The 54751-nt window shown below is 60.4% G+C and carries 59 protein-coding genes, 1 tRNA gene and 1 riboswitch (1 of these 61 cut by a window edge); of the genes, 34 read left to right on the top strand and 26 right to left on the bottom strand.

Features of this window, described 5'->3' with window-relative positions:
* The 5 genes in view from Q8K08_RS20565 to Q8K08_RS20545 are tightly spaced (at most 27 nt apart) and all read right to left on the bottom strand, a layout consistent with a single transcriptional unit that may run on beyond the window.
* Positions 1 to 551, bottom strand: the 5' portion of a protein-coding gene (locus Q8K08_RS20565; RefSeq protein WP_304804463.1) for a polyprenyl synthetase family protein. 319 nt of this gene lie to the left of the window's left edge; the window shows 551 of its 870 coding nt (coding positions 1-551); its start codon is at positions 549 to 551; its stop codon lies off the left edge, out of view.
* Complete coding sequence (locus Q8K08_RS20560; protein ID WP_304804461.1) at positions 548 to 787, bottom strand: exodeoxyribonuclease VII small subunit; 240 nt, start codon at positions 785 to 787, stop codon at positions 548 to 550. Before Q8K08_RS20560 ends, Q8K08_RS20565 begins: the two co-directional genes overlap by 4 nt.
* The gene (locus tag Q8K08_RS20555; RefSeq protein WP_305251580.1) at positions 784 to 1701 is read right to left on the bottom strand and encodes a histone deacetylase family protein; all 918 of its coding nucleotides are present in this window, start codon (positions 1699 to 1701) and stop codon (positions 784 to 786) included. Before Q8K08_RS20555 ends, Q8K08_RS20560 begins: the two co-directional genes overlap by 4 nt.
* Before the next feature lie 27 nt (positions 1702 to 1728).
* Positions 1729 to 1995, bottom strand: coding sequence for a hypothetical protein (locus Q8K08_RS20550; protein WP_305251579.1), 267 nt, complete (start codon positions 1993 to 1995; stop codon positions 1729 to 1731).
* Positions 1995 to 2876, bottom strand: a complete 882-nt coding sequence (locus Q8K08_RS20545; RefSeq protein WP_304804456.1) for an SPFH domain-containing protein — start codon at positions 2874 to 2876, stop codon at positions 1995 to 1997. Before Q8K08_RS20545 ends, Q8K08_RS20550 begins: the two co-directional genes overlap by 1 nt.
* A 268-nt stretch (positions 2877 to 3144) precedes the next feature.
* Here Q8K08_RS20545 and Q8K08_RS20540 point away from each other — a divergent pair, with 268 nt between their 5' ends.
* Entirely contained in the window at positions 3145 to 4446 is a 1302-nt protein-coding gene (locus tag Q8K08_RS20540; protein WP_305251578.1) for a D-amino acid dehydrogenase, read from the top strand.
* A gap of 114 nt (positions 4447 to 4560) precedes the next feature.
* The gene (locus tag Q8K08_RS20535) at positions 4561 to 5823 is read left to right on the top strand and encodes a DNA polymerase IV (protein ID WP_305251577.1); all 1263 of its coding nucleotides are present in this window, start codon (positions 4561 to 4563) and stop codon (positions 5821 to 5823) included.
* 21 nt (positions 5824 to 5844) lie between these two features.
* Here the strand turns inward: Q8K08_RS20535 and Q8K08_RS20530 are convergent, their stop codons facing one another.
* The gene (locus Q8K08_RS20530) at positions 5845 to 6705 is read right to left on the bottom strand and encodes an N-formylglutamate amidohydrolase (protein ID WP_304804449.1); all 861 of its coding nucleotides are present in this window, start codon (positions 6703 to 6705) and stop codon (positions 5845 to 5847) included.
* Between the two features lie 186 nt (positions 6706 to 6891).
* Here Q8K08_RS20530 and Q8K08_RS20525 point away from each other — a divergent pair.
* The 8 genes from Q8K08_RS20525 (at position 6892) to Q8K08_RS20490 (ending at position 11948) form a co-directional block, all read left to right on the top strand.
* A tRNA-Val gene (locus tag Q8K08_RS20525) sits at positions 6892 to 6966 on the top strand.
* 75 nt (positions 6967 to 7041) lie between these two features.
* Positions 7042 to 7167, top strand: coding sequence for a type B 50S ribosomal protein L36 (ykgO, locus tag Q8K08_RS20520; RefSeq protein WP_023666132.1), 126 nt, complete (start codon positions 7042 to 7044; stop codon positions 7165 to 7167).
* A gap of 101 nt (positions 7168 to 7268) precedes the next feature.
* Complete coding sequence (locus tag Q8K08_RS20515; RefSeq protein ID WP_304804436.1) at positions 7269 to 7691, top strand: hypothetical protein; 423 nt, start codon at positions 7269 to 7271, stop codon at positions 7689 to 7691.
* Positions 7692 to 7799: 108 nt separating this feature from the next.
* Positions 7800 to 8096, top strand: coding sequence for a hypothetical protein (locus tag Q8K08_RS20510; RefSeq protein ID WP_304804434.1), 297 nt, complete (start codon positions 7800 to 7802; stop codon positions 8094 to 8096).
* Positions 8093 to 8698 (top strand): glutathione S-transferase, encoded by a 606-nt coding sequence (locus tag Q8K08_RS20505; RefSeq protein WP_305251576.1) that lies wholly within the window; start codon positions 8093 to 8095, stop codon positions 8696 to 8698. Before Q8K08_RS20510 ends, Q8K08_RS20505 begins: the two co-directional genes overlap by 4 nt.
* 470 nt (positions 8699 to 9168) lie before the next feature.
* Positions 9169 to 9732 (top strand): ubiquinol-cytochrome c reductase iron-sulfur subunit, encoded by a 564-nt coding sequence (gene petA / locus Q8K08_RS20500; protein WP_304804431.1) that lies wholly within the window; start codon positions 9169 to 9171, stop codon positions 9730 to 9732.
* A 12-nt stretch (positions 9733 to 9744) separates the two neighbouring features.
* Complete coding sequence (gene petB, locus Q8K08_RS20495; protein ID WP_304804430.1) at positions 9745 to 11082, top strand: cytochrome b; 1338 nt, start codon at positions 9745 to 9747, stop codon at positions 11080 to 11082.
* A gap of 17 nt (positions 11083 to 11099) precedes the next feature.
* A complete protein-coding gene (locus Q8K08_RS20490; RefSeq protein WP_304804429.1) occupies positions 11100 to 11948 on the top strand; it encodes a cytochrome c1 in 849 nt (282 codons plus the stop codon).
* Between the two features lie 54 nt (positions 11949 to 12002).
* Here Q8K08_RS20490 and Q8K08_RS20485 read toward each other — a convergent pair whose 3' ends face one another.
* The 4 genes from Q8K08_RS20485 to Q8K08_RS20470 form a co-directional block, all read right to left on the bottom strand.
* The gene (locus Q8K08_RS20485) at positions 12003 to 12695 is read right to left on the bottom strand and encodes an ATP-binding cassette domain-containing protein (protein ID WP_305251575.1); all 693 of its coding nucleotides are present in this window, start codon (positions 12693 to 12695) and stop codon (positions 12003 to 12005) included.
* A complete protein-coding gene (locus Q8K08_RS20480; protein ID WP_305251574.1) occupies positions 12682 to 14232 on the bottom strand; it encodes a thiamine/thiamine pyrophosphate ABC transporter permease ThiP in 1551 nt (516 codons plus the stop codon). Before Q8K08_RS20480 ends, Q8K08_RS20485 begins: the two co-directional genes overlap by 14 nt.
* Positions 14208 to 15191 (bottom strand): thiamine ABC transporter substrate binding subunit, encoded by a 984-nt coding sequence (locus Q8K08_RS20475; RefSeq protein ID WP_305251573.1) that lies wholly within the window; start codon positions 15189 to 15191, stop codon positions 14208 to 14210. Before Q8K08_RS20475 ends, Q8K08_RS20480 begins: the two co-directional genes overlap by 25 nt.
* Positions 15192 to 15229: 38 nt before the next feature.
* Positions 15230 to 15339: riboswitch (TPP riboswitch) on the bottom strand.
* A gap of 181 nt (positions 15340 to 15520) precedes the next feature.
* A complete protein-coding gene (locus Q8K08_RS20470; RefSeq protein WP_305251572.1) occupies positions 15521 to 16354 on the bottom strand; it encodes an SDR family oxidoreductase in 834 nt (277 codons plus the stop codon).
* Positions 16355 to 16428: 74 nt separating this feature from the next.
* Between Q8K08_RS20470 and Q8K08_RS20465 the strand changes: the two genes are divergently transcribed.
* Entirely contained in the window at positions 16429 to 17064 is a 636-nt protein-coding gene (locus Q8K08_RS20465; RefSeq protein ID WP_304798095.1) for a class I SAM-dependent methyltransferase, read from the top strand.
* 18 nt (positions 17065 to 17082) lie between these two features.
* Here the strand turns inward: Q8K08_RS20465 and Q8K08_RS20460 are convergent, their stop codons facing one another.
* The 3 genes from Q8K08_RS20460 to Q8K08_RS20450 form a co-directional block, all read right to left on the bottom strand.
* On the bottom strand, positions 17083 to 17565 hold the full coding sequence (locus Q8K08_RS20460) for a hypothetical protein (protein ID WP_305251571.1): 483 nt from the start codon (positions 17563 to 17565) through the stop codon (positions 17083 to 17085).
* Positions 17566 to 17657: 92 nt separating this feature from the next.
* A complete protein-coding gene (locus Q8K08_RS20455; protein ID WP_304798091.1) occupies positions 17658 to 18353 on the bottom strand; it encodes a response regulator in 696 nt (231 codons plus the stop codon).
* Positions 18350 to 18850 (bottom strand): MarR family winged helix-turn-helix transcriptional regulator, encoded by a 501-nt coding sequence (locus Q8K08_RS20450; RefSeq protein WP_304798089.1) that lies wholly within the window; start codon positions 18848 to 18850, stop codon positions 18350 to 18352. The genes Q8K08_RS20455 and Q8K08_RS20450 overlap by 4 nt, the downstream gene beginning before the upstream one ends.
* Positions 18851 to 18993: 143 nt before the next feature.
* On the opposite strand from Q8K08_RS20450, the gene Q8K08_RS20445 reads away from it, so the two are divergent.
* The gene (locus Q8K08_RS20445) at positions 18994 to 19860 is read left to right on the top strand and encodes a branched-chain amino acid aminotransferase (RefSeq protein ID WP_304798087.1); all 867 of its coding nucleotides are present in this window, start codon (positions 18994 to 18996) and stop codon (positions 19858 to 19860) included.
* Positions 19861 to 19950: 90 nt separating this feature from the next.
* On the opposite strand, the gene Q8K08_RS20440 is transcribed toward Q8K08_RS20445, so the two are convergent.
* The 3 genes from Q8K08_RS20440 to clpB all read right to left on the bottom strand — a co-directional run bounded on the left by Q8K08_RS20440 (position 19951) and on the right by clpB (position 23981).
* Positions 19951 to 20133 carry a hypothetical protein gene (locus Q8K08_RS20440; RefSeq protein WP_304798085.1) on the bottom strand — a complete coding sequence of 61 codons (183 nt, stop codon included), beginning with the start codon at positions 20131 to 20133 and terminating at the stop codon, positions 19951 to 19953.
* A 120-nt stretch (positions 20134 to 20253) separates the two neighbouring features.
* A complete protein-coding gene (gene queG, locus Q8K08_RS20435) occupies positions 20254 to 21276 on the bottom strand; it encodes a tRNA epoxyqueuosine(34) reductase QueG (RefSeq protein WP_305251570.1) in 1023 nt (340 codons plus the stop codon).
* Positions 21277 to 21368: 92 nt separating this feature from the next.
* Positions 21369 to 23981, bottom strand: a complete 2613-nt coding sequence (clpB, locus tag Q8K08_RS20430) for an ATP-dependent chaperone ClpB (protein WP_305251569.1) — start codon at positions 23979 to 23981, stop codon at positions 21369 to 21371.
* A gap of 169 nt (positions 23982 to 24150) precedes the next feature.
* Here clpB and Q8K08_RS20425 point away from each other — a divergent pair, with 169 nt between their 5' ends.
* Positions 24151 to 24765, top strand: a complete 615-nt coding sequence (locus Q8K08_RS20425) for a hypothetical protein (protein WP_304798078.1) — start codon at positions 24151 to 24153, stop codon at positions 24763 to 24765.
* On the opposite strand, the gene Q8K08_RS20420 is transcribed toward Q8K08_RS20425, so the two are convergent.
* Genes Q8K08_RS20420 through Q8K08_RS20405 form a run of 4 tightly spaced genes read right to left on the bottom strand, consistent with a single transcriptional unit; the run spans position 24762 to position 28035 of the window.
* On the bottom strand, positions 24762 to 25595 hold the full coding sequence (locus Q8K08_RS20420) for a hypothetical protein (protein WP_305251568.1): 834 nt from the start codon (positions 25593 to 25595) through the stop codon (positions 24762 to 24764). The two genes, Q8K08_RS20425 and Q8K08_RS20420, sit on opposite strands and share 4 nt — an antisense overlap.
* Complete coding sequence (locus Q8K08_RS20415) at positions 25592 to 26383, bottom strand: hypothetical protein (protein WP_370870571.1); 792 nt, start codon at positions 26381 to 26383, stop codon at positions 25592 to 25594. The genes Q8K08_RS20420 and Q8K08_RS20415 overlap by 4 nt, the downstream gene beginning before the upstream one ends.
* 51 nt (positions 26384 to 26434) lie before the next feature.
* Positions 26435 to 27160 carry a copper homeostasis protein CutC gene (locus Q8K08_RS20410; protein ID WP_304798072.1) on the bottom strand — a complete coding sequence of 242 codons (726 nt, stop codon included), beginning with the start codon at positions 27158 to 27160 and terminating at the stop codon, positions 26435 to 26437.
* A complete protein-coding gene (locus tag Q8K08_RS20405; RefSeq protein WP_305251567.1) occupies positions 27157 to 28035 on the bottom strand; it encodes an ROK family protein in 879 nt (292 codons plus the stop codon). The genes Q8K08_RS20410 and Q8K08_RS20405 overlap by 4 nt, the downstream gene beginning before the upstream one ends.
* Positions 28036 to 28122: 87 nt before the next feature.
* Between Q8K08_RS20405 and pyrF the strand changes: the two genes are divergently transcribed.
* The 4 genes from pyrF to Q8K08_RS20385 all read left to right on the top strand — a co-directional run bounded on the left by pyrF (position 28123) and on the right by Q8K08_RS20385 (position 31782).
* Complete coding sequence (gene pyrF, locus Q8K08_RS20400) at positions 28123 to 28842, top strand: orotidine-5'-phosphate decarboxylase (RefSeq protein WP_304798069.1); 720 nt, start codon at positions 28123 to 28125, stop codon at positions 28840 to 28842.
* A 76-nt stretch (positions 28843 to 28918) separates the two neighbouring features.
* Positions 28919 to 30397: an AMP nucleosidase gene (locus Q8K08_RS20395; RefSeq protein WP_304798067.1), complete on the top strand. Its 1479-nt coding sequence runs from the start codon at positions 28919 to 28921 to the stop codon at positions 30395 to 30397.
* Positions 30398 to 30538: 141 nt separating this feature from the next.
* Positions 30539 to 30829, top strand: a complete 291-nt coding sequence (locus Q8K08_RS20390) for an HU family DNA-binding protein (RefSeq protein WP_304798101.1) — start codon at positions 30539 to 30541, stop codon at positions 30827 to 30829.
* 68 nt (positions 30830 to 30897) lie between these two features.
* Positions 30898 to 31782, top strand: a complete 885-nt coding sequence (locus tag Q8K08_RS20385) for a DMT family transporter (RefSeq protein ID WP_305251566.1) — start codon at positions 30898 to 30900, stop codon at positions 31780 to 31782.
* Positions 31783 to 31944: 162 nt separating this feature from the next.
* Here the strand turns inward: Q8K08_RS20385 and aroC are convergent, their stop codons facing one another.
* Complete coding sequence (gene aroC, locus Q8K08_RS20380) at positions 31945 to 33045, bottom strand: chorismate synthase (protein ID WP_304798064.1); 1101 nt, start codon at positions 33043 to 33045, stop codon at positions 31945 to 31947.
* 225 nt (positions 33046 to 33270) lie between these two features.
* Here aroC and Q8K08_RS20375 point away from each other — a divergent pair, with 225 nt between their 5' ends.
* From Q8K08_RS20375 to Q8K08_RS20350, 6 genes are read left to right on the top strand one after another with little or no spacing between them, the layout of a single operon-like run.
* Complete coding sequence (locus tag Q8K08_RS20375; protein ID WP_370870570.1) at positions 33271 to 34200, top strand: sugar phosphate isomerase/epimerase family protein; 930 nt, start codon at positions 33271 to 33273, stop codon at positions 34198 to 34200.
* Between the two features lie 41 nt (positions 34201 to 34241).
* On the top strand, positions 34242 to 35432 hold the full coding sequence (locus tag Q8K08_RS20370; protein WP_305251565.1) for an ROK family protein: 1191 nt from the start codon (positions 34242 to 34244) through the stop codon (positions 35430 to 35432).
* Between the two features lie 49 nt (positions 35433 to 35481).
* Positions 35482 to 36456, top strand: coding sequence for a sugar kinase (locus Q8K08_RS20365; RefSeq protein WP_304798059.1), 975 nt, complete (start codon positions 35482 to 35484; stop codon positions 36454 to 36456).
* Entirely contained in the window at positions 36453 to 37727 is a 1275-nt protein-coding gene (locus tag Q8K08_RS20360) for a class II D-tagatose-bisphosphate aldolase, non-catalytic subunit (protein WP_305251564.1), read from the top strand. Before Q8K08_RS20365 ends, Q8K08_RS20360 begins: the two co-directional genes overlap by 4 nt.
* 21 nt (positions 37728 to 37748) lie before the next feature.
* Positions 37749 to 38507 carry an SDR family NAD(P)-dependent oxidoreductase gene (locus Q8K08_RS20355; RefSeq protein ID WP_305251563.1) on the top strand — a complete coding sequence of 253 codons (759 nt, stop codon included), beginning with the start codon at positions 37749 to 37751 and terminating at the stop codon, positions 38505 to 38507.
* A 12-nt stretch (positions 38508 to 38519) separates the two neighbouring features.
* Positions 38520 to 39254, top strand: coding sequence for a GolD/DthD family dehydrogenase (locus tag Q8K08_RS20350; RefSeq protein WP_305251562.1), 735 nt, complete (start codon positions 38520 to 38522; stop codon positions 39252 to 39254).
* A gap of 40 nt (positions 39255 to 39294) precedes the next feature.
* Here Q8K08_RS20350 and Q8K08_RS20345 read toward each other — a convergent pair whose 3' ends face one another.
* The 3 genes from Q8K08_RS20345 to Q8K08_RS20335 all read right to left on the bottom strand — a co-directional run bounded on the left by Q8K08_RS20345 (position 39295) and on the right by Q8K08_RS20335 (position 41818).
* The gene (locus Q8K08_RS20345) at positions 39295 to 40023 is read right to left on the bottom strand and encodes an SDR family oxidoreductase (RefSeq protein ID WP_305251561.1); all 729 of its coding nucleotides are present in this window, start codon (positions 40021 to 40023) and stop codon (positions 39295 to 39297) included.
* Between the two features lie 30 nt (positions 40024 to 40053).
* Positions 40054 to 40785, bottom strand: a complete 732-nt coding sequence (locus Q8K08_RS20340; protein ID WP_304800761.1) for an SDR family oxidoreductase — start codon at positions 40783 to 40785, stop codon at positions 40054 to 40056.
* Positions 40786 to 40858: 73 nt separating this feature from the next.
* Complete coding sequence (locus Q8K08_RS20335; protein ID WP_305251560.1) at positions 40859 to 41818, bottom strand: sugar-binding transcriptional regulator; 960 nt, start codon at positions 41816 to 41818, stop codon at positions 40859 to 40861.
* 223 nt (positions 41819 to 42041) lie between these two features.
* Between Q8K08_RS20335 and Q8K08_RS20330 the strand changes: the two genes are divergently transcribed.
* From Q8K08_RS20330 to xylB, 9 genes are all read left to right on the top strand, one after another.
* On the top strand, positions 42042 to 43478 hold the full coding sequence (locus Q8K08_RS20330; protein ID WP_305251559.1) for an ABC transporter substrate-binding protein: 1437 nt from the start codon (positions 42042 to 42044) through the stop codon (positions 43476 to 43478).
* 171 nt (positions 43479 to 43649) lie between these two features.
* Entirely contained in the window at positions 43650 to 44486 is an 837-nt protein-coding gene (locus Q8K08_RS20325) for a carbohydrate ABC transporter permease (RefSeq protein ID WP_305251558.1), read from the top strand.
* 4 nt (positions 44487 to 44490) lie between these two features.
* Positions 44491 to 45327 carry a carbohydrate ABC transporter permease gene (locus tag Q8K08_RS20320; protein ID WP_304802180.1) on the top strand — a complete coding sequence of 279 codons (837 nt, stop codon included), beginning with the start codon at positions 44491 to 44493 and terminating at the stop codon, positions 45325 to 45327.
* Between the two features lie 10 nt (positions 45328 to 45337).
* Positions 45338 to 45583: a DUF2160 family membrane protein gene (locus Q8K08_RS20315; protein ID WP_304802178.1), complete on the top strand. Its 246-nt coding sequence runs from the start codon at positions 45338 to 45340 to the stop codon at positions 45581 to 45583.
* Positions 45584 to 45587: 4 nt separating this feature from the next.
* Positions 45588 to 46640, top strand: coding sequence for an NAD(P)-dependent alcohol dehydrogenase (locus tag Q8K08_RS20310; RefSeq protein WP_304802176.1), 1053 nt, complete (start codon positions 45588 to 45590; stop codon positions 46638 to 46640).
* Positions 46641 to 46652: 12 nt separating this feature from the next.
* A complete protein-coding gene (locus Q8K08_RS20305; protein WP_304802174.1) occupies positions 46653 to 47714 on the top strand; it encodes an ABC transporter ATP-binding protein in 1062 nt (353 codons plus the stop codon).
* An 11-nt stretch (positions 47715 to 47725) separates the two neighbouring features.
* Entirely contained in the window at positions 47726 to 48436 is a 711-nt protein-coding gene (locus tag Q8K08_RS20300; RefSeq protein ID WP_305251557.1) for an HAD family phosphatase, read from the top strand.
* Between the two features lie 46 nt (positions 48437 to 48482).
* Positions 48483 to 49955 carry a mannitol dehydrogenase family protein gene (locus Q8K08_RS20295; protein ID WP_305251556.1) on the top strand — a complete coding sequence of 491 codons (1473 nt, stop codon included), beginning with the start codon at positions 48483 to 48485 and terminating at the stop codon, positions 49953 to 49955.
* The gene (gene xylB, locus Q8K08_RS20290) at positions 49956 to 51407 is read left to right on the top strand and encodes a xylulokinase (RefSeq protein WP_304802168.1); all 1452 of its coding nucleotides are present in this window, start codon (positions 49956 to 49958) and stop codon (positions 51405 to 51407) included.
* A 62-nt stretch (positions 51408 to 51469) separates the two neighbouring features.
* Here xylB and Q8K08_RS20285 read toward each other — a convergent pair whose 3' ends face one another.
* Both Q8K08_RS20285 and Q8K08_RS20280 read right to left on the bottom strand, forming a co-directional pair.
* Positions 51470 to 51955: a fasciclin domain-containing protein gene (locus Q8K08_RS20285; RefSeq protein WP_305251555.1), complete on the bottom strand. Its 486-nt coding sequence runs from the start codon at positions 51953 to 51955 to the stop codon at positions 51470 to 51472.
* A gap of 180 nt (positions 51956 to 52135) precedes the next feature.
* The gene (locus Q8K08_RS20280; protein WP_305251554.1) at positions 52136 to 52585 is read right to left on the bottom strand and encodes a DUF302 domain-containing protein; all 450 of its coding nucleotides are present in this window, start codon (positions 52583 to 52585) and stop codon (positions 52136 to 52138) included.
* A 180-nt stretch (positions 52586 to 52765) separates the two neighbouring features.
* Here Q8K08_RS20280 and msrP point away from each other — a divergent pair, with 180 nt between their 5' ends.
* Positions 52766 to 53668, top strand: a complete 903-nt coding sequence (msrP, locus tag Q8K08_RS20275; protein WP_304802243.1) for a protein-methionine-sulfoxide reductase catalytic subunit MsrP — start codon at positions 52766 to 52768, stop codon at positions 53666 to 53668.
* Complete coding sequence (msrQ, locus tag Q8K08_RS20270) at positions 53668 to 54264, top strand: protein-methionine-sulfoxide reductase heme-binding subunit MsrQ (protein ID WP_304802242.1); 597 nt, start codon at positions 53668 to 53670, stop codon at positions 54262 to 54264. The genes msrP and msrQ overlap by 1 nt, the downstream gene beginning before the upstream one ends.
* The last annotated feature ends 487 nt before the right edge of the window (positions 54265 to 54751 follow it).

Here is a 54751-nt window from a genome sequence, read left to right as displayed (position 1 = left end):
CGGATGAGTGCCCCGGTCTTGCCGGCTTGCAGCCGTGTGATCTGGTCCAGCGACAGTGGCGCGTTTGCGGTTTCGGCGGCGATGTCCAGCGCCTGCCCAAGCACCATGCCGTCGGCGCCTGAGGCAAAGGCCAGACCCTGCACAAGGGCAATGCGGGTGTCGCCCGTTCCAAGCGCCGGGTCGCATAGCAATTCAAATGCCAGTGTCTGGAGGGCGTCTCCGGCCAGAACGGCGGTCGCGTCATCCCACTTCACATGCACCGTGGGCTGGCCCCGGCGCAGGTCGTCATCGTCCATGCAGGGCATGTCATCATGCACAAGGCTATAGGCGTGCAGGCATTCGACAGCCGCTGCCGCGCTGATGGCGCGATCGGGCGCGATGCCGAACAGCGCGGCACTTTCCAGCACCAGAAATCCGCGCAGACGTTTGCCCCCGGCCACGGCATAGCGCATCGCTTGTATCACGGGTTCGTCGGCCCGGTCCGTCAGGGCAATATCCAGGCGCTGCTGGATCAGCCCTGCCGCGCCCGAAAGAGCAAGGGCAAAGCTCACATCCCCTCCACCGGGGTTGTGCCGATAGCGCGACCTTCGGCGGCGCGGATCAGGTCCACTTTTTCTTCAGCAGATTTCAGCTTGGCCTCGCAATGCGCCTTCAGATCGGCTCCGCGTTGATACAGCGAAATCGACGCCTCCAGCGCGACATCGCCACGCTCTAGCTGGCCCACCACTTGCTCTAGTGCGGCCATCGCTTCTTCAAAGCTCAGCTCGGCTACAGGTTTGTCGGTCATGCGGCTTGCCTTCCCAATTCTGTCACATGCGCGGCCACACAATCGGCCAACGCCTCCAGATCATAGCCGCCCTCCAGCGACGATACCACCCGGCCTGCGCAGCATTCATCCGCCAGATCGCAGATCGCCCGAGTCAGTCTGGCGAAATCTTCGGTGCGCCAGTTCAGCCCGGCCAAAGGGTCATCGTGATGTGCATCAAATCCGGCGCTGATCAGGATCAGTTCCGGCTTCCACTGCCGCAAATCCTCAAGCACTGGCTGCCACGCGGCCCACATTGCGGCGCCGTCCGAGCCCTCACGCAAGGGCAGGTTGGTGATCTGTCCGTGCGCCCCGCGTTCCTGCACCTGCCCCGACCCCGGATACAGCGGCATCTGGTGGCTGGAAACAAACCGCACTCGTGGCTCTTGCCACAACAGATCCTGTGTGCCGTTGCCGTGGTGCACGTCGAAATCCAGCACCGCCACGCGGGTCAGTCCATGCACATCAAGCGCCCGCATTGCCCCGATGGCCACTGTGCCGAACAGGCAAAAACCCATGGCGGTTTCCCGCTCGGCGTGATGGCCCGGCGGGCGTGCGGCAACAAAGGCGCGGCCGTCTTTGTTCACCACATGATCTACCGCCGCACAGATGCCGCCCACGCCGCGCAATGCCGCAGTGAAAGACCCCGGCGACAGGAATGTATCGCCATCCACCTGCGCCCAGCCCTGTTTCGGGACCGCCGCCCGGATACGATCGACATAGGGCTGGGGATGGCAGCGCAGTATATCGGCTACGTCGCCCAAAGGGGCCTCGCGCCGATCAGTCGCATGCCCAAGCAAGCCACGCTCTACCGCTTCCAGCCGCGCCACCTGTTCCGGGTGACCGGGTGGCGTGACGTGCGACAGACAGTCTTGGTGCGTCAGAATCAGAACCATAAATTTCTCGCGGCGCTGTCGCGCGCCCTAGTCGTTGATATCACGATCCCACAGCCGGATCTGCCCTTTGCGCACACCCAGGACCCGGCGCAGCACAAGCCAGGCGACCAGCGACGCCACGGAAAACACCAGCAGCAACAGCGCCAGACTGCCGCCCAGCACCCCAAGTCCAAGACCTGCGCCGACCACAACCGCGCCGATGGCAAAGCCGACAAAGATATAGCCCGGCGCCAGCACCTCCAGCACGCCAAGGGCAAAGCCTGCGACGATCCAGACCCACCAGACCGCCCACATTAGCCGCGCCCCTTCAGCATTTTGAACGCGTCGGCAAAGGCATCAAGCGCCTGCGCCGGCACCAGAATGGTCTGCTTGCCCGGCCCTTGTGCCACCTTGGCCAGCGCATCCACCTGCGCAAGGGCAAGCTGATACTGCGCCGCTTCCAGCCCGGACTCCTTGATCGCGATGGCAATGGCCGATGTGGCATAGGCCTCGGCATCCGCCGTCACCCGCTTGGCCTTGGCCTGCTGTTCTGCGGCATAGAGATCAGCGTCAGCCGCCAGTTCGACAGACCGCTTCTTGCCCTCGGCCTCCATCACCTGCGCGCGACGGGCACGCTCGGCGTTCAACTGCTGCAACATCGCGGCGCGGGTCTGTTCATCAAGGTTCACGTCCAGAATTTCAGCCCGCGTTACCTCGACCCCCCAGTCATCGACCATGGCCGTCACCTGTTCACGCACCCGCTCGATCAGTTGCGCGCGGTTCGACTGCACTTGATCCAATTCGATCTTGCCGATCTCGCTGCGCACAATCCCGGCCACTGTGGTTGCAATCGCGCCATCGACATCACGGATGCGGTAAACGGTCTTTTCCGGCTCGGTTATGCGGTAAAACACCGATGTTTCCACCTTTACCAGCACGTTGTCTGCGGTGATGGCGTCTTGGCTGGCGGTCGGCAACTGGCGCTCCAGAATGGAAATCTTGTGCGCCACCCGGTCCAGAAACGGCACCACAAAGTTGATCCCTGGCCCCAGAACCGACCGCAAGCGGCCAAAGCGTTCCACCACATGTTTTTCTGACTGAGGCACGATGCGCACGCCCAGAAAAATGGACAGGATGATAAAGGCCGCAATGGCCAGAAACACTGCATTGCCGCCCAAAAACTGTTCAAAACCCATGAAAGAACGCTCCGCTTCTTCAATTTCCACGGATGAGGATGGCGATTTCCCCGGTCAGAGGCAAGGGTGGGGATAATCTTGCGCCATCTGCGGGATGAGACGTTCATTCTTCGCATGATTCTTAATCACACCAAACTTTCTTCCAACAAACACGATCTTGACGGTCAACTCTTCGAAACAAAGCAAAAACCTTCGTCATCTTTGCCAGAATATCCCCGCGTATTCGATGCATCTTCGCTAGGTCACACAATTTGCGAAAGGTTCGCCCATGAAAATCGTCATCCTCGGCTCTGGCGTCATCGGCGTGACCTCGGCATGGTATCTGGCGCAGTCCGGGCATGAGGTGACGGTGATCGACCGTCAGCCCGCCGCCGCATTGGAAACCAGCTTTGCCAACGCGGGTGAAATCAGCCCCGGCTATTCGGCGCCATGGGCGGCACCCGGCATTCCGATGAAGGCGCTGAAGTGGATGTTCATGGAACACGCCCCGCTGATCGTGAACCCAAAGCTCGATCTGGCCAAGATCCGCTGGATGCTGCAAATGCTGGGCAACTGCACCTCTGCCGCCTATGCGGTCAACAAGGGCCGCATGGTGCGTCTGGCTGAGTATTCCCGCGATTGCCTCACCGATCTGCGCGCCACCACCGGCATTTCCTTTGACGAACGCCAGCAAGGCACGCTGCAATTGTTCCGCACGCAAAAGCAAGTGGATGCAGCTGCCAAGGATATCGACGTTCTGCGTCAGGGCGGTGTCCCGTTTGAAGTGCTCGATACGCAGGGCTGCCTCGCTATCGAACCGGGCCTCGCCGATGCGGCGGGCAAGATCGCTGGTGGACTGCGCCTGCCCAAGGATGAAACAGGTGATTGCTTTAAATTCACCCAAGGCCTCGCCGCGCGTGCCGCCGAGGCTGGCGTGACCTTTCGCCACGGTGTCAGCATCACCCAGCTGAACCGCACGGGCGACCGGATCACCAGCGTCACCACGTCTGAAGGTGAGGTCACCGCCGATGCCTTCGTGCTGGCGCTCGGCTCCTATTCGCCGAAGCTCGCCGCTGATCTGGGGCTGCGCTTGCCGGTCTATCCGGTCAAAGGCTATTCCATCACCGTCCCCGTTACTGATGCCAGTCGCGCCCCGATTTCCACCGTCATGGACGAGACCCACAAGATCGCTATTACCCGGCTTGGAGACCGCATCCGCGTTGGTGGCATGGCTGAAATCGCAGGCTATAACCTGTCGCTTTCGGATAAGCGCAAGCGCACCCTGCAACATTCGGTCGAAGACCTGTTCGGCGGCGCGGGCGACCAGTCGCAAGCGACCTTCTGGGCCGGTCTGCGCCCGATGACCCCCGACGGCACCCCAATTGTGGGCCGCTCGCCTGTGGCCAACCTGTTCCTGAACACCGGCCACGGCACCCTTGGCTGGACCATGGCCGCCGGATCGGGCCGCCTTCTGGCAGATATCGTGTCTGACCGCGCGACAGAAATCGAAAGCCGCGACCTTGGCTTTGACCGCTACCGCAAACCCGCCAAAGCCGCCCGGCCCGTTTTGCACCCGGCCCCGGCACGCTGACCCTTTCGCATTGCTGCTTGCCAAATACTCCCGCCGGAGGCTTCCCCGGACGCCCCCGGCGTTCCCGTTTTTCCCCTGTGCGCCCCGGCCACAACGGGCTATGCTGCCGGCATCATGCCCGCCCTGTGCCGCGATTGCCTGACCACCTTTGACACGCCCCCACAGCGGGGCCGCTGTCCGTCCTGCCGCAGCCCACGACTGCTGTCGCATCCTGATCTTTTCACCCTCTCCATTGCGCATATGGATTGTGACGCCTTCTACGCCTCGGTGGAAAAGCGCGACGATTCCGCGCTGGCCGACAAACCTCTGATCGTTGGCGGCGGCACCCGTGGCGTGGTCTCTACCTGCTGCTACATTGCCCGCATTCATGGCGTGCGCTCGGCGATGCCGATGTTTCAGGCGCTGAAGCTTTGCCCCGAGGCGGTTGTCGTTAAGCCGCGCATGGCCCGCTATGTCGAGGTCAGTCGTCAGATCCGGGCGATGATGGAGGATATGACCCCCACCATAGAACCCCTGTCACTGGATGAAGCGTTTCTGGATCTTAGCGGCACCGCCCGCCTGCATGGCGCGCCCCCCGCCGTTTTGCTTGCCCGGCTTACCAGGCGGATGGAGGATGAGTTGGGCGTCAGCGGGTCGGTTGGCCTTGCCCACAACAAGTTTCTGGCGAAAATTGCGTCCGACCTCGACAAGCCGCGTGGGTTTTCGGTGATTGGCCCGACCGAGACGGAAGCCTTTCTGCGCCCTAAACCCGTGCGCATTCTGTGGGGGGTTGGCAGCGCGATGCAGGCCGCATTGGAGCAGGCGGGCATCCGCACCATTGCAGACCTGCTGCGCTGGGACCGCGCCGACCTGACCACGCGTTTTGGCCAGATGGGCGACAGGCTTTGGCACCTCGCGCGCGGGCAGGACAGCCGCCGTGTGGTGCGGGATGAAAAGTTGAAATCCATCTCGAAGGAAACGACGTTCTTTCAAGATACCTCTGACCCTGATCTGCTTGATGGCCACCTTTGGCGCTTGTCTGAACAGGTGGCGGACCGGGCCAAGGCCAAGGCTCTGGCCGGGCGCACGGTCACGCTGAAGCTGAAGCGCGGTGACTTTCAGACCGTTACCCGTCGCCACGCGCTGTCAGACCCGACCCAGATCGCCGACCGCATCTACCGCACCGCCCGCGACCTGTTCGACCACTCGGGTACGCAGGGTCCGTTCCGTCTGATCGGTGTGGGCATTTCTGACCTTGCGACAGAGGATCAGGCCGACCGGTCCGGCGACCTGCTGGACCCTGACGCAGGGAAGCGGGCCAAGGCCGAGCGCGCCGCTGACGCGATCCGGGCGCGCTTTGGGGCAGAGGCGATCATCAAGGGCAGGGCTCTGCGATAAGACACAAATGGAACGCTGTCGCTATTCTGCCGCCAGCGGAACGCGGAGGCGACCTATCCCGGCAATCTCGGCGATGACGCCGGAGATCAACGCCTGAAACGACTCAAAATCTGCGGAAGGCACGATCCGCGCTTCGTCCATATACAGCGCCCGGTCAATCTCGACCTGCACCACATGAAACCCGCGTGACGGGCGGCCATAGGTCTGCGCGATGTAGGCGCCGGCAAAGGGGGTGTTGCGTGACACCCGCAATCCGGCGCGCCGGAAGGCGGCTTCTACCTGATCCATCACATCGCGCGTGGCGGTGGCACCGAATCGGTCGCCCAGAACCACTTCGGGCCGGGCAAAGCCGGGGCGGGAATGAGTCTCGATCGCCTCATGCGGCATCGAATGGCAGTCAATCAGCACGGATTGCCCAAACTGTGTATGGCTGTCATTGGTCAAACGTCGCAAGGCTGCGTGATAGGGTTGCCAATGGCTGCGAATCCGCGCCTCGGCCTCCTGCAGCGACATCTTTCCGCGGTAGATCGCGCGTCCACCTGACACGACGCGGGGAATCACCCCAAGGCCAGACGCGACACGCGGGTTGTGCGGGCTGCGCGCCACACCTTCGACCACGGACGAATCCATCTCATCCGCCGCCCGGTTCAGATCTATGAAGGCGCGCGGCGCGCAAGCGGCGATTAGGGGCGCGCCGAAATCGGTGGCAGACCGAAACAGATCATCCACAAAGGCATCTTCAGAAGACCGGATCGTGTGGGCATCCAGAACGGAATTGGCCAAAAACGCAGGCGGGTAGGCCCTACCACTGTGCGGTGACGAGAAAACCACGGGCGTTTCCCGGCGTTTCGGCTGATAGAGGGTAAAGGCGTCGCTTTGCACTGCTGTCTCCCATTGCGCCCTGTTATAGCTGGCTTTGCCGAAATGCCAAAAGCCTTGATTGCAAATAAGGGGCGGGTTGAAAGGCTCTTGCGGCCACGGGCGCAACTGGCTATAGACCCCCGCACACCGACGCGGTTCCTCCCGCGTCCTTTTCTTTGGGGCGTTTGGGGATTGCGGCAGTAGCGTGGGCGGTTAGCTCAGCGGTAGAGCACTACGTTGACATCGTAGTGGCCACTGGTTCGATCCCAGTACCGCCCACCATTCACCGCTCCCATTTTTGGGGGTCATTGTTTTCAACTGGCGCGTGATGCGCCGCGACCAAGGAAAGAGACGACCATGAAAGTCGCCAACTCGCTCCGTTCGCTGAAGACGCGTCACCGTGATTGCCAGGTCGTGCGCCGCAAAGGCCGCGTCTATGTGATCAACAAGACGCAAAAGCGCTACAAGGCCCGTCAGGGCTGATTTCGCTTGCAGCGACATAAGAACAAAGACCGCTACGGGCATCCGGGCGGTCTTTTTCTTTATGTGCTTGCCGATGGCGCTGGTGGGGTTAAATCTGAAACATGTTCACAGTCTCTCAGGTCCGGATTTTTGCTACGCTTGTCGCCTCGGCCACACTTGGTCTGGCGATGACGCTGGCCAATGGTATTCCGCCTGACACTTCGGCCTTTGTGCGAACGCTGTTGCCTATGATGTTTGGGGCTGGTTTGGCGCAATGGCTGCTGTTTGTGCAGTTCGCGCGCAAGCCGGGCATGTTTGGTCTTGGGCTTGATCTGGCTTTGTGGCTGGTGCTGATCGCCCTTGCAGGTCTGTTCGCCGGCACGCTTATCATGCCCGGTGCCGGGTCGGTTCTGGGTCCGATGGTCACGCTGTCACTGCCACTTCAGTCGCCGCTTGCCGCGCTGATTTATGCGCTGGGTGCGGCGCTGGGCATCGGCCTGATGCGCCGTGACAAAGCGCGTGCGTTGCTGCAACCGTCAGAGTGAGGCAACGGGCACCCACCCCGACTGGTGCGGCCCGAGTCGCGCCCACCGTTGGGATGGACAGCGGCCCGCTCGCCGCCTAGGCTTCGCGAGAGTCGACCGGAGGTCATTATGCCGCTGCCCCTTGCCCCGCTGTTTCCCTTTGTCCTGCGAATTGGCGCGGTGGCGGCGCTGGGCTTTTTTGCCCAACGCCTGATCCGGCGGCACGGTCAGATTGGCCGCACCGACCATCGTGCCGAGGAAGCGCTGGATGATCTGGGCGAAGGTCTGACGTCGCACCGGCCTCGCGATGTGGCGGGTCAGCGCAATGTCAGCTTTCGCCTGCGCCGGACGATTCGCTTCGGTGGCAAGATCTATGAACTGGATGCGGGAGCCATGGCCCGCCTGCGTCTGCGGGAAACAGAATGAAACTATACCACTCGCCGACCTCTCCGTATGTCCGCAAGGTCATGGTGCTGATTGCTGAAACCGGACTTTCCGGAATCGAGATGGTTGAAGTGTCTGGCACCCCGATCGCGCCGGATGCCGGTGTGGTGGAGCGCAACCCCTTGGGTAAAATCCCTGCACTGGAGCGAGATGACGGGCCAACATTATATGACAGCCGGGTCATCTGCCAGTTTCTGAACGCAAGAGCCGGGGCAGAGCTTTACCCTGCCGCGCCCCGGTTGTGGGATACGCTGACCGTCGAGGCCACTGCCGATGGCATGCTGGATGCGGCCCTTTTGATGGTTTACGAATCGCGCATCCGGCCAGAAGACAAACGCTATGCACCATGGGTCGAGGGGCAGTGGACAAAGATCGCCCGCGCGCTTGATGTGCTGGAAACGCGCTGGATCGACCATCTGAACGCCCAATTGGATATGGGCCAGATCGCCACTGCCTGCGCCCTGGGTTATCTGGACTTTCGTCACGCCAGCAGAAACTGGCGCAAGGGTCATGCGCGCCTTGCCGAATGGGAGGCCGGCTTTTCCGAGCGCGCCTCTCTGCGCGCCACTGTGCCGCCAGGCTGATCGGGGGTCTGAGCGCTGGGGGACGGGTGCCGCCTCTGGGGGCTTCGAGCCCCCGGTCGGCGGCGTTGGCACGGGCTGCGGTCAAGGGCGCTGTCACGGTGGCAGAGGCTGTCCAGTGTTGCGTGGCCGTGGGTTCTTTGAGTATTTTTGCCAAGATGAATGGGGAGCGCGACGCTTTGGCCGGGCATTTCGGTGACACTGGCCCGGTTTGCGGCGAAGGTTGCGCGCTACGTCTTGTCGCAGGGGGTTGATCATTGCGGGGGCCAAAGCACCCTTTGCGACATGCTGGCCGCGTTTAATCAGCCACAGGCAACGAAATAACGGTTCAATCCGTGTCACATGCGCCGTATTGTCCGCTAGACGCCGGGTCTTGCCTTGGCTAATAAACCGATCGGCAGGGTCGTGGGCAACCATAGACCCAGAATCTTTATGGGTCGCAGTGAATGCGTCCTTGAAAGGGAGAATATCTCGTGTCCCACGCAGAAGACAACGCAGGCACCCGCAGGGATTTCCTGTATTACGCAACCGCCGGGGCCGGGGCTGTTGCCGCCGGTGCCGCCGTCTGGCCGCTGGTTGACCAGATGAACCCTTCGGCCGACGTTCAGGCCTTGTCGTCGATTTTCGTCGATGTTTCGGGTGTTGATGTTGGCGCGCAGCTGACCGTCAAGTTCCTTGGCAAGCCGGTGTTCATTCGCCGCCGGTCCGAGTCCGAGATCGAGGCTGCCCGCGCCACAACGCTGGATCAGCTGAGCATCGACAAGATGGCGCAGAACCCGAACAAGCCCGGCGCGGATGCGCTGGACCAGAACCGCACGCTGGATGATGCCGGTGAGTGGCTGGTGATGATCGGTGTGTGCACCCATCTGGGCTGTGTGCCGATCGGTGATGGTGCCGGTGAGTTTGGCGGCTGGTTCTGCCCCTGCCACGGGTCGCATTACGACGAAGCGGGCCGCATCCGCAAAGGCCCCGCACCGCGCAACCTCGATATTCCGTTGGCGTCTTTCGTCGACGATTCCACGATCAAGCTGGGATAAGGACAACCAACCATGGCCGGAATTCCGCACGACCATTACGAGCCCAAAACTGGTGGAGAGAAGTGGCTGCACAAGCGCCTTCCCATCGTCGGGCTGCTTTACGACACGCTGATGCTGCCCACACCTAAGAACCTGAACTGGATGTGGATCTGGGGCATCATCCTGACCTTCTGTCTTGCGCTGCAGATCATCACCGGCATCGTGCTGGTCATGCATTACACGCCGCATGTCGATATGGCCTTTGCTTCGGTTGAGCATATCATGCGCAACGTCAATGGCGGGCATATGCTGCGCTATTTGCACCAGAACGGCGCGTCGCTGTTCTTCATCGCGGTTTATCTGCACATCTTCCGCGGGCTTTACTACGGGTCGTACAAAGCCCCGCGTGAAGTCACCTGGATTATCGGTATGTTGATCTATCTGGCGATGATGGCGACTGCGTTCATGGGGTATGTGCTGCCATGGGGCCAGATGTCGTTCTGGGGGGCCACCGTTATTACCGGCCTGTTCGGCGCGATCCCCGGCATTGGTGAGCCGATCCAGACCTGGCTGTTGGGCGGTCCTGCCGTCGACAATGCCACGCTGAACCGGTTTTTCTCACTGCACTATCTGCTGCCTTTCGTGATTGCGGCACTTGTGGCGGTTCACATCTGGGCCTTCCACACAACGGGCAACAACAACCCCACCGGGGTTGAGGTGCGCCGCGGATCGAAGGAAGAAGCAGAGCGCGATACCGTGCCGTTCTGGCCCTACTTCGTGATCAAGGATCTCTTTGCACTGGCCGTGATTCTGGCGGTGTTCTTCGCGATTGTCGGCTTCATGCCAAACTATCTTGGCCACCCAGACAACTATCTGGAAGCGAACCCGCTTTCGACGCCTGCGCATATCGTGCCGGAATGGTACTTCCTGCCATTCTACGCGATCCTGCGCGCCTTTACCGGCGAAGTCTGGGTCGTTATCGCGGCGGAATGGATCACCTTTGGCATCGTTGACGCCAAGTTCTTCGGTGTATTGGCGATGTTCGGCGCGATTGCGGTGATGGCTCTGGCGCCTTGGCTGGACACGTCGTCGGTGCGCTCGGGCCGCTATCGCCCGATGTTCAAATGGTGGTTTGCGCTGCTGTGCGTCGACTTCATGGTGCTGATGTGGGTGGGTGCGATGCCTGCAGAAGAGCCCTATGCCACCATCTCGCTGATCGCCTCGGCCTATTGGTTCGCTTACTTCCTTGTCATCCTTCCGCTGTTGGGTGTCATTGAAAAGCCGCTGCCACAGCCTGCGACCATCGAAGAAGACTTTAATGCCCACTACGCCCCGCCGTCTGCCTCGGCAGCCGTGCAGCCGGCCGAGTGAGAAAGGAACTGACTGACATGATCAGGAACATCGCACTCACCGCCACCACCGCCCTTGCCCTTTCGGCAGGGGTGGCACTGGCTGCCGGTGGTCATGCTGAAATCACCGACTATGCCTTCGCTCATGAAGGGCCGTTCGGTAAGTTCAACGAAAGCCAGCTGCAACGTGGCCTTCAGGTTTACACCGAGGTCTGCGCTGCCTGCCACGGTCTGAAATACGTGCCAATCCGCAGTCTGTCCGATGCGGGCGGCCCGGCTATGCCCGAAGATCAGATCCGCGCCTATGCCACGCAGTTTACCGTGACCGACCGGGAAACCGGCGAAGACCGTGACGGCGTTCCGACCGACCATTTCCCGGTTTCGGGAATGGAAGGCGCGCCGGACCTGTCCTTGATGACCAAGGCCCGTGCAGGGTTCCATGGGCCTTACGGCACCGGCATCAGCCAGTTCTTCAAAGGGATCGGCGGGGCGGAATACACCTATTCGATCCTGACGCATTACGATGAAGAACCCGCCTGCGCCCCTGATGGTGTTGATGGGTTCTACTATAACTCGGCCTTCCCGAATGGCAGCGTTCCCGACAGCTGCAAGGACGACCATGGCGTGGCCACTATCCCCGGCAGCTGGATCTCGATGCCAAACCCGCTGAGCGACGATCTGGTGACATATGCCGACGGCACCCCGGCCACCGTGTCAAATATGGCGGCAGATGTGACCTCGTTCCTTGTCTGGGCGGCAGAGCCAAAGATGATGGCGCGCAAGGAGGCCGGCTTCAAAGCTGTGATCTTCCTGATCGTGCTGTCGACCTTGCTCTATCTGACCAACAAGAAGATCTGGGCGAACATCAAAGGCAAAAAGCTGGCCTGATTTATCAGGACCGTTTCAAGGAAAACCCCGCCAGTGGCGGGGTTTTTTCATGGGTCACCCCAGATAGGCCCGCAGTGCAGGCGGCGGGTCTGCAAACAACACCGCTGTCTCTACCGGTGCATGAGCCACACCCTCTGCCACCAGCACCGTGAGCGCGGCAAAGGCCCGAGCATCGGCCGGGTCATGTGTGACCATCATCACCAAAGCGCCGGTTTCATCCGCAATCTCGCCCACCAGCGTCAGCATTTCGGCCTTTAGGGCCGGGCCAAGCGCGGCAAAGGGTTCGTCCAGCAACAGCACTGGCCGCGCCCGCAGCAAGGCCCGCGCCAGAGACGCCCGCCCGATCTGCCCGCCCGACAGTTGCGGCGGTTTGCGCGCGCCCATGCCTGCCAGCCCTACCCGGTCCAGCACCGTATCAACCTGGGCCTTTTGTGCTGCGGAAAGCCGTAAATCTGGACGCAGTCCAAGACCAAGGTTCAGCGCCAGCGTCAGATGCGGAAACAGGTTCTGGTCTTGAAACAGGATCGTCACCGGACGCGCACCAGGGTTCAACGGCCCCAGATCCGCCCCCTGCCACAGGACGCGCCCCCTTCGTGGCGCAAAGAATCCGGCGACTGCTGAAAGCAGCGTCGACTTCCCAGCGCCCGAGGGCCCGATCACCGCCACGCGCGCACCAGCACCAACCGACCAATCCACGGTCAGCCGAAAATCATCCTGTGCCAGCAGGACATCGTCAAACTGTAGCATAGCGCCGCCCCCACCAATCAAACGCCCAGAACAGGCCAAAGCTGATCACCACCAGCAGCAATGCCGCACCTGCGGCCGTATCCATCCGATACGCCCCCATCAACCGCTGCACTACCAGCGGCAGGGTTGCGGTCTGATCGGATGCAAACAGAGCGATTACCCCCAGATCCCCCATCGACAAGGCCGCCGCCAGCCCTGCGCCAAAGCCCAAGGGCCGCGCCAGTCGTGGCACGGCGACCAGCCTGAGCCATGAGATCCCCTGCAAACCCAGACTCTCGGACAGCCGCCCGTAGTCGGCCCGCAAGACCCGCGCCTCGGGCAACAGTAGCCGATACACAAACGGCAGCGACATTGCGACATTCACCGCAACTGTCACGGGCAGCGCAAGGCTTGACGGCGCGGCCCAAGGCTGAACCAGCAAGAACAACCCGGTTCCCAAAACCAACCCGGATGTGGCCAGCGGCAGCAGCGCCACGGCGTCTATCACGCCAGCCCCCCAGCGCGCGTCGGAAACCCGGAGCGCAAGGGCAAGTGCGGTCGCCACCGTCACCCCTGTTGATGCCAGCGCCACCGTCACCGATCGGCCCGCCGCCGCCCAGACTGCATCGGGCAATTCCAGCAGTCCCGGTAGACCTCGCACTGCGATTGTTCCCAGTGGCAGCAGCAAAAACACCGCCGTGCCGCCAATCGCAAGGCCATCGGCCAGCAGCGGCCCCACGCCTTGTGCCCGCAAGACCGGAGCCCGGTCCAGACCAGCGCCGAAACCGGCCTGAGTAACCACATGCCAAACCAGCACCGCAACCAGCGCACACAGCGCAAACTGTAGCCCAGCCAGAAGTGCTGCGCGGCCAAGATCAAAATCGAATCGCACCGCCTGATAGATCGCAAGCTCTACCGTCGTTGCCTTTGGCCCGCCGCCCAACGTCAAGGCCACGGCAAAACTGGTGAGGCAGATCACGAAGATTACCGCAAACGCCCCTGGCAAGATCGCGCGCAGCATCGGCACCTCCAGATGCCGCGTGACCTGTGCCGGGGCAAATCCGAGCGATTCGGCCAGCCGGAACCGCTCGGCGGGAATTGCCTGCCAGCCTTGCAGCACCATACGCACTGCCAGCGGCAGGTTCAGGAACACATGCGCCAGAATCACCCCCTGTGCGCCATAGACCGACAGCGGCGGCACCCCCACAGCCGCAAGCGCCTGATTGGCCAGCCCCGACCGGCCAAACACTGCTATCAATCCCATCACTGCAACAATGGTCGGCAGCAAGAATGGGGCGCCCATCAGCGTGATCAGCACCTCACGCCCGACAAACCGTCGCCGCGCCAACGCCCGTGCCACCGGCACCGCCAGCACACAAGATACCACCGCCGACACAAGCGCCTGCCACAGCGTAAACCACACTGCCTGCCCGTCGCCTGGCGCGAAGGCGGGCCAAGTGCTGGCCCGCATCAGCACCGCACCCAGCGGCAACAGCACCAGCGCCGCGACACAAACCGCGGCACCTGTGCCGATTACTGCGACAGGGCCGCGCGCCATTCCTCGACAGCCTCCACCCGAAGGGCTTCTGCGGCATCTTCCGTAAGGAACAACACCTTTTCAGGCAGCGGCAGGTCAGACCAGCCCTCTGGCCAATCGGCTTGCGGCAGGGCGGCGGGCAGTGACCAGTTGGCGGCAGGCACCGTCTTCTGGAACTCTGATGTCAGCACCCATGCCAGGAATTTGTCTGCCAGCTCTGGCTGATCGGTTCCGGCAATCTTGCCCACGGTTTCCGCCATGAAATAATGCCCTTCGGGAAACAGCGCAGCCTGTTTGCTCAGGTCATTTTCGGCCATGATATGATAGGCTGGCGAGGTGGTGTAGCTCAGGACCATGTCCGCCTCGCCACTGGTGAACAGACCATAACTTTCGGACCAGTCCTTGGTCACGGTCAGGATGTGCGGTGCCAAATCCGACCAGAAAGCTCCGGCCTGATCGCCGTAAACCGACTTCACCCACAGCACGAGCGCAAGGCCCGAGATTGAGGTGCGCGGGTCCTGGATGACCACTGTCACACCATCCGGCAGGTCTCGCATCGCAGCGAGCGTGGCGGGGGGGCTGGTCAGGCGCGTAGTGTCATAGATGAACGCGGTGTGCCCCCAGTTGAAGGGCAGGAACGTGTCATCGGGCCATGCCACAGGCAGGGTCAGGGCTGCCAGATCCTGTCCGTGCGGACCAAAGAATCCGGCCTCGCGGGCCCGCGCCAAAACATCCGTGGTCAACCCGATCACAACATCGGCCTGTGTCCGCTGGCCTTCCAGCATCAGCCGGGGCAGCAAGTCACCTGTCGAAAATTGCAGATCACAGGCACAAAACGCCTCGAAGCCCGCCTCGATGGCCGGGCCGGGCCCCCATTCCGAGGTAAAGTAGTCGCCCGCATAAACAGTCAGGACAGGCGTTTCCGCGCTCGCCGCAAGGGCGATGCAGGAAAGGCCGGTCGCAAGGATCGAAGTTTTCATGTCTTCCTCCAATTGCGACGGAACAGGTCGGGCTTGGAGGACATCCTTCGCACCTTCCCTCCGCCGGTATGATCCGGTTCAGGTTCAACGGGTCCGCTTTCGCATCTCAGCCCGGCGGAAAGACCGCTGGGCACCCCGAGGTAGGCCAAAGGATAAGCAACGCACCGGCGGGCGCAAGGGGAATCGCACAGGCGATCATGCCCGGCGTCTCACCGGATCTGAAAGACCGGGATCATGAGTATTTTTGCCAAGATGAATGGGCAATCGCAGCATTGTGGCTTTCATCTTGGTCTTAAATACTCAAATTCCGCCCGCGGCAAAGCGGAGTTTCACTCTGTTGGCCTTAATGCCGCCAGCCCCTCGCGATAGGTTGGAAAGAGCAGTTTGACCCCAAGTTCGTCTTTGATCCGGTCGTTCCGCACGCGCTTTGATTCGGAATAAAAGCTGCGCGCCATTGGTGTCATCTCAGCCTGATCAAAGGGGATTTCGGGCGGGTCTGGCAGGCCAAGCAAAGCGGCGGCGTGCGACAGCACGTCTTCTGGCGGGGCGGGTTCGTTATCGCAGACATTATAGGCCGCGCCGGGATTTGGCCGGACCATAGAGGCCGCCAGAACCTGTGCAATGTCATCGACATGGGTGCGGCTGAAGAACTGGCCCGGCTTGATGATCCGCCGCGCGCTTCCATCGCGCACTTTTTCAAACGGGCCGCGACCGGGGCCATAAATCCCCGCCAGCCGGAAGATATGAACTGGCAGGCCAGTGTTTGCCCATTGGGTTTCGGCCAGCACCCGATGAGCGCCGCGCGGGCTGGCAGGGGCCAGGGCGGTCGCTTCATCTACCCAAGCCCCCTGATGGTCGCCGTATACCCCGGTTGTCGACAGATATCCGACCCAATCCACCTGCGCCTGCGCGATCTGTGGCGCGGCCGCAAGAAACGGGTCACCCGCCGCATCCGGTGCAGCTGATGCCAGGATATGTGTCGCCCGCGCCAAAGCGGGGCCAATATCCCCAGGCCACAGCAAAGGCTCTATGCCCTTTGCCCGTAGATGCGCGGACTTGTCCGGGTTGCGTGTTGTGCCGATAACAGACCAGCCTTGCGGGATCAGCAGGCGGGCAAGGGCATCGGCGCTGTAGCCATGGCCAAGGGAAAGCAGGGTTTTCATACCCCCACTATGCCGCGCCTGTTCGCGGCTGCAAGCCACTTGATTGCCCGCGCGCCGCCCGTCATGCTGTTACCATGACCGATCTGAACGCCGCCTTTGCCCTGAACGGCCCTGAAGATTGCGCCCGGCTGTATGCCGCATGGGCTGCGAGCTATGACGCAGAGTTTGCGGCTGAGATGGATTACCGACTGCCGGCCCATGTGGCGGCGGCGTTCCTTGCGCATGGGGGATCTGGCCCTGTGTTGGATGTCGGCGCGGGCACCGGGCTTTTGGCCGGGCATTTGCGAAATATGGGGTTCGCCGGTGCGATTGATGCAGTCGATCTTTCGGTGGATATGCTGGATAGCGCGCGGGCAAAGGGTTTGTATCGCCACCTGCATCGCGCCGATATCACACGCCCGCTGGCACTGACCGGGCCCTATTCCGGGGTTGTATCCTCTGGTACGTTTACCCATGGGCACGTTGGCCCCGAAGCGATTGTTCAGCTTGAAAGGCAGGCGGCCAGAGGCGCCTTGTTTGCCGTGTCGATCAATGAAGGGGTTTACCGTTCCATGGGGTTTGATGCGGCTTTGTCCGAGCGGCCCGGTGTTACCTTCCTTGATGTGCAGATCTATGGCCCTGCGGCCGCAGCAAAAGATCCTGACCACGCCGCGCAGCGGGGGCTGATCGCCATTTGGCGGCACGGTGTGCATGACGGCGCAGCGGGGTAGTCCGCTGCGCCGGGCGCATCATTCCTGCGCTTCCTGACAGTCAATCGCCGCGCCCAGCGCAGCCAGACTGTCAGTCAGGTCAATTGACATGATCTCACCTGCTTCGGTCGACAAGGTCAGGGTTTGCTTGGTCGCCACATCCATCAGAAAGTCAGCGCTGTCGAATTCGATATCCACACCAGGCAGTCCGTCGATGTGAATGCCCCTGCCTTCACCTTCGTAAACGACGCCATCAACTTTCATGGAAATCGGATACATCACATCGTCTTCGACGCCTTCCCAGCCATCGTTAAGTGCAAGGATGTAGCCATAGCCGCTGTCCGGGGCAAAGCCGACGCGCACGTCAGAGCCGTCTTCAAAGACAGCATTGATCAGGCAGCCATTGCCAACCGTGGGGTCAACCAGAATGTCCCAGACGCCGACGGAGTCGTAGGTTACGAGTTCCTGCGCACCAACAGAAAGTGAAGAAGCCAACAAGACGGCAGTCGCCGCCACAGACATGCAAGCAGTTTTCAATTCGATCCCCTTAGGATGCCGCAGGCCGCGTCATGCGCCTGTCGGACTGTGCCTCAGTATCAGGTCAGTAAAACCTTTCAATCGGGTTGCAGCATATAGCCCTCGCCGCGCACGGTTTGCAGGTAGCGCGGCTGCTTTGGGTCATCTTCAATCTTGCGGCGCAGGCGGGTGATCTGCACATCTACCGCGCGTTCCTGTGCGGCATCGTCGCGGCCCAGATCGGCCACCAGCCGTTCACGGCTGATCGCATGGCCGGGGGTGGCCGAAAACAGCCGCATCAGTGCGGACTCGGTTGCGGTAAGCCGCACTGGGTCTGGTCCACGCCACAATTCGCCACGGTCCATGTCATAGCGCACGGGGCCAAGGTGCAGCACCTTTGGCACAGATTCGGCGCGCACCACCGGGACGCGGCGCAGTATGGCGTTGATGCGCAGCAAGAGTTCCTTTGGCTCGAATGGCTTGCCAAGGTAATCATCGGCCCCCGCCTCGAACCCTTCGATCCGGCTGGCGGTTTCGCCCTTGGCGGTCAGCAGCAGAATGGGTGTCTGCATACGCTGGCGCAATTCGCGGGTCAGGCTGATGCCATCTTCGCCCGGCATCATCACATCCAGCACGATCATGTCAAATTCCAAGCCCGCAAGCAGACGCCGGGCCTGCGCACCATCGCGCGCCACAGTCACCAGAAAGCCGTTGCGGATCAGGAATTTCTGCAAAAGACCCCGGATGCGTTCGTCATCATCGACGACCAGCAAATGTGCGTCGGTTTGTGTCATACGCCGCTCTCCTTCAGCCCTTGATATTGCCGACGCAATTCCGGGTCCATCATCGCCTCCAGCACTTGCCGGAACCCGGCGACGGCTTGTGGCCCTGCCGCGCGGTAAGCCGCCCGCATACGCGCGCGCTGAGCGTCTGACAAGGCACGCTCCAGCTCTTGTCCCTTGGGTGTCAGGTGCAAGTGCCGTTCGCGCTTGTCGCGTCGCCCGACCCGCGCTTCGACCAGACCCTGTTCGATCAGCGCCCGCAACACCCTGTTCAGCGATTGCTTGGTCACGCCCAGAATGGTCAGCAAATTGGATACCGTTGTTCCGGGGCTGCGATGAATGAAATGGATCGCCCTGTGATGGGCGCGGCCATAGTCCATTCCTTCAAGAATGCGATCAGGGTCGGCGGTAAAGCCGCGATAGGCAAAGAACATCGCCTCTATGCCTTTGCGCAACTGCTCGTCGGTCAGAAACAGCAGGCTTTCGCCGCTGGGGGTCGGATCTGCCATCGGGTGCCTCCCTAGTCTTGACGGCGAAGTTACGTCAGCCTTGTTGACTTTCCAAGAACCAACTGCTAGCCCGCCAAGGGTTTTGCGCAAGATTGTGTCCGCTTCGGACGTATTGCGCGCAACATTATGAAATTGGGGGCATCATGGCAGGCTATGACGATCGTGACGGATTCATCTGGATGGATGGTAAAATGGTGGATTGGCGCGACGCCAATGTTCATGTGCTGACCCATGCCATGCACTATGCCTCTGCCGTGTTCGAGGGTGAGCGCTGCTATAACGGCAAGATCTTCAAAAGCCGCGAACATTCGGAACGCCTGCGTAAGTCGGGTGAGTTTCTGGACATGGAGCTGCCGTGGTCGGTTGATGAGATCGAGGCTGCCAAGGAAGCGGTGCTGGAGGCCAACAACCTGACCGACGCCTATGTGCGCGCCCTGGCATGGCGCGGTGCAGGTGAGGATATGGGCGTTGCCGCCAAGCGCAACCCTATCCGCATGGCGATCGCGGTCTGGTCCTGGGGCAACTATTATGGCGACGCGAAGTTCAAGGGCGCGAAGCTGGACATCGCCAAGTGGAAGCGCCCGTCACCTGACACCATTCCGCACGCCGCCAAGGCAGCGGGCCTGTATATGATCTGCACCATGTCGAAACACGCGGCCGAGGCAAAGGGCTGTTCCGATGCGATGATGTTCGACTATCGCGGCTATGTGGCCGAAGCGACCGGGGCCAATATCTTCTTCGTCAAGGATGGTGAAGTGCATACCCCGATTCCGGATGCGATCCTGAACGGTATCACCCGTCAGACCGTGATCGGGATGCTGAAGGACATGGGCATCACGGTGGTGGAGCGCCGGATTGAGGCGTCAGAACTGGAGACCTTCCAGCAGTGCTTCCTGACTGGAACGGCTGCTGAGGTGACTCCGGTCGGGCAAATCGGGGACTATAATTTCGAGGTTGGCGCCCTGTGCAAGCAGGTCTCGCTTGATTACGAAAAGCTGGTCCGCGCCTGATTCTGCAACGGGCCGATCATCGGCAGTGACCGAACTCTTCGCTGCGGTGACCCGCAGCGAAGAAAGCTGTAAGGCTTGATGAGCGCCGTGTCAGGCCAGTCGCCCGCGCGCGATGCGCAGGAATTGCTTGAGACGCGTTGGACTTACAGGAGCGTGGCTGGTGTGAAACGCGTCACGCTTGCTGCGGGCCAGCCGCAGGAAATGCGCGGTCCGGCTTCCGGTGCTGGGCGCGCGGGTGTCGGCCAGATGGCGTCCCTTTGGGTCACGGTGCATGCTGTCCTCCATAAATGGTTCGGGGGTACAGGATACCCCAAAACTGCCAGAACACCAAATGCCACGACAGTTACCGACGGATTGTTCAGCTGGCGGCAGGTGCATTGATCGCGCCTTGCTTCAAAGCCGCGTTGCCGCCCAGCGTGCGGCATCGGCCACTGTGGCATCGGGGTCTTCAGACAGCGCCTGCGCCACCTGTCGCAAGCCCGGATCACCCGAATTTCCAACTGCATACAGCACATTGCGCACAAACCGATTTCGGCCGATACGTTTGATCGGACTGCCGGAAAACCGCGTGCGAAAGGCTGCGTCATCCAGCGTGACCAGCTCGGCCAAAGGCGGCGCACCATGGCGGGCCTCATAGCCGATGTCGCGCGCCGCGACTGCAAATTTGTTCCACGGGCAGACCGCAAGACAATCATCGCAGCCATAAATCCGGTTGCCCATCAGCCCGCGCAAATCCTCATCCACAGGTCCGGAATGCTCGATGGTCAGGTAAGAAATGCAGCGCCGCGCATCCAACTGGTAGGGCGCGGGAAAGGCCCCGGTCGGGCAAATGTCCAGACAGGCGGTGCACGACCCGCAATGGCTGATCTCTGCCGCGTCTGTTGGCAAATCCAGCGTGGTGAATATCGCACCAAGGAAAAACCAGTTGCCCAGATCGCGGCTTAGCACATTGGTATGCTTGCCCTGCCAGCCCAAGCCAGCCGCTTGTGCCAGCGGCTTTTCCATCACCGGGGCGGTATCGACAAAAACCTTGATCTCGCACGGGGTCTGGTCGATCAACCAGCGCCCTAGCCGTTTCAGCCGCTTCTTGACCAGATCGTGGTAATCCTTGCCCTGCGCATAGGCGGAAATCACCCCGTGATCGCGCTTTTGCAGCAGGGGCAGGGGGTTTTCTTTTGGCGCATAGCTTTCGGCCAGCATGATGACCGACCGCGCCTCTGGCCATAGCGCAGATGGATCGCCACGCCACGCCATTCGCTCGGCCATCCAGCCCATTTGACCATGCCGCCCCTCGGCCACAAACTCTGCCAGCCGGGCGGAGGCTTGTGGAATGGCGTCAGGCGCGGTGATGCGCATGGCCGAAAACCCTTCCTTGAGGGCGCGGGCGAGCAAAAGGGACTTCAGCGCATCGGTCATATGGCATCATACCGTTTCACCGGTCGGGGGGCCATGCCCTTCCCCACGATGTGGGAAAGGGCTGCTGTGCTGTCAGGCTGTTTTGGGTGCGATCAGTGGACCACTGCCTCTGTTGGACGGATGCGGCGACTGGCGCTGACCCGATCCCCGATGATGAGACCATCCGGCCCGGCACCCACCACGACAGTTGCACCGTCCAGCACGTCGCCCGACAGGATCATCTCGGCCAGCGGGTCTTGCAGGTGGCGTTGGATCACCCGCTTGAGAGGCCGCGCGCCAAACACCGGGTCATAGCCTTCGTCGGCCAGCCATGCGCGGGCGGCATCGTCCAGTTCCAGTGTGATCTTGCGACCGGCCAGCCGTCTTTCCAGCCGCTTCATCTGGATCAGCACGATCCCCGCCATATCGACGCGGTTCAGCCTGTCAAAGATGATCTGTTCGTCCAGACGGTTCAGGAATTCGGGGCGGAAGTGCTGGCGCACCGCTTCCATCACCTCGGCCCGCGCCGCGCCCTGATCCGCCCCTTCGGGCAGTTCCGACAAGGCACGCGCCCCAAGGTTGCTGGTGAGGATGATCAGCGTTTGCTTGAAGTCTACCGTCCGGCCCTGGCCATCGGTCAGCACGCCATCGTCCAGCACCTGCAACAGCACGTTGAACACGTCTGGGTGCGCCTTTTCCACTTCGTCAAACAGCACCACCTGATAGGGGCGACGGCGCACGGCTTCGGTCAGGACCCCGCCCTCGTCATAGCCGACATAGCCCGGAGGCGCGCCGATCAGACGGGCAACCGAGTGCTTTTCCATGAATTCGGACATATCGATGCGGACCATGGCCGAGTCGTCGTCGAACAGATATTCCGCCACGGCCTTTGTCAGTTCGGTTTTGCCCACGCCCGTTGGCCCAAGGAACAGGAAGCTGCCCAAGGGCCGCCCCTCGTCATTCAGCCCCGCCCGCGCGCGGCGCACTGCATTGGCAACGGCCACAAGTGCCGCCTGTTGACCGACCACGCGTTTGCCAAGCTCTTCCTCCATCCGCAGCAGCTTTTCACGCTCGCCTTCCAGCATTTTGGCCACTGGAATTCCGGTCCAGCGTTCGACCACCTCGGCGATCTGTTCGGGGCGCACGGCCTCGGACACCAGCGCATCGCCTTCGTGTGCTTCGGCTTCGGCCAATGATTTCTCAAGGCCCGGAATGCGGCCATATTGCAGCTCTCCGGCCTTGGCGAAGTCGCCGTCGCGCTTGGCCTGCTCCAACTCGGCCCTTGAGCGGTCAAGCTGTTCCTTCAACTCGCGCGCGGCCTCAAGTGAATCGCGCTCGGACTGCCATTTGGCGGTCATGCTGTCTGATTGCTCCTTGAGGTCGGCGAGTTCCTTTTCCAGCCGCTCCAGCCGGTCGCGGCTGGCGGCATCGTCTTCTTTCTTCAACGCCTCGGATTCGATCTGCAATTGCAGGATCTGGCGATCCAGTTGGTCCAGCTCTTCGGGCTTTGAATCGACCTCCATCCGCAAACGGCTGGCGGCTTCGTCCATCAGGTCGATGGCCTTGTCGGGCAGGAAACGGTCGGTGATATAGCGGTGCGACAGCGTTGCCGCCGCCACCAAGGCGCTGTCGGAAATGCGGACCCCGTGGTGAAGTTCATACTTTTCCTTGATCCCACGCAGAATGCTGATGGTATCTTCAACCGTGGGTTCGTTCACCATTACCGGCTGGAACCGGCGGGCAAGGGCCGCGTCTTTCTCTACATACTTGCGGTACTCATCCAGCGTGGTGGCACCGACGCAGTGCAATTCCCCCCGCGCAAGTGCGGGCTTGATCAGGTTGGCTGCATCCATTGCGCCATCGGATTTGCCAGCACCGACCAGCGTGTGCATCTCGTCGATGAACAGGATGATCTCGCCTTCGGCTGCCGTCACCTCGTTCAGCACAGCTTTCAGGCGCTCTTCAAATTCACCGCGATATTTTGCGCCTGCAATCAGAGCGCCCATGTCCAGCGCCATCAGCTTCTTGTTGCGAAGGGATTCGGGCACATCACCGTCGATGATGCGCAACGCCAGACCTTCGGCAATCGCGGTTTTACCGACGCCGGGTTCACCGATCAGAACCGGGTTGTTTTTGGTGCGGCGTGACAGAACCTGCATTGTGCGGCGGATTTCTTCGTCCCGCCCGATAATGGGGTCGATCTTGCCCTCGGACGCCGCCTCGGTCAGATCGCGGGCGTATTTCTTAAGCGCATCATAGCCTTGCTCGGCGCTTGCCGTATCTGCAGTGCGGCCTTTGCGGATATCGTTGATCGCGGCATTCAGCTTTTGCGGGGTGACGGCCCCGGCATCAAGGCAGGCTTTCGCAGCACCTGGCACCATGGCAAAGGCCATCAGGATGCGTTCAACCGGCACAAAGCTGTCGCCCGCCTTTTTCGCCAGCTTTTCCGCCTCGTCCAGCACCTTTACCAAGGACGCATCGGTAAAAGGCTGTGCATCGCCCGACACGCGCGGCAGTTTTTTCAGCGCGGCATCTACGGCATCGATCACGCGGGCAGGTTCCCCCCCGGCGCGGCCGATCAGGTTGGCGGCCATGCCCTGATCGTCGTCCATGATCGCTTTGAGCAGGTGTTCCGCCGTCAGGCGTTGATGGCTTTCCCGCATTGCAATCGTTTGCGCGGCTTGCAGGAACCCACGCGACCGTTCCGTGAACTTTTCCAGGTTCATCGGTCATTCTCCTTTGCTAGCGCCGCCCGCCCGCGCCCTCAGAAGGCACGCGGACCCCGGCCTCAGATCAAACATGGGATGGCGCGGGGCTTGATGCAAGATTGCAACAACGGCTTGGTGCAAAATCATCAGGAGTGCCGGTCGAATCGTGTGGCAAAGGGTGAGGTCAATGCCGCTGAAGGCAGATTCGGCCGTGGGCAGAGCAATTCCGCCGATCCACATGGGCCGTATCGGCGGGAACCGGTCGCGCTTTGGTTGTGATGCGCGCGGCGGGTTGCGGTATGCGGCCTGCCTGTCGACAACGGTGTCAAAGAACGGGCGGACGGATGAGCAGCCGGATCGCCTCTGCCGCGAAAGGGCCGTCATGCACGATATGTTGCAACCACTCATCCACAAGGCCGCCGTGCGTGATATTGTGGTTCACGTTGCGCGCACAGGGCTGTCAATCGGCGATGAGGCAGAGCTGCACACGCTGCCCGATGGGCGTGTCGGTGTGTTCGCACGTCTGACCCGGCGTTTTCTGGGTCTGATCCCGCGTCAGGTTACACTGTTGATTGGGGTGCTTGGCCCGCATGCCAGCGCCCTGATCGCGCCTGCGGTCGAGCGGGGGGAGTTGTTGCGCGTCCGTATCGTTGGATTGACGCCCGAGCACCTAACCTCTCCCGGTATGGGGCCAGAGGTTCATGTCTCGGTCTGGGGCGATCCGCGCCATATCGCGGTTTGGTCAAATGACGGCACCGTTTCGACCCCACCTCCACTGAAATCGGAGGGCCCGGCGCTTTAGCCCGGCATGGCATAGCGAACATAGGCAAACGCGCCGCCATCAGGCGCCCAGTTGGGCACGTTCATCGTGCCCTGACCACCGTTGATCTCGACCAGTCTTTGCCGATTGCTGCCGTCCGGGTTCATCCGGCAGATCGCCACAGGCAGATCAGCCGGATGTCCAATCGTTGCTGGTGGGTAAGCAAGGTAGATGACATGCCGCCCGCAGGGAGACGGATGCGGGAACCAGTTGACGCAATCATCGGCAAACAGCTTGCGCTGGCCTGACCCATCCGCGCCCATCACCCAGATCTGTGCGTGACCGTCACGGTCGCAGTTGTAATAAATCAGCGTGCCGTCGGGGCTGTAATCTGGGCCGTCGCAATGCCCTTCGCCCATGGTCAGCCGGGTTTCCGTCCCGCCCGCAAAGGGCAGGGTGTAGACGTCAATCACCCTGCTGCCGCCGCGTGCCGCGACATAGGCCATTGTGGTGCCATCGGGCGACCAGCCGTGCCACCAGCTTGGCGCTGGCACACAGACCCTGCGCGGCGTGCCGCCCCCGGCGGGCAGCAGGTAAATCTCGGACCCTGTTCCGCGATGATGGCTGGAGATCACCCAAGTCTTGCCATCGGGCGAGATGCCGTGGTCGTTGTTCAACCGCCCCACACCATCAAGATCAATCGTCTGCAAGGCGGGCGCATCCAGCGGCACACGGAACAAGCCGCCTTCGCCATTTACCAAAAGGTAGCGGCCATCAGGTGACCAGTTCGGCGCTTCGATATGGCGGTCGGTCTGCAACAGCACGCGGGCTGTGCCGCGCGCGATATCCCAGACCTCGAGCGAGGATCTCATTCGCGGCCCTTGGGTTTCAGAAGTCTGGCCGGGCGCATCGATTCTGCCGCCTTGAACAGGCCGAAGGTCTGGTTGACGTAATTCACCACGCCGCTGATCTTTTCCATATAGGCCATCAGATCAGGTGTCTTTTCCGCCTCGACCACCTGCACCGCGCGGCTGGGATCGTCGCCTTCGAACTGGCAATAGAACAACGGCTCGCCACGCTTCAGGATGATATCCTTTTCCGGCTCGTGCCATTCAAAGGCCCACATCAACGGGCGCGGCCAGACATTCAGCGGGTAACGCCCACCAAAGATGGTGCCGGGCAGTGGGTCTTTGCGGTAATGTGCGAAGGTGCCAAGCTGGGTGATGTAACACATTTCGTCGGCGATAAACGTATAGGGCAGCATCAACTGCACCGTGGGCCGGTCGGGGTAGCGCCATTCGGCCTCGTTCACCAGCGTCAGCAGGTCACCCAGCTTGTTGCCACGCACCGGGCTGGCGGTGCCAAGGCGGTTGACCAGAACCGGCTTGCCTTTGTCGTCGCGCTTGAACCCGATGTGGATGTCGAACGGGCATTTCACCATGAAATACCGGCTTTCCATCTGGATCACCGCTGGGCAGCGGCTGGCACTTTTGGCATGGGTCTTGTTGGTCTGGCGAAAGATGATGCGCTCGGGCGCGTCATACATCACCGCCCCTTTATCAGAGACAAGAAACCAACCCACCGTCAGAGGGCCTGACTTTGGACCCTCATCCGGGCGGTCGAATGTTACTGTGAAATCCATCTCTGCCTTGCCCCGCATTTGTCTTTTGCCAAAGACTCGGTGTTTCGGGGGCTTGCGTCAAGCCATGCCTTACCGCGTGAGGATGTCGGCCAGCGCCGCGCGCAAATCACGCAGCCGCACGCCATCGGTGCGACGACCCACCCGCGCCGCAAAACCGAAATCGACGACGCGCCCGGATGCCAGCACCGGCACAGAACACGAGGCGTGGACGTCGCGCAGCGGCAGTCCCCGGAACGGGGCCAGCGTTTCGGCGGTGATGCCCGCACCAGGCATAATGGTGATACGACCCCGTGCCTGCTCCATCAGGCTTGCAAGACGGTCCGCCCCTTCGGCGGCCGTGCGCTCGCCGCCGCTGGTCAGCACCCGGTGGAAGCCAAGCTCGATGGCCTGCTCCAGTGCCTGAGAAAAATCTGGTACCAGATCGAAGCACCGGTTCAGCGTCAGCCCCATGTTGGAGGCCCTTGCGATCAAGAGACCTAGCACGTCACTGTCAAGCCGCCCGTCCGGCTGGCTTGCCCCCAGAACCACGCCCTGCATTCCGGCCCGGTAGGCTGCCTCGATATCGGTTTCCATCAGTGAGATTTCATCCGGCGACCAGACGAAATGTCCGGGGCGGGGGCGGATCATCGCGTAGATGGGCACGCCTGCCCCGGCGGCACGCTGCATCATCCCGACAGATGGCGTCAGGCCACCGATATCCAGAGCCGAACACAGCTCAATCCGTCCGGCCCCACAGCGGATCGCCTCGGCCAGACCTTCGGTGGTATCCACACAGACTTCGACCAGAACACTCATTGATCAAACTCCTCCTTTCCTGCTTCGGCTGCGCCGATCAGCCCCGGCTCGGGTTGGCACAGCGCTGGCACCACCAGTGGCGCGTCGGTGCGGCGCAAGATCATGCCGCGCAACCGGTCATCCAGCCGCGTCAGCAAGGGCCGCACATTCGACAGCCCACCGCCGACCGGCACGATTGACGCACCGACCACGTTCATCACCAAAGCCAGCGGCGGTGCGATCAGGTCAAGCCATAATGCCACGGTTTCGTCCGCCTGCGTCTCGCCCGCTTGCCAGTCGGACAAGATGGCCGTGGAGGGCAGCGCTTGCCCATGCAGCTCGTGGTGCAGCTTTTCCAGCCCCCGTGCGCCACAGACCGCATCGACACAACCGCGCAGACCGCAGCCACAGGGCAGGTTCCATGGGGCGGCCACCACCGGCCCGTGCCCCCATTCCCCGGTATAGCCGCCAGCGCCTTGCACCAGCCGCCCGTCGACCACCAGACCACCGCCAACCCCGGTGCCCAGAATGATGCCGAACACCGTGCGATGCCCCCGCCCGGCGCCCTGACGCTGCTCGGCCAAGGCAAAGCAATCGGCATCGTTCAGCACCAGAACCGGCAGGCGTAGGGCTGCGGACAGCTCATCGGCCAAGGCCCGGCCATCGGCGCATGGGATGTTTGCCACTTTGATCCTGCCACTGTCCGGCGCGACCACTCCGGCGACAGAGATTGCCACACCGCGCAGTGACAGACCTGTCGCGAATTGCGCCAGCGCTGCCTGAAAGGCACCAAAATCGCTGCCCGGCGTCGGGCAATCACCCAGCGGAGTCAGGCGATCCGTATCGGCCACAGCCGCCTTGATCCGCGATCCACCGATGTCAAAGCACAGGATCACCGCGTTCCCCCATTTCCGTCTGGCTATGGCTTGACACCACTTGCCGAGCACCGCAAGACGCTTGGCACCCAGAAAAAGGAGGCTTCCATGTCTGACGACCGCCTGATCGTGGCACTAGATGTGCCCAATGTGGTGCAGGGGCTGGAGCTTGCAGGGCGGATCGGCAAGGCCGCCAGCTTTTACAAGATTGGCCTTGGCATGCTGACTGGGGGTGGTTTTGCGTTGGCCAATGAGCTGAAGCAAGAGCATGGCAAGCGCATCTTTCTGGATATGAAGCTGTTTGATATCGGCGCGACGGTTGAAGCCGCTGTGCGCGGCATCGCGCAATATGACCTCGATTTCCTGACCGTTCACGGCGACCCGCAAGTGGTGCGCGCGGCACAAGAGGGCAAGGGCGGCACCGGGCTGAAAATACTGGCGGTGACCATTCTTACCTCGCTGGATCGGCGCGATCTGGACGATAACTGCATCAAGCCGGGCGATATTCACGAAATCACGCTGGAACGTGCCGCGCGTGCGCTTGCCGCCGGGGCCGATGGCGTGATCGCCAGCCCGCAAGAGGCAGCGATGATCCGCGCCCTGCCCGAAGCTGTGGGCAAGCTGATTGTTACCCCCGGCATTCGGCCCGCAGGCAGTGCCAGCGGCGACCAGAAGCGCATTGCGACGCCAGCGCAGGCCATTGCGGATGGGGCTGACCACATCGTTGTGGGCCGCCCGATCTGGCAGGCCAAAGACCCGGCGGACGCTGCCCGCACTGTGGTGGAGGAACTGCGGTCCGTGCAGGCACAGGCGAATCCGCCCGCATAAACGGCTTCATCAAGCCTTCACTTGCACGACCCCCGGTGTTTCGGCTTATATGCCGGATCATTTGACGAGAGATGTTATGCAAGACGGAACCGCCGCCTATCAGACCCCCGACCTGCCACCCGCGCAGAGTTTCACCAACGCCGCCGCTGCTGTTGACAGGCTGCAAGATCTTTATACCCAAGCCACCGCCTATCTGGCCGAGCATTTCAGCGCCACGGTGACCAAGGGCAAGCCACAGGGCCGCATCCGTGCGTTCTACCCCGAAATCCGCCTGACCGTGACCAGCCACACCAAAGCCGACTCGCGGCTTGCCTTTGGTCATGTGGCCAGCCCCGGCACCTATGCCACCACGGTCACGCGCCCGGATCTGTTTCGCAATTACCTGATTCAGCAGCTTGATCTGCTGATGGAAAATCACGGTGTCTCGATTCAGATCGGGACGTCAGAAACCCCGATTCCGGTGCATTTCGCGGTTGCCGGGAACCCGGCCGTGTCGGTCCCGCAAGAGGGCGTGCTGGAGTTCAGCCTGCGCGATGTGTTCGACGTGCCGGATCTGGCCACCACGAATGATGATATCGTGAATGGCATGCGCACCGAAAACCCGGATGGGTCGATGCCTTTGGCCCCGTTTACGGCGCAGCGGGTGGATTATTCGCTGGCACGTCTGTCGCATTACACCGCGACTGATCCGCAGCATTTTCAGAACCACGTTCTGTTCACCAACTATCAGTTCTATGTCGATGAATTTGAGGCTTATGCCCGCCAAGTGCTGGCGGATCCATCCTTGGGCTACACTGCGTTTGTGGCCACAGGAAACCAGATCATCACCACACCCGATGGCATTCTGAACCCGGTTGCCAAACTGCCGCAAATGCCGACCTATCACCTGAAACGTGCTGACGGGCAGGGGATCACGCTGGTCAACATTGGTGTCGGGCCGTCGAACGCCAAGACTGCCACTGACCATATCGCCGTGCTGCGCCCACATGCCTGGCTGATGGTTGGGCACTGCGCAGGGCTGCGCAACAGCCAATCGATGGGCGATTTCGTGCTGGCGCATGCGTACCTGCGCGAAGACCATGTGCTTGACGATGATCTGCCGGTCTGGGTGCCGATCCCGGCGCTGGCCGAGATTCAGATCGCGCTGCAAGAAGCGGTGGCCGAGGTCACCCAGTTGGAGGGCTATGAGCTGAAACGCATCATGCGCACCGGCACTGTGGCCACGATCGACAACCGCAACTGGGAGTTGCGCGACCAGTCCGGTCCGGTCAAGCGCCTGTCGCAATCGCGCGCCATTGCTCTGGATATGGAAAGCGCTACGATTGCCGCCAACGGCTTTCGGTTCCGTGTGCCTTATGGCACTTTGCTTTGTGTTTCGGACAAACCTTTGCATGGAGAGTTGAAGCTGCCCGGCATGGCCAGCGATTTTTACAAGACCCAAGTCAGCCGGCACTTGCAAATCGGCATCCGTGCGATGGAACGTCTGCGGCTTATGCCGATTGAGCGTATCCACAGCCGGAAGTTGCGCAGCTTTGAGGAAACGGCCTTCCTATAACCGCTCATTTTCAACTGCGACGCACGGTTTGGGCTTGATTTGCGCCGAAAAACACTGTGTAGCGAAACCCGTCGCCGGCAACGGCCAACCGATACATCTGGCCCGTCCTGTGGCGACGGCCTGCAATAAGGAAGAAGAATGATGACGACGAAACCGATGACCAAAACTCAACTCGTTGCCGCTATCGCCGAGACCATGGGCGCTGACAAGAAAATTGCCGGTTCGGCACTGGATGCGATCATCGATGTTGTGACCCGCGAAGTCGCAGCTGGTGGTTCGGTCACGTTGCCGGGTCTGGGCAAGGTTGCTTGCAAGGCCCGCCCAGAGCGTCAGGTCCGCAACCCAGCCACCGGGGAGACAATGACCAAGCCTGCCGACAAGCAAGTCAAGTTCGCCATCGCCAAGGCGCTGAAAGACAGCGTTAACGCCTGAGGCATTCGCCAGACAGACGACCGTAAAGACCGCCCATTGTGGCGGTCTTTCCATTTGGGACGGACAAAATGACCCTTCGCGCCATTCTGATGGGCCTTGTCTTTGCGTTGATGTGGTCGTCGGCTTTTGCCACTGCCCGCATCATCGTGGCACATGCGCCGCCCTTGTTCTCTTTGTCGCTTCGGTTTTTCATCTCGGGCCTGATTGCCGTTCTGCTTGCCCGCGCGCTGGGCCAAAGCTGGCATTTGCCCGGCGGCTGGCGCGGCCCGCAAGCGCGATCGGTTCTGGTCTTTGGCCTGTGTCAGAATGCGCTGTACCTGGGTCTGAATTTTGTGGCGATGCAAAAGATCGAAGGCTCTTTGGCGGCCATCATCGCATCAGCGATGCCGCTTATGGTGGCAGGGCTTGGGTGGCTGTGGTTTCGTGAGAAAGTTTCCACCTTAGGAATTGTGGGCCTGCTGACCGGGATGGCGGGTGTTGCTGTGATCATGGGCAGTCGCCTGCAAGGTGGAGCAGACCCGCTCAGCGTCGGGCTGTGTGTGGCGGGTGCGCTGGCGCTGGCCGTTGCCACGCTGAGCGTTCGGGGGGCTTCGGGGTCTGGCAATCTGCTGATGATCGTTGGTTTGCAAATGCTGGTGGGTGCTGTGGTGCTGGCGATTGTGTCGGGCCTGACGGAAGCCGGATCGGTCGATGTGACGTCTGCTTATATCTGGGCGATGGCCTATCAGATTTTTGTACCGGGGCTGGCGGCGACTTTGCTTTGGTTCAGCCTAGTGCGCGATCTGGGCGCGGTGCGAGCGGCAACGTTCCACTTTCTGAACCCGGCCTTTGGGGTGGCTGTCGCCGCGCTTTTGCTGGGCGAGCGTATCAGTGCGACCGATGTTTTGGGGGTTGCGATTGCCATGGCCGGGATTCTGGCCGTGCAGCTTTCAAAGGTGCGCGTTCGGCCCTGAAACAATTCTCACGCAGCCTTTCATAGCACGTGAAGCACACACAGGGCATGCTGCGTGCATCATCAATCAGAGGCATGCCATGAGACTGTCAGACCTGAAACGCCTTGTTGCGCCTGTGTCCCTGCCAAAGCCGATCAGACTGCCGCCGCTTGTGGCGGTGTCTTAACCGATCTGGCCGCGCAGGCCGCCGGTTTGGCCGCGATCCAACAGCAGGTGATCCAGCATCACACAGGCCATCATCGCCTCACCCACGGGAACGGCGCGAATGCCGACGCATGGGTCGTGGCGACCTTTGGTGATCAGATCAATCTCCTCGCCGCGCTGGTTCACGGTCTGGCGTGGAGTTAGGATGCTGGAGGTGGGTTTGACCGCGAAGCGGCAGATGACCGGCTGACCAGTAGAAATGCCGCCAAGGATTCCACCTGCATGATTTGACAAGAACTCTGGCCCGTTTGGACCCATGCGGATTTCATCCGCGTTGTCCACCCCGGTCAGGGTCGCTGCGGCCATGCCGTCGCCAATCTCTACCGCCTTGACCGCGTTTATGCTCATCATCGCGCTGGCGAGATCGCTGTCGAGCTTGCCATAAAGTGGCGCGCCAAGGCCGGGGGGAACGCCTGTTGCGATCACCTCGATCACAGCGCCAACGGAATTGTGCGACAGGCGCAGATCGTCGAGGTAGGTCGCCCACTCTGCGGCCGCCACAGGATCGGGGCACCAGAACGGGTTGTTTGCAACCTCGGCCAGATCAACGCGGCTGCGGTCAATGGCACGCGGACCCATCTGGACCATATAGCCGGTGATGCGCAGATCAGGCACAAGTGCCGCAAGCGCCGCGCGGGCTATGCCACCCGCCGCTACGCGTGCCGCGGTTTCGCGCGCAGATGACCGCCCGCCACCGCGGTAATCCCGGTGGCGGTATTTCTGGTGATAGGTGATGTCGGCATGGCCGGGGCGGAACGCTTGTGCAATGTCGCCATAGTCTTTTGACCGCTGGTCGGTGTTCTCGATCATCAACTGAATTGCGGTTCCAGTTGTCCGGCCTTCAAACACACCCGACAGGATGCGAACCTCGTCCGCCTCTTTGCGCTGGGTGGTGAATTTGGACGTTCCCGGTTTACGCTTGTCCAGCCAAGGTTGAATGTCGGCTTCGGTCAGCGCGATACCGGGCGGGCAGCCGTCAACCGTGCAGCCAATGGCCGGGCCATGGCTTTCGCCCCAAGTGGTCACACGAAACAGGTGGCCGAATGTGTTCAGGCTCATGACGGACTCTCCCTCTTGCTGGTTGTTTAGGGGCAAATGGGGGGGGAATGAAGGGGGTTTTGATTTGGCCCCCGGTTTGTGAAGAACATAGTTCAGCTTTGCCCGCCATTTGTTTGCGACACCTTCAAGCGGTTGCAACGACTTTCGCCACTTGCCGGCTGCTGTGGTCGGTCAGTGGCCCCAATACAGAACGGAGCTTCATATTTGTTGTGCGCCACAACAAATATGATACGCTTGCCGGATGATCCGATTCCGAGGGGGGAAATCATGCGCCGGCTTGGGATACATTCATTTGTCTGGACGAATGGACACACGCAAAGCGGGCTGGAGTCCGCGCTTGAGAAATCGGCCGAGCATGGATATCGCATGATCGAATTTGCCTATTTGCGGCCTGAACGGTTTGATCTTGATCGTCTGGCACGCAAGGCGCAGTCGCTAGGCATAGAGATTGTCGTCACCATGGGGTTGCCCCACGATGCCGATGTGTCCAGCGAAGACAGCGCAGTGGTTGCAAAGGGTACGGCGATGTTGGCCGATGCGGTCAGGGCCGTGCGAGATATCGGTGGCATTCGTCTGGGCGGCATTTTGTATTCCATGCACGGCAAGTATGACCGGATGCCCACGCAGGCCGGTTGGATGAACAGCGCAGAGGCGATTGCTGCCACGGCAGAACTGGCCAAAGATTGCGGCGTCCAGATTGTTCTGGAGGTGGTCAACCGCTTCGAATCGAACCTGTTGAACACCACCGCGCAGGGGATGCAATTCTTGAAAGATACAGGGCGCGATGATGTGTTCCTGCATCTCGATACGTTTCACATGAATATCGAAGAAGCCAGCCCGGCGGCTGCCATCCGCATGGCAGGCGACAAACTGGCGTATTTCCACTTTAACGAAAACTATCGTGGTTATCTTGGCACTGGCACAATCGACTTTCCGGCAATTTTTGATGCCCTTGTCGAGATCGGGTTTCATGACCGCGATATCGTGTTCGAAAGCTTCTCCAAGGCGATTGTCGATGAAGGTCTGTCGCTGGCCTGCGGGATCTGGCGCGACACATGGGATGACAACAACCCACTGGCCGCCCATGCGCGCCAGTTCATCGAACAGCGCTGGGCTGAGGCTGTCATGCGCGCGCGTATCAATGCGCAGGTCTGACCGGGCAGGGCATTTCATGGGCTGGGTAGACACGGGTCGACATGACAAAAGCTGATCTTTCTGGCGGCGCGCCGCGCCTGATCCGGCATAGCAATGTGGTTGCGGCGCTTCAGGCTCTGTTCGATCAGGGGCAGCTAAGCCGCGCGGCGCTGGCGCGGCATCTTGGTCTGAACCGATCATCTTCCGGGCATATCATTGCAGAGTTGCTGGCAAGTGATCTGGTCCGCGAAGTGCCCGACACTGCACCCCAAACGGACACGCCTGTGCGGGCAGGCCGGCCCGGTGTGCGGTTGGAACTGCAACCGGACGCCGCCTGTTTTGTGGGGGTGGAAATTGGGGTGGAACATATCACGACCCTGCGGATGAATCTGAAGGGTACCTATTCGCACTGTCGGATCGAGCCTTTTGATGGCCGGTCAGTGCCAGTGGCCATCGCGGTTGAGCAGGCCGTTGCGCAGGCCTTTGACGGGATGCCGCAAGACTTGCGCGACAGTGTTGAAGGCTTTGGCCTTGCCGTCCCGGCGCAGATCGAAGAAGCCGGTCTGATACACACGGCGCCGTTGCTGGGCTGGGAAAATGAGGATTTGCGGTCCCTCGTGGACCTTGCCCTGCGCTCTGAATTCCCGGTTATGATTGAGAATGATGCGAATGCATTTGCGTTTGGCGAAAGTTATTGTGACCGGGCCAACAGGGCAGGCGTGACGCTGTTCATGGTCCTTGAGTCCGGGGTCGGTGGGGGTATTGTCATTGATGGCAAGCTTTACCGGGGGGGGCATGGGCTGGCTGGAGAGATCGGCCACATGCATATTCGCGACGGTGCCGAATTGGAGGAGGTTCTGGGCCGGGATCACCTTTTGCAGAGGTATCGCGTGGCAAACGGTGGCGTGCCCGTATCCATCCGATCCTTTCTGAACGCCGTTCAGCGGTCTGATCCGCAGGCCGTGGCCATCGCCTCAGACTGGGCGCAAGATCTGGCACAGGCCATTGTGTCGGCCTGCCGCCTGCTTGATCCGAACCGGGTCGTGCTGGGGGGTGGACTTGCGGCGCTGTATCCGATGGTCGCGACACAGGTTTTGAACCGCATGGGGGAACTGCAAGCACGCACCTTTCCCTGCCCGAAGATTGTTGTGCATAAATCTGCGGAAAGTGGGGCTGCCTTTGGGGCTGCCTGTATGCTGCATCAACGGTTTTTGTCGCTAGAGAACGAGATGCATCTGCGAGGGCCGAAATGATGTCTGGCGTTGGGGTGCGACAGGCACAATCACTGGCAGGGAGAATTTGATGAGTGTCGCGCCCGACGCATTGGGGCCGACCGTTTGTGTCGGCGAAATTTTGGTCGAGATTGTTGCCACCACGATCGGGACCGGATTTCGTGAGGCCCAGCCCCTGATTGGCCCGTTTCCAAGCGGTGCGCCCGCGATCTTTATTGACCAATGCGGCCGCATCGGTGGGGCGGCGGCCATGATCGGTGCGGTGGGGGATGACGATTTCGGACGCGTCAATCTTGACCGTCTGCGCCGCGATGGGGTCGATATTTCGGCCATCGCGATAGACCCTTTCATGCCGACCGGCAGTGCCTTTGTCCGATACCGTGCTGATGGTGCGCGTGATTTTGTGTTCAACATCGCCACTTCGGCTGCGGCACGCTTTGGATGGAGCAGACAGGTGGCGGATGTTGTGGATCGTGCGGGACATTTGCATGTCATGGGGTCGGCCCTGTCGATGCCCAACGCTTGGGACGTTATCGAAAAGGCCGCGCAGAGTATCAAGGGCCGCGGTGGGTCGGTGTCGCTTGATCCGAATTTGCGCAAGGAGTTGAAATACGATGATGCGACCAGATCCCGCTTTGTGCGGCTGGTCGAAATGTCTGATCTGCTGCTGCCATCTGGCGAAGAACTGGAACTTGCGGCTGGCACCGAGGGCGAAGCCAAGGCTGTTGCGCGTCTGTTCGAAAAGGGTGTGTCCGAGATCGTGTTGAAGCGCGGCGCAAAGGGCGCGACGTGTTTTGAACGCGATGGCAGCCGCACCGATGCCGCCGCTTTTGCCGTGAATGAGGTGGACCCGACCGGGGCAGGTGACTGCTTTGGCGGGGCCTATCTGACCTGTCGCAGGCTGGGTATGCCTGTGCAGCAGGCGCTGACCTATGGCTGTGCCGCCGGGGCCAGAAACGTGACGCGGCTTGGCCCAATGGAAGGGGCCGGGTCGCGCGAAGATCTTGATGCATTTATCCTTTCAGCGAAAAGGCTTGGCGAATGAGCGGCTATCTGGATCAGCTTGTTGCCTGGCGGGTGAGCGGCATGCCACGGGGGATCACCTCGGTCTGTTCCGCGCATCCGGTCGTGTTGCGCGCAGCGTTGCGTCACGGCGCGGCGACGTCGTCGATGGTTCTGATTGAGGCCACCTGTAATCAGGTCAACCATCTGGGCGGTTATACCGGGATGCGCCCGGCTGATTTTGTGGCCTTGGTGGAGCGGATTGCGGGCGACGAATCCTGCCCGATGGATCGTGTTATCTTGGGTGGTGATCATCTTGGCCCGAATCCGTGGCGGGATCAGTCAGCCGAAACGGCGCTGGTTGAAGCCGAGAAGATGGTGGCAGCCTATGTCGCTGCCGGGTTTCGCAAGATCCACCTTGATGCGTCGATGGGATGCGCGGGCGAGCCTTTGGCACTGGATGATGCCGCAACTGCCGCGCGTGCGGTGCGTCTGGCCGCCGTTGCCGAACGGATTGCGCGCGATCAGGGCGGCGATCTGCCCCGCTATGTCATCGGCACTGAAGTCCCCCCCCCTGGTGGGGCCGATCACGCGTTGCGAGATGTGCCGCCGACCGACCCCGACGCGGCCCGAAAGACCATCGCCGTGCATCGGGATTGCTTCAACGCGGCGGGTCTGGGCGATGCCTTTGACCGGGTGATCGGCATTGTTGTGCAGCCTGGGGTGGAGTTCGGCAATCATAACGTGGTGCGCTATCTGCGCGACAAAGCACAACCGCTGGTCCGGGTTCTGGATGGCGAAGACGGTTTGGTATTCGAAGCGCATTCCACCGACTATCAGGGAACTGCGCCGCTTTCGGAACTGGTCCAAGATGGCTTTGCCATTCTGAAAGTCGGACCAGAGCTGACATTTGTTCTGCGTGAGGCGCTTTATGCGCTGGATCTGATCGCCTCTGATCTGGTGCCGGGGTATGGCGACCGACCGCTTAAGACCGAGATGGAACGGATCATGCTGGCAGACCCCGGTCAATGGGATCGCCACTATGCCGGCGATTCCGCTGAGCAGGCGTTGTTGCGGCATTACTCGCTGTCTGACCGCATTCGTTACTACTGGGTGAATGATGCAGCCAGAGGTGCGGTTGAGCGGCTGATCGCTGCGTTGCAGGGACGATCGGTTCCTTTGCCGCTGTTCTGGCAACATTGGCCAGCCGCTGCTGGGTTTGCAGATGCGCCGCTTGACCCTGAGGCTTTGCTGATCTGGCGGGTGACGCAAAGCCTTTGCAGCTATCACGCAGCCTGCAATCTCAAAAACTGAACACTGCAAAAGGAGGCAGCTATGGCATTGGAACAGTTTCGTCTGGATGGAAAGGTGGCTCTGGTCACTGGCGGCAACCGGGGCATAGGTCTTGCCATCGCCCGGCTTTTTGTCGAGGCCGGGGCCAAGGTCATGGTGACAGGTCGCAGTCTGACCGCCGACGCGCAGGAACTTTGCGCCAACGATTGTGCTGCTTGGGTCGCGGGTGATGTCACTGATCCCGCCACGCCAGAGCGGATCGTTGCCGCAACGCTTGACCGGTTTGGCGGGCTGGACATTCTGGTTAACAATGCGGGGATTGCCGACAGCGGTGACTTTCACGACTTCGACGATGCGCGTCTTGCGGCGATCAACGACACGAACTTTGTCGCGCCTTTTCGCATCGCTCGGGCGGCGATCAAGCCAATGTTGAAAAAGCAGTCGGGCGTTATCCTGAACATAGGCTCTATTTCGGCCGAAGTGGCGAACCAACCGCAGCTTCAGGTGGCCTATAACGCCTCAAAGGCGGCAGTTCATCAGATGACCCGTGTGATGGCCTTTGAATACGCCAGCCGCGGCATCCGCGTGAACGCTTTGGCACCGGGCTATGTGGTCAGCGACATGACAAAGGGCGGCATTGCCAACGCTGCGTGGAACAAGGTGTGGACCGAAAACACCCCAATGGGCCGGTTCGGGCAACCCGAGGAGATGGCCAATTGCGCCCTGTTCTTGTGCGCGCCCGCGTCCAGCTATGTGACGGGCACAGTTTTGACCGCTGATGGTGGGTATACAACGCATTGAAAGGGGATCGTGATGACGGCTGACCTTAAGGACCGCAGCGTTCTGATCACCGGGGCGTCGGGCGGCATTGGCACCGCCATGGCAGAACTGTTTGCGGCTGCTGGCGCACGTCTGGCGCTTATCGACATCACCGACCCCGCGCCACTTGCGGCCCGCCTTGGCGCACGGCACCGGGCATGGATCTGCGATCTGTCGCAGCCCGAAGATATCGCCCGCGTCTCGGCAAGGGTCGGCACAGAAATGGGCATTGATGTGCTGATCAACAACGCAGGTCTTGGCATCGTTGCCCCGGCAGAGCAGCTATCGGTCGAGGATTGGGACCGCACCCAAGCCATAAACCTGCGTGCGCCGTGGTTGATGGCGGCGGCGGCGCTGCCGTTTTTGAAAGCCTCGGGGCGTGGGCGCATTGTGAACATCGCATCGCAAGCCGGGATGGTCGCGATTGCGGAACATGCGGCTTATGGGGCCAGCAAGGCTGGGCTGATCGGTCTGACGAAGGTGCTGGCTTTGGAATGGGCAAGGTATGGCATCACCGTGAATGCGATTTCGCCCACGGTGGTTGAAACGCCGATGGCACTTGTCGGTTGGGCGGGTGAAAAGGGCGCGCGCGCCAAGGCCGAAATCCCGGTCGGGCGCTTTGCAAAGCCCGCGGAAATCGCGCATGCGGCGTTCTACCTTGCGTCGGCACAGGCAGGCATCGTGACCGGTGAAAACATGGTGCTGGATGGGGGATATACCATCCGTTAGGCGAGTGTGGCGGCCAGTGGATCTGGCCGCCAAAAGTGATTCAAATGTCAAAATTGGTCGGCAGAATCACCATATCGCGGATCGTCACCGTGCGCGGGCGACTTAGCATATACATGATCGCATCCGAAATTTCTTCGGGGTCCATCAGCGCGCCGGCCTCCTTGGCCTTGCGCAGATTTTCTTCGGGCCAATCCGCCAGCAGCGCCGAGATCACGGGCCCCGGCGAAACCTGCCCGACGCGGATTCCGTGCTTGTTCAACTGCCTCCGCATTGTCTGAACAAAACAGGTCATCGCCCATTTTGACGCCGAATAGACCGGCTCCCACTGTATGGGCATATGTCCGGCGACCGAAGCGGTCACAATGATATCGCCCGTGCCGCGCTCTTGCATGTGCGGGATCACGTCGCGGACGTTTTTCATCACCACATTGACGTTCAGGTTCAGCATCCGGTCAATTGTATCGGTGTCCGTCTCGATCAGATCGCCGCCGATATAGCTGCCTGCGTTGCAGTGCAGAATGTCGATCTGTCCCACCTTTGCCAGTATCTCGGGCACCATGGCGGCGCAGCTTTTTACGTCCAGCAGGTTGGTCTGCTGCGCAATCGCGTTAGGGCCAAGTTCGGCCGTCAGCTTTTCAAGCGCGGTCGCATTGTAATCAACCATCACAACCTTGGCGCCCGCGTTCAGCAGGGCGCGCGTGGTTGCAAGGCCAATGCCAGAAGCGGCACCGGTCACGGCAGCCACTTTGCCGGTCAGGGATTGGGTCATCGTCTTTCCTCCGGGTGAATGTGTATTTGGTCAAACTGCGAGAAAACCGCCGTCAATCGGCAGCACGGCCCCGGTGATGACCGGGGCATCGTCTGACAGCAGCATGGCAATGGTGCGGGCCACGTCCTCAACTTCGGCAAAGCGGCCAAGGGGGTGGCGGGCCATCATCGGGTCTTTTCGGAAGGGTTCCGACCAAGCAGCGGCGGCAAGTTCGGTCATGGTGACGGTGGGGGCGACGGCATTGACGCGGATGCCATGCGGCCCCAGCTCTTTGGCCATCACACGGGTTGCGCCCTCCAGCCCTGCTTTGGAGGCGGCATAGACCATATGATCCTGAAAGCCGCGATGCCCGGCAATCGAGGTAACGTTGATGATCGCGCCGCCCCCGCCAGCCGCAATGCGTGCGCGTGCAAATTCCTGCGCGCAGATCAGGGCGGCGCGCAGGTTGATCCCCATGACGGCCTCATACCCATCTTCTGTCATGTCCAGCACAGATTCCAGAACGTTGGTTCCGGCGCAATTGATCAGAAAGTCGGCTGGTCCTGCTGCCTTCATCGCGCCGCGGGCTGCGGGGCTGTCTGCAAGGTCCACCGCAATCCCCTTGGCCCCGAACTCGGCCGCAAGGGCATCAAGATCTGCCTGCGTGCGCGCCATTGCGATCACACTCGCGCCGCGTGCGGCCATGATCTGCGCGCAGGCCCGACCGATGCCTTTACCCGCGCCAGTGATGATGACGGTTTTTCCTGCGAATTGCTGATTCATTGGCGGGTCTTTCGTGGGTTGCAAAGGGTGCCCGATTGCGGCGAAGACTTTGCGGAAGGTGCAAATGTTGGCCTTAACCGATCGGGGTCAGAAGCAGTTCGGCGGTCACATCATCTGTGATCAATGTATCCACCAGCCCGCGCTGACAGGCCGCGCGAATGATTTCCACCTTGTGAGGGCCGGCGGCAGAGAGGATCTTTTCAGGCACATCCAGCACCATGGCCAGCGGCATGCCGATAGCCCGGTCGTCAATCGCCCTCGAGACAGAGTTGCCGTCTTTGTCCAGGAACTGGCCAAGCACATCGCCAATCGCCCCTGAGGCCTTTAGCGTCTCTACCGTCAGCCCTTGCGGCAGCCCATGCGACACCAGAAAGGACTTTTCGGACACGTTGGAACAGGTCAGCAAAACCGCATCCAGCGTTTCGAACTTCTTGAAATGCTCTTGCAAGGAATACTGCGACAGGAACACGTCGCGATCTATTCCTGCGGATAGATAGATCGGGGCTGTCAGAATGGAGTAATGCGCGCCCAGAACATCAGCAAAACCTGAAGCAATGCCAAAGGAATTGAAAGTTGACCCCTGCGCGGTCCCGCCCAGAATCGACACGACTTCCAGATCAGGATGGGTTTGGCGTTGCAGTTTTCGGATGGCAGAGTCCAGCGTCAGGCCCCAGGACACACCAAAGGATTTCCATTCGGAGGTGCGCAGCCGTTCAGTCAGATGTTCGGCAAGGGCCGCGCCTACGCTTCGATGAAACTCGTAGTCATTGTGATTTGCGGGGCAGATCACAGCACGTTTGATTTGCAACTCATCCACCAAGCGCTTTTGCAGCTCAAACCGGGGCAGAAATGGGGATTCGATCTGAATCTTGATGATTCCCAGCGCCTTGGCGCGCTGGATTGCCTGATTCACCCGCAGCCGGGTCACGTCCATGATCCGGGCAATCTCTGCTTGGGTCATTTCGTTCACGTAGTAGTGCCAGCAGACTTCAGCGATGAACTCCTCGCCGTCCGCCACAGGTTCGCGTGGCATTTCTATTCCTCCCAAGGCGGCTGACTGCGCCCCGTTACAGCCAGATCGTTATATCAACCGTGGCATGCCTCACAAGTGTATTGCAAGCCATACAGGTGAAAAAATGCACTTGCATGGAGTGTCATACATATGCATTTTGAGTGCAGGGGATGACGCGATTCGACCGTGGGAGAACGTTTGGCTCGCCGTCCGCTCCTGCAAAAATAAATGGGAGGAGACCCAAATGAACTTTGCTCTCAAGCTCGGCACTTCGGTGCTGGCGCTGACCCTTGCCGCGTCTGCGGGCTTCGCGCAGGATGCGGACTGGTGGAAAAAAGCGGCCGAACCATATCAAGGCGTAACGCTGCGCGGCGTGACGGAATCGTCGCCGCCGTCACTTTTCATCCGCGAAGTGCTGGCCCCGCAATTTGAGGAACTGACCGGTATCCGCGTCGACGTGGAAACCACGTCGTGGGACCAGATGTTCGACAAAGCGATCAAGGACATGGAAGCCGGAACCGGCATCTATGACATGGTCTATATCGAGCAGGACATCATCTATTCCTACCTGTCACGCAATTTCCTGACCGACCTGAGCGGACTGTTGGCGGCCAATCCCCAGCTGAAAGCCGCCACCTATGATGAGGCGAATTTCACCACCTTCGCCGACTACTTCAAGGATGAAAAAGGCAACCTTTATGGCGTGCCGATGGAAGCCTTTATCAAGATTTACCTTTACCGCACCGACCTGTTCGGCGATCCGGCCATTCAGGCCGCCTTCAAAGAACAGACCGGCAAAGACCTGGCACCTGCAACCACCCACGCCGACTATACTGAAATCGCCAAGTTCTTCTACGAATATGGGCAGGCAAATGGCTTGGCGCTGTGGGGCACCACCGTTCAGGGCCATACCGGTCACCCGGCATCTTGGTATGAATACTACGAATCCGTTGCTCCAACCTTTGGGATCTACAACTGGGGCATCGACGCCAGCAACAACTACGCCGCATCGGTGGAAAGTGGCGGCCAGATGAATTCAGATACCGCCAAGGAGGCGCTTCAGTGGTGGCTTGATCTGCGCCAATACGCGCCGCCAGAAACCGATCAGTCAACCTGGACCGAGACTGGCACAACCTTTGGCGCGGGTCGCGCGGCACAGGGTCTGATCTATGGCGAAAACGCGGGCTGGATCGCGGCTGACAAAGACAAGTCGCTGGTTGTCGGCAAGGTCGGCGTGGCGCTTCCGCCGCTGGCCGAAGGTGTTCTGGCTGAAGTAGAAGCCGGTAACGGGTATATCGGCTATTATGACGGTGGCGCTTTCGGTCTGCCTGCGACATCCAAAAATCAGGAAGCCGCGGCACTGTTCCTTCAGTACATCGGCCAGAACGAAGTGCAGCCTGACTGGGCCGTTGCCGCGCCGCGCGTGACCAACACAGCCACCTATGACGATCCGAAAGTTATCGCCATGAACACCGAATTGGGCGGTTACTATGACATGCTGAAGGACAAGGGCTATCTGTTTGCCGGTGCGCCTCCGTATCCGTTCCATGCCCAACTGCGTGAAGCGACTGCACCGACGTTCTTTGAGATCCTGACCGGCGCACTCAGCGCGTCGGACGGGCTTGACCAGATAGCGGTGATCACCGAGCAGACCCTGACCGAACTCGGCTACCGCAAGTAAGCGGACGCTCCCTGCCGGGTCGATGGGCCGCCGCTTTACGCAGGGCGGCGGCCCAGAACTTGCCACCTGATCGCGGATCGGTTGGTATATGCGTTACGCTAACTGATTACCTTTAAGGGGGGCAACGCCGTGCAATCCAATAGACTTGGATGGATCTTGCTGGCACCAACAATGGTCATCCTGTTCTTTTTCGGGGTTTTGCCATTTGTCTATGTGCTGTGGGTTTCATTCCATCAATGGAACCCCTTTGCCGTCGATCCGACGATGGTGTTCAACGGCGCCGACAATTTCCGTAAAATTGTCTTTGATGCGGCGTTCCTGAACTCGGTCGGTGTTACGGTCATGTTTGTGTTCTTTGCCGTCGTGTCTGAGCTTATAATCGGTTATTTTCTTGCCCAGGCTTTTATGCGCGATTTTCCAGGCAAGTCCTTTTTCCGCACCATTCACACCCTGCCGCTGATTATGGCTCCGATCATTGTGGGGTCAGTCTGGAAGCTGATGATGACCCCCTCTATCGGCATTATCCCGCATTACCTGAACCTTTGGTTTGGCATCTCTGTGAACATCGGCACCTCACCCGCAGCGGCCTTCACCACGATCGTGATCATGGATATCTGGCACTGGACACCGCTGGTCACGCTAACGCTGATTGCGGCCCTTGTGTCACTGCCCGCCGACCCGTTCGAGCAAGCCCAGATTGACGGCGCGAACAAGCGACAGATCTTTTGGCACATCACCTTGCCGATGATTGCGCCGGCGGTCGTGGCCACCGTTTTCATCCGCCTGATGGACGCCCTTCGTACGGTGGATGAGGTCTGGATGCTGACCGGCGGCGGCCCCGGTTCTGCGACGCGGTTCGTTGGGGTGCATATCTTCAAAGAGGTGTTTCCAAAGACAAACTACGGCTATGGCTCCACGATTTCGGTCATCGTCCTTTACCTTACCATTGTCGCCTGTTGGCTGCTGTATGTGACCATGCTTGCGCCAAGAAACAGCAGAAAGGGCTAAGCCGATGAGAAAGCAAAACCCGATCATCGGCCTTGTTTTCTGGAGCCTCGTCAGCTTTCTGACGCTGTTCCCGATCTATTGGCTGTTCGTCATCTCGGTCAAACCTGCGGTGCAACTGTTCTCAACCCCTGATCTATGGGTCACCGATCCGTTCTGGGGCAATTATGCAAAGGTCTGGGGCGACCGGCTGTTGCGCAGCTACATGCTGAATTCGATCATCATCTCAACAGGCAACGCGGTGCTTTGCACCATTCTGGGGTTCTTTGCCTGCTATGCGCTATCGCGTTTCAACATGGCAGGCAAAGAGTCGATCTTTTTCTGGACCATCACCAACCGCATGGCCCCTCCGGCCGTGTTCCTGCTGCCATTGTTTTTGTTGATGACGCAGGTTTACACCATTGGCGAATGGCGTCTGCTGGACACAAGGATCGGGATGATTCTGGTCTATTGCACCTTTAACCTGCCCTTCGCGATCTGGACTCTGCGCCCCACACTTGAGGGCATACCAAAGGAATTGGATGAGGCTGCCTTTGTCGATGGTGCCTCACCCTGGCAGGTGATTACCGAAGTGATCTTCCCACTGTGCCGCCCCGGTCTGGCCGTGACCTTCATCCTGACATGGGTGTTTGCGTGGAACGAATACCTGCTGGCAGCCACACTCACCAACTTTAACGCCCGCACGCTGACGACCGGCCTGTCGGAATATGTGACCAGCACCGGCACCGAATGGGGCATCATGGCGACCATCTCTGTCTTTACCCTGATCCCGGCGCTGATCGTGTTCAGCATGGTGCAAAAGCATATCGTGGCCGGTCTGACCTTTGGCGCAGTGAAAGGATAAGGGCATACCCATGTCAAAAGAAACGCCACTCGCCTCGGTTCATCTTGCCGAAGAGGAACCGGTAGAGCTGCCTGTCGAAAAGCCCGGCTTTCTGCCCATCGAAACCAACTGGTTCGATCGGCTGTTCATATCCGTGGTGATCTGGGTCGCGCTGTCGCTGTTCTGGTTTCGGTTCATAGAGCCGATGGGCTTATCAATCTGGATTTCCAATGCCATTGCACTGGGCTTGGCTGTCTGGATCATCAGGAAAGGATAGTCGGATGAAAGCGCTTGTTCTTGAAAAGAAAAACGACCTGAGCTTGCGGGACTTTCCGGCAATTGACCGTGTGGAAGAAACGCTTGGACCCCATGATGTGCGGATCAAGCTGCACACCGTCGGCATTTGCGGATCAGACGTGCATTATTATACCCATGGTCGCATCGGGCATTTTGTCGTCGATGCGCCGATGATCCTCGGCCACGAAGCATCTGGCACGGTGACAGAGGTGGGCACAGCCGTCACCACCCTGAAAGAAGGCGACCGTGTCTGTATGGAGCCGGGCATTCCCGACCCCAATTCAAAAGCGACACGGCTGGGCATGTATAACATCGACCCTGCCGTGCGGTTCTGGGCCACCCCCCCGGTTCACGGCATCCTGCGGCCGACCTGCGTGCATCCCGAGGCGTTCACCTTCAAGCTGCCCGACAATGTCAGCTTTGCCGAGGCCGCGATGGTGGAGCCGCTGGCTGTCGGCGTTCATGCCGCCACCAAGGCGCGGGTCAGGCCCGGTGACAACGCTGTGGTGTTGGGGGCTGGTCCCATCGGGCTGGTCACGGCGCTTGCGGCTTTGGCGGCGGGATGTGCACGGGTTTATGTGACCGACCTTGCGCCGAAAAAGCTGGACATCGCCGCGTCGCTCAGCCGGGCCATTGTTCCGGTCAACGCCAAGACAGAAAACCTTGTCGACATCATCCGCCGCGATACCGACGGCTGGGGCGCTGACATTGTGTTTGAGGCGACAGGTTCGCCCCATGCCGCCAAAACGGTGTTTGAAGCTCTCGCCCCGGGTGGTTGCGTGGTGATGATCGGCGGCCAGCCAGACCCTATCCAATACGATGCGGGTGCGGCCATGGTGCGTGAGGCGCGGGTGGAGAATATCTTTCGATACGCCCATGTGTTTCCGCGCTGTGTTGGCATGCTCAGTTCCGGCGCCATAGATGTGAAGCCGCTTATCACACGCACCTTTGCGTTTAACGACAGCGTGCAGGCTTTTGAAATCGCTGCCTCTGCCCCTCCGGCGGACGTGAAAATGCAGATCGTTCTGCCACAGTAAGGGGCCAGATCAATGGCAAGTGTTACAATCAAAGATATCACCAAACGTTATGGCTCGGTGCAAGTCATGCACGGCGTCAGCGTTGATATCGAAGACGGTGAATTCGTTGTGCTGGTCGGCCCGTCCGGATGCGGCAAATCCACGTTGCTGCGTATGTTGGCAGGGCTTGAGCAGATTTCTGGTGGCACTATTTCGATTGGGGATCGCGTGGTCAACGACGTGCTGCCCAAGGAACGCGATATCGCCATGGTGTTCCAAAGCTATGCGCTTTACCCGCATAAGACCGTCTATGACAACATCGCCTTTCCGTTGAAAATGGCCAAGCGCCCCAAGCATGAGGTCGAGGAAAAGGTCACCAAGGCCGCCGAAGTCCTCGACCTTGGCAAATATCTTAAGCGGTATCCAAAAGAGCTGTCCGGCGGCCAGCGTCAGCGCGTGGCCATGGGCCGCGCCATCGTGCGCGATCCGCAGGTGTTCCTGTTCGACGAACCGCTGTCCAATCTTGATGCCAAGCTGCGTGTCACCATGCGGCTTGAGATCAAGGAACTGCACCAGCGTCTTGGCACAACGATCGTCTATGTCACGCATGACCAGATTGAGGCGATGACCATGGCCGACAAGATCGTGGTCATGCGCGATGGCCGGGTCGAACAAGTCGGCTCTCCGCTGGATCTGTATGACCATCCTGACAATGTTTTTGTGGCGGGCTTCATCGGATCTCCGTCGATGAATTTCCTGCACGGCAAGATCGCGACCCATGGCGGACAAAAACACTTTGTCTCGGATAATGGGCTGGCCCTGCCTTTACCCGCCACCACCGCCGCCGAGGGGGAAGTCGTCACCTATGGCATCCGGCCCGAACATATCGCCATTGGCGACGGCGGCGTTAAAATGAACGTGGTGGTGATTGAACCAACGGGGTCGGAAACGCAGGTTTTTGCCCGGTCCGGCAACGACCTGATGGACGCGCTGGTGAAAGAGCGTATCACGGCGCGCCCCGGCAGCGAGCTTGGCTTTATCATTGATCCGGCCAATGTTCACCTGTTCGACCGCAAGACGGAGAAGCGCATTTGAATGCTTCGGGCATGGAACCTTCTCCGCGACCAGAGGTAAGGGCGGTCATTTTCGACATGGACGGATGCCTTGTCGACAGTGAACCGCTTTCGCTTGAAGCGGTGGCCGCTGAGATGCGCCACGCGGGACTTCTGAACGCGACAGCCGCAGAGGTTGGCGAGAAATACCTTGGGGTTTCCCTGTCCAGAATCATTCAGGATGTGGAGGATCGCTTGGGCAGACCCTGCCCGCCGGATTTCATTGATCGTATGGAGACGCGCCTGTTCAAGGCTTACAAGGCGGGTCTTCAGCCGATCAACGGTGCAGACGACTTGCTGGTCGCGCTTGCCAAGGCGGGAATTGCGGTGGCGATTGCCTCTGGCGCGTCGGTCCGGCGGCTTGACCGCACGTTGGAATATTCTGGTCTGGACCGCTTTTTCCCGACGCATCGTTTCAGTGCCGATCTTGTCAGCCGTGGCAAGCCAGCGCCTGATGTGTTTCTGCTTGCGGCGGAAAGGCTGGGGGTTGCACCACAACACTGCGTTGTCCTTGAAGACTCACCGCATGGAATCAAAGGCGCTGTTGATGCTGGCATGCGCGCGGTGGGGTTCGTAGGTGGAAGCCATCTGATCGGACGCGAGTCTCATCATGCGGTCATTTTGCGCGAGGCGGGCGCAGCTCAGACGGTTCATTACCTTAGCGAAGCGTTTGATGCGCTGGTTCGCAAAGTGACCCTGCCATGATGTTTGCGCCTGCCCCAAAACAACGCGACACTTCAGAGGTCAGTCGATGATCAAACTTTCTAACGCGTCGCTTCCGCTGCTGCCCGACGGGATTTTGCGGCCGACCTATGATCGCGCAATGCTGCGGCCGGGCATCGTTCATATCGGCATGGGCAATTTTCATCGCGCGCATCAGGCGTGGTATCTGCACCGGCTGATGGAACAGGGCCTTGCGCTGGATTGGGCGATTATCGGTGCGGGTGTCCGTGCCTATGATACAGCGCAGCGCGAAAAGCTGGTTGCGCAGGATTTTCTGACAACATTGATCGCACTGGACCCATCGGGCACCTCTGCCGAGGTGGTAGGCTCTGTGATCGGCTATGTTCCGATTGCAGATGGCAACGGACCACTGATCCGGGAAATGGCAGACCCCCAGATCCGCATTGTCTCGCTGACCGTGACCGAGGGCGGGTATTACATCGACCCGGTGACAAAAGCCTTTGACGCCGCGCACACCGATATTGTTCATGATGCCGCAAATCCTGCCACGCCACGCACAGCCTTTGGGGCCATCGTTGCTGCGCTGAGGCTGCGCCGCGACGGGGGAACCGGCCCCTTTACCGTGCAAAGCTGTGACAACCTGCAAGGCAATGGCGCGATCTTGCGGCAAACGGTGGTATCGCTGGCCCGGCTGTCAGACCCCGCCCTTGCCGACTGGATCAACGCACATTGTTCGTTTCCGAATTCCATGGTCGATTGCATCGTGCCAGCGACAGGGCCAAAAGAGCTGGCGCTGGCGCAGGGATTTGGCATCGATGACGCCGTGCCCGTGACGCATGAGAACTTTCGCCAATGGGTGATAGAGGATGATTTCTGCGCAGGCCGCCCCGATTGGGATAAGGTTGGCGCAATGTTTTCCGACAATGTGCACGGCTATGAGGCGCAGAAAATCCGCATTCTGAACGCTGGGCATCAGGTTATTGCCAGCGTGGCCGAGGTGATGGGTCTGACCACGATTTCCGAGACGATGGCCCATCCGGCGATTCACGCCCTGTTCCGCAAGGTTGCGCAAGACGAGATCATCCCCCATGTTATCCCAGTTCCGGGCATGACGCCTGCGCAATATGTTGACCTGATAGACAGTCGTTTTGCCAATCCTGCGATCGTCGATACCGTGCGACGGGTTGCGTTTGACGGGTCGTCCCGGCATCCTGGCATGGTTTTGCCCACGGTGCGTGATGGTCTGCGCGCCGGTGCCCCGGTGCGTGGTTTGGCGCTGGTTGAGGCGGCTTGGGCAAGGATGTGTGAAGGTACCCGCGATGATGGTAGCAAAATCGCGCCAAACGATCCGTTCTGGGATATGCTGACCGAAACGGCAGGTCAGGCCCGGCGCAATCCGCGCGCATGGCTGGAGCAACGCCAGTTCTACGGTGATCTGGCGGATGCGCCCCGGTTTGCCGATGCATTCGATCAGTGGCTGACGATCATGTATCAAGATGGCATGGAGGCCGCAGTGCAACGGTATCTGGATGGCAGGTAAATGAGTTTTCTTGGAATAGATCTTGGCACATCCGGGCTGCGCGCCTTGTTGGTAGGCGAAGACGGCAGGCCCATTGGGGCGGCAGAGCGCAGCTATGAAGCGCGCCGCCGCTTTCCGGGTTGGTCCGAGCAGGACCCCGCCGACTGGATCGCCGCGCTGGAAGCAGCAGTGGCAGAACTGCGAACAAACTATCCTGATTTTGCGCAGCTTCGGGGGATCGGCGTGTCTGGCCAGATGCATGGCGCAACCTTGCTGGACAAGGACAGCAAGGTTCTGCGCCCCTGCATCCTGTGGAATGACATGCGATCGCATGTGCAGGCGGCGCGACTGGATGTCATGGTGGATGTGCGTGCGCTGTCGGGGAACATCGTGTTTCCGGGCTTCACTGCGCCCAAGCTGGAATGGCTGCGAGAAAACGAGCCAGAGGTTCACGCCCGTGTGGCAAAGGTGCTGCTTCCGGCGGCCTATCTCAATTTCTACCTGACCGGGGAATTTGTGGCGGATATGTCCGACTCCGCTGGCACCTCCTGGCTTGATGTTGGTGGGCGGCACTGGTCAGACCAATTGCTTTCTGCGGGTCATATGCGCCGCGATCAGATGCCGGATCTGGTTGAAGGCACTCAGGAAGCGGGCAGGTTGCGCAGCGAGGTGTTGCGCGCCTGGGGTCTTTCCGGCCCGGTATCAGTCGCCGGTGGCGCAGGGGATAATGCGGCAGCGGCCTGTGGTATCGGCGCGTTACGCCAAGGGCAGGGCTTTGTGTCGCTTGGCACATCCGGCGTTTTGCTCGCCGCCCGTGACGGCTATCGCCCGGCACCGGAAACGGCGGTTCACACCTTTTGCCATGCGATCCCCGGACGATGGTATCAGATGGGGGTGATGCTGGCTGCAACCGACAGTCTCAACTGGCTGGCCAGGATCACCGAAAGTAAACCGGCAAGCCTGACGGCGCCCTTGGGGCCAACGCTGCAAGCGCCGTCGAGGGTGCGGTTCCTGCCCTATCTTGCGGGCGAGCGGACGCCGCACAACGACTCTGAAATTCGCGGCAGTTTCACCGGGTTGGGGCTTGCCACCTCGCGCGAAGATCTTACGCGCGCTGTCCTTGAGGGGGTTGCCTTTGGCCTGCGCGACAGTTTTGAAGCGCTGCAGGAAACGGGTGCTACGGTGGAGAACCTGATCGCGATTGGTGGTGGCACGGCATCGCACTATTGGCTGAAGCTGATTGCCACAGTGCTGCACATGCCGCTTTCCCTGCCGGTTGGCGGTGAATTTGGCGCAGCTTTGGGTGCGGCGCGGTTGGCGATCTGTGCCGCAACAGGTGCAGACCCGGAACAGGTGATGCAAATGCCCGGCATTGGGGAGACGATCGACCCGGATATCGATTTGCAGGCCAGATTTGACGCGGAATACAGCGCGTTTCGCGCATCATATCCGGCGATCAGGTCGGTTCAGTAATCTGGTAGAGGCTATTTCGTAAAGGGGGGCGCGCAAGGTGCGCGCCCCGTCGAATGCGTCGATTACATCGGCGGCATGATCACGGTGTCGATCACGTGGATCACACCATTGGATGCTTCGATATCGGCGGTGGTGATGGTGGCGCCGTTGACCTTGGCACCGCCGTCGAGCGTGATGGTGACATCGGCGCCGTTGACGGTGGCTGCGGTCAGCCCCTCTGACAGGTCGGTTGACATGACTTTGCCCGGCACAACGTGATAAGTCAGGATCGCGGTCAGCTGTTCCAGGTTCTCTGGCAACAGCAGGGTGTCGACGGTGCCTTCGGGCAGAGCGGCGAACGCCTCATCGGTTGGAGCGAACACAGTGAAGGGGCCTTCGCCTTTGAGCGTGTCAACCAGCCCGGCTGCGGTTACAGCGGCGACCAGTGTGTTGAAGGTTCCTGCGCCGACTGCGGTGTCGACGATATCCTTGGGTCCGTGGCCGCCAGCAAAGGCTGGGGCTGCGAAGGCAAGGGCGGTTGTCATGGCAAGAAAGGTTCTGCGGATCATTGGTGTCACTCCCGTTTGATCATCGCCTTGATTGGCCCGCTGTATATGGGGCGGAAAGACGATCAGATTAGGCCAACATTTCTGTGCGGCAGGCTTGCCCGGAGCCGATAGACGACTAAGCTCCGGGCACTTTGGATTTCCAGTCAAATACCTGTGATGGCTGGTGATCGGGCGTTACCCTTATTCAGAGGCCAGCGCGCCCTTTACGATGCCCGACAGCAGGTCGTTGACCGGGGCCATGCTGCCATCATAGGCGCGGTGACCTACGGTGATTGTGCCGGGGGCACCGGGGGTCTCATAGACGAAGATGCCGTAGGGGCAGTGCTGGACATTGGCAATGTCGGCTTCCATCACCGCACGACTGACGGTGGCGGAACAGAAGGTAAAGATATTGGCCTCGGTAAAGATCGAGGTGTCAGATCCGACATCTGCGCGGGTGCGTTCCAGCATGGAGCCGACGTGGCTGACATGGTCGATCACCAGACCCGCGCCCACGATGGCGGATTCAACCGCAAAGGTTACGTTCTCGAACGAGTCTTCGACGGTATATATGACGGGCGCAGTTTCGGCCGTGACCGGCAAGGCGACAGTCAAGGCGAGAGCGGAAGCAAGAGTGGCAATGCGTAACATAATGAGTTCCTCCTGCAGGGCAGCATGGACCATAAACATTCCTATGTGAATATGTACTTCCACGTTGTGGGGCGGTGACGGGCTTGTCGCAGGTCTTTCCCGGCAATGTGAGCAGCTTTGCTTTGATTTTTGCGCCCGACCCGTCATCTTATATTCCAATGCCAAAGGGAGACAGGTGCCATGCTAGGATTGAACTGGTCAGACGTGACGCCAAAGCCGCAATGGTTAAACCGTCGGCAGCTGATGGCGGGGGCGGGGGCGCTGATGGCGACTCCGGCGCTGGCAAAGATAGAAGCAGCGAAAAGCCCATTCTCTACCGACATCACCCCAAACACGCTGTCCGAGATCACCACGTACAACAACTTTTATGAGTTCGGGCTGGACAAGGGCGACCCAGCCCGCAACGCCCGGCTGCTGACGACCGACCCTTGGGCGGTGGAAATTGGCGGCATGGTGGACCGCCCCGGCAGCTATGATCTGAGCGACATTCTAAGGGATGCCCCACTGGAGGAACGCATCTATCGGTTTCGTTGTGTGGAAGCCTGGTCGATGGTGATTCCATGGATCGGGTTCGAGTTGGGGCATCTGCTGGCCAAGGCCGGGGTGCAGCCCGGTGCGAAGTATGTGGCGTTCGAGACGCTGGTGCGCCCCGAGGAGATGCCGGGACAAAAGACCCGTAGCCTCGACTGGCCCTACCGCGAAGGTTTGCGGCTGGATGAGGCGATGCATCCACTGACGATTCTGGCGACGGGTCTGTATGGAGAGCCGATGCCCAACCAAAACGGCGCGCCGATCCGGCTGGTGGTGCCGTGGAAATATGGCTTCAAGTCGATCAAGTCCATTGTCAGCATCCGCCTGACGGATACCCAGCCCGAGACCACATGGAACATGCAAAACGCACGCGAATATGGTTTCTACAGCAACGTGAACCCAGGGGTGAGCCATCCGCGCTGGTCACAGGCCAGCGAACGCCGCGTAGGGGCGGGCATCTTTGCCGGGCGTGAGGATACGTTGATGTTCAACGGTTACGGCGAACAGGTGGCAGGTCTGTATGACGGTATGGACCTGACCAAAGATTATTGATGGACAAGATCAACGCCCTTGCCCGCCGGGTGCCGACAGCCGTGGTGTGGGGGGCGGCGCTGATTCCATTTTTCTGGCTGGTCTGGGCCGCAGCCACCAACCGCCTTGGCCCCGATCCGGTCAAGGCGATCGAACTGAGCCTTGGGCTGTGGGGATTGCAGTTTTTGCTGGCCTCGCTGTGCATCACGCCTTTGCGCAAGATCGGGCTGAACCTGCTGCGATTCCGTCGTGCGCTGGGGGTGATGGCCTTCTTCTATATAGGGATGCATTTTCTGGCCTGGGTCGTGCTGGATATGGGCCTGCGATGGGACGAGATTCTGCGCGACCTTTATAAGCGGCCCTATGTCATCCTGGGCATGGTGGGCCTGCTGGCGATGATTCCGCTGGCAGTTACCTCGACCAATTGGGCAATCCGGCGACTTGGGGCGGGTAGATGGCGGCGTTTGCATAGGCTGGCCTATGTGGCGGCTTTGGCTGGCGCGCTGCATTTCGTGATTCTGGTGAAGGGTTGGCCGACTGAACCGCTGCTATATGCGGCGGCTGTGGTGGGTCTTTTGCTTCTTCGTATGGGTTTCCCCAAGGTCAGCCGCGCATGAGTCTGTGGATAACAGCCACCTAGCTGCATGTGGGGCCTGAAAGGGGATGCTGCAAGCGCAAGAAAGTTGCCGCAGTGCGGCGTCCCTTGTGGCGAAAGTTTCACCAAGCCCTAGATTTTGTGCGATTTTCAAGTTTTGTGAAAAAAATGCGACTGTCTGCACTTTTTCCTCTTGCGGGTTCCGGCATCCCTCCGTAAATACCGCCTCACCGAAGCGAAACAGCGACGGTGACGGACGGAAGCGAAGACGAAGCGAAGCGAAAGCGACGACAAGGAAACGCGGAAAACCTGAAAATCTGAAGATACGGCGGTTCGGGAAACGCTAAGAGATTAGCGCCTCGATTTTGTTTTGTCTTCTTGCTCTTTGAAAATTGAAAGTGATGAAGGGATATGTGGGCGGTTTGGACGCATCGGCGTCTAACACGTAGCATATCTGCCCAGCAGGGGAGTGACCGTAAGGTTGCCGACCGATGACCTGGGGAAAGCTT

The organism is Pseudotabrizicola sp. (assembly GCF_030684215.1).
Classification (GTDB): domain Bacteria; phylum Pseudomonadota; class Alphaproteobacteria; order Rhodobacterales; family Rhodobacteraceae; genus Pseudotabrizicola.
Note: the sequence above shows the minus strand (reverse complement) of the source record. Positions and strands in the feature narration are given on the sequence as shown.

Excerpts from the sequence above, each read along its gene's own strand:
- Q8K08_RS20560 (WP_304804461.1), bottom strand. The coding sequence starts at position 787 with ATGACCGACAAACCTGTAGCCGAGCTGAGCTTTGAAGAAGCGATGGCC.
- Q8K08_RS20555 (WP_305251580.1), bottom strand. The coding sequence starts at position 1,701 with ATGGTTCTGATTCTGACGCACCAAGACTGTCTGTCGCACGTCACGCCA.
- Q8K08_RS20550 (WP_305251579.1), bottom strand. The coding sequence starts at position 1,995 with ATGTGGGCGGTCTGGTGGGTCTGGATCGTCGCAGGCTTTGCCCTTGGC.
- Q8K08_RS20545 (WP_304804456.1), bottom strand. The coding sequence starts at position 2,876 with ATGGGTTTTGAACAGTTTTTGGGCGGCAATGCAGTGTTTCTGGCCATT.
- Q8K08_RS20540 (WP_305251578.1), top strand. The coding sequence starts at position 3,145 with ATGAAAATCGTCATCCTCGGCTCTGGCGTCATCGGCGTGACCTCGGCA.
- Q8K08_RS20535 (WP_305251577.1), top strand. The coding sequence starts at position 4,561 with ATGCCCGCCCTGTGCCGCGATTGCCTGACCACCTTTGACACGCCCCCA.
- ykgO (WP_023666132.1), top strand. The coding sequence starts at position 7,042 with ATGAAAGTCGCCAACTCGCTCCGTTCGCTGAAGACGCGTCACCGTGAT.
- Q8K08_RS20515 (WP_304804436.1), top strand. The coding sequence starts at position 7,269 with ATGTTCACAGTCTCTCAGGTCCGGATTTTTGCTACGCTTGTCGCCTCG.
- Q8K08_RS20510 (WP_304804434.1), top strand. The coding sequence starts at position 7,800 with ATGCCGCTGCCCCTTGCCCCGCTGTTTCCCTTTGTCCTGCGAATTGGC.
- Q8K08_RS20505 (WP_305251576.1), top strand. The coding sequence starts at position 8,093 with ATGAAACTATACCACTCGCCGACCTCTCCGTATGTCCGCAAGGTCATG.
- petB (WP_304804430.1), top strand. The coding sequence starts at position 9,745 with ATGGCCGGAATTCCGCACGACCATTACGAGCCCAAAACTGGTGGAGAG.
- Q8K08_RS20490 (WP_304804429.1), top strand. The coding sequence starts at position 11,100 with ATGATCAGGAACATCGCACTCACCGCCACCACCGCCCTTGCCCTTTCG.
- Q8K08_RS20485 (WP_305251575.1), bottom strand. The coding sequence starts at position 12,695 with ATGCTACAGTTTGACGATGTCCTGCTGGCACAGGATGATTTTCGGCTG.
- Q8K08_RS20480 (WP_305251574.1), bottom strand. The coding sequence starts at position 14,232 with ATGGCGCGCGGCCCTGTCGCAGTAATCGGCACAGGTGCCGCGGTTTGT.
- Q8K08_RS20475 (WP_305251573.1), bottom strand. The coding sequence starts at position 15,191 with ATGAAAACTTCGATCCTTGCGACCGGCCTTTCCTGCATCGCCCTTGCG.
- Q8K08_RS20470 (WP_305251572.1), bottom strand. The coding sequence starts at position 16,354 with ATGAAAACCCTGCTTTCCCTTGGCCATGGCTACAGCGCCGATGCCCTT.
- Q8K08_RS20465 (WP_304798095.1), top strand. The coding sequence starts at position 16,429 with ATGACCGATCTGAACGCCGCCTTTGCCCTGAACGGCCCTGAAGATTGC.
- Q8K08_RS20460 (WP_305251571.1), bottom strand. The coding sequence starts at position 17,565 with ATGTCTGTGGCGGCGACTGCCGTCTTGTTGGCTTCTTCACTTTCTGTT.
- Q8K08_RS20455 (WP_304798091.1), bottom strand. The coding sequence starts at position 18,353 with ATGACACAAACCGACGCACATTTGCTGGTCGTCGATGATGACGAACGC.
- Q8K08_RS20450 (WP_304798089.1), bottom strand. The coding sequence starts at position 18,850 with ATGGCAGATCCGACCCCCAGCGGCGAAAGCCTGCTGTTTCTGACCGAC.
- Q8K08_RS20445 (WP_304798087.1), top strand. The coding sequence starts at position 18,994 with ATGGCAGGCTATGACGATCGTGACGGATTCATCTGGATGGATGGTAAA.
- Q8K08_RS20440 (WP_304798085.1), bottom strand. The coding sequence starts at position 20,133 with ATGCACCGTGACCCAAAGGGACGCCATCTGGCCGACACCCGCGCGCCC.
- queG (WP_305251570.1), bottom strand. The coding sequence starts at position 21,276 with ATGACCGATGCGCTGAAGTCCCTTTTGCTCGCCCGCGCCCTCAAGGAA.
- clpB (WP_305251569.1), bottom strand. The coding sequence starts at position 23,981 with ATGAACCTGGAAAAGTTCACGGAACGGTCGCGTGGGTTCCTGCAAGCC.
- Q8K08_RS20425 (WP_304798078.1), top strand. The coding sequence starts at position 24,151 with ATGCCGCTGAAGGCAGATTCGGCCGTGGGCAGAGCAATTCCGCCGATC.
- Q8K08_RS20420 (WP_305251568.1), bottom strand. The coding sequence starts at position 25,595 with ATGAGATCCTCGCTCGAGGTCTGGGATATCGCGCGCGGCACAGCCCGC.
- Q8K08_RS20415 (WP_370870571.1), bottom strand. The coding sequence starts at position 26,383 with ATGCGGGGCAAGGCAGAGATGGATTTCACAGTAACATTCGACCGCCCG.
- Q8K08_RS20410 (WP_304798072.1), bottom strand. The coding sequence starts at position 27,160 with ATGAGTGTTCTGGTCGAAGTCTGTGTGGATACCACCGAAGGTCTGGCC.
- pyrF (WP_304798069.1), top strand. The coding sequence starts at position 28,123 with ATGTCTGACGACCGCCTGATCGTGGCACTAGATGTGCCCAATGTGGTG.
- Q8K08_RS20395 (WP_304798067.1), top strand. The coding sequence starts at position 28,919 with ATGCAAGACGGAACCGCCGCCTATCAGACCCCCGACCTGCCACCCGCG.
- Q8K08_RS20390 (WP_304798101.1), top strand. The coding sequence starts at position 30,539 with ATGACGACGAAACCGATGACCAAAACTCAACTCGTTGCCGCTATCGCC.
- Q8K08_RS20385 (WP_305251566.1), top strand. The coding sequence starts at position 30,898 with ATGACCCTTCGCGCCATTCTGATGGGCCTTGTCTTTGCGTTGATGTGG.
- aroC (WP_304798064.1), bottom strand. The coding sequence starts at position 33,045 with ATGAGCCTGAACACATTCGGCCACCTGTTTCGTGTGACCACTTGGGGC.
- Q8K08_RS20375 (WP_370870570.1), top strand. The coding sequence starts at position 33,271 with ATGATACGCTTGCCGGATGATCCGATTCCGAGGGGGGAAATCATGCGC.
- Q8K08_RS20370 (WP_305251565.1), top strand. The coding sequence starts at position 34,242 with ATGACAAAAGCTGATCTTTCTGGCGGCGCGCCGCGCCTGATCCGGCAT.
- Q8K08_RS20365 (WP_304798059.1), top strand. The coding sequence starts at position 35,482 with ATGAGTGTCGCGCCCGACGCATTGGGGCCGACCGTTTGTGTCGGCGAA.
- Q8K08_RS20360 (WP_305251564.1), top strand. The coding sequence starts at position 36,453 with ATGAGCGGCTATCTGGATCAGCTTGTTGCCTGGCGGGTGAGCGGCATG.
- Q8K08_RS20355 (WP_305251563.1), top strand. The coding sequence starts at position 37,749 with ATGGCATTGGAACAGTTTCGTCTGGATGGAAAGGTGGCTCTGGTCACT.
- Q8K08_RS20350 (WP_305251562.1), top strand. The coding sequence starts at position 38,520 with ATGACGGCTGACCTTAAGGACCGCAGCGTTCTGATCACCGGGGCGTCG.
- Q8K08_RS20345 (WP_305251561.1), bottom strand. The coding sequence starts at position 40,023 with ATGACCCAATCCCTGACCGGCAAAGTGGCTGCCGTGACCGGTGCCGCT.
- Q8K08_RS20340 (WP_304800761.1), bottom strand. The coding sequence starts at position 40,785 with ATGAATCAGCAATTCGCAGGAAAAACCGTCATCATCACTGGCGCGGGT.
- Q8K08_RS20335 (WP_305251560.1), bottom strand. The coding sequence starts at position 41,818 with ATGCCACGCGAACCTGTGGCGGACGGCGAGGAGTTCATCGCTGAAGTC.
- Q8K08_RS20330 (WP_305251559.1), top strand. The coding sequence starts at position 42,042 with ATGAACTTTGCTCTCAAGCTCGGCACTTCGGTGCTGGCGCTGACCCTT.
- Q8K08_RS20325 (WP_305251558.1), top strand. The coding sequence starts at position 43,650 with ATGGTCATCCTGTTCTTTTTCGGGGTTTTGCCATTTGTCTATGTGCTG.
- Q8K08_RS20320 (WP_304802180.1), top strand. The coding sequence starts at position 44,491 with ATGAGAAAGCAAAACCCGATCATCGGCCTTGTTTTCTGGAGCCTCGTC.
- Q8K08_RS20315 (WP_304802178.1), top strand. The coding sequence starts at position 45,338 with ATGTCAAAAGAAACGCCACTCGCCTCGGTTCATCTTGCCGAAGAGGAA.
- Q8K08_RS20310 (WP_304802176.1), top strand. The coding sequence starts at position 45,588 with ATGAAAGCGCTTGTTCTTGAAAAGAAAAACGACCTGAGCTTGCGGGAC.
- Q8K08_RS20305 (WP_304802174.1), top strand. The coding sequence starts at position 46,653 with ATGGCAAGTGTTACAATCAAAGATATCACCAAACGTTATGGCTCGGTG.
- Q8K08_RS20300 (WP_305251557.1), top strand. The coding sequence starts at position 47,726 with ATGGAACCTTCTCCGCGACCAGAGGTAAGGGCGGTCATTTTCGACATG.
- Q8K08_RS20295 (WP_305251556.1), top strand. The coding sequence starts at position 48,483 with ATGATCAAACTTTCTAACGCGTCGCTTCCGCTGCTGCCCGACGGGATT.
- xylB (WP_304802168.1), top strand. The coding sequence starts at position 49,956 with ATGAGTTTTCTTGGAATAGATCTTGGCACATCCGGGCTGCGCGCCTTG.
- Q8K08_RS20285 (WP_305251555.1), bottom strand. The coding sequence starts at position 51,955 with ATGATCCGCAGAACCTTTCTTGCCATGACAACCGCCCTTGCCTTCGCA.
- Q8K08_RS20280 (WP_305251554.1), bottom strand. The coding sequence starts at position 52,585 with ATGTTACGCATTGCCACTCTTGCTTCCGCTCTCGCCTTGACTGTCGCC.
- msrP (WP_304802243.1), top strand. The coding sequence starts at position 52,766 with ATGCTAGGATTGAACTGGTCAGACGTGACGCCAAAGCCGCAATGGTTA.
- msrQ (WP_304802242.1), top strand. The coding sequence starts at position 53,668 with ATGGACAAGATCAACGCCCTTGCCCGCCGGGTGCCGACAGCCGTGGTG.